The organism is Bradyrhizobium sp. AUGA SZCCT0158, assembly GCF_018130065.1.
In the GTDB taxonomy this organism is placed as follows: Bacteria; Pseudomonadota; Alphaproteobacteria; order Rhizobiales; family Xanthobacteraceae; genus Bradyrhizobium.
In genome coordinates, this window is record NZ_JAFCME010000006.1 from 113,999 (window position 1) to 170,829 (window position 56,831).

General features: G+C 64.0%; 49 protein-coding genes and 1 pseudogene (2 of these 50 running past the window's edge). 21 read left to right on the forward strand and 29 right to left on the reverse strand.

Annotation, left to right across the window (positions count from 1 at the left end; genetic code table 11):
* Both JQ574_RS10700 and JQ574_RS10705 read left to right on the forward strand, forming a co-directional pair.
* Positions 1-966 carry the 3' portion of a hydroxyacid dehydrogenase gene (locus JQ574_RS10700; RefSeq protein WP_212383500.1) on the forward strand. The gene continues 21 nt to the left of window position 1, outside the view, so 966 of the gene's 987 nt are visible here — the last part of the coding sequence; its start codon lies beyond the left edge, outside the window; its stop codon occupies positions 964-966.
* 56 nt (positions 967-1,022) lie between these two features.
* Entirely contained in the window at positions 1,023-1,727 is a 705-nt protein-coding gene (locus tag JQ574_RS10705; RefSeq protein ID WP_312018261.1) for a hypothetical protein, read from the forward strand.
* 9 nt (positions 1,728-1,736) lie between these two features.
* Here the strand turns inward: JQ574_RS10705 and JQ574_RS35875 are convergent.
* Positions 1,737-2,247 (reverse strand): annotated as a pseudogene (locus JQ574_RS35875) (DUF1993 family protein).
* Positions 2,248-2,344: 97 nt separating this feature from the next.
* On the opposite strand from JQ574_RS35875, the gene JQ574_RS10715 reads away from it, so the two are divergent.
* Together JQ574_RS10715 and JQ574_RS10720 are read left to right on the forward strand one after the other, a co-directional pair.
* Positions 2,345-3,124, forward strand: a complete 780-nt coding sequence (locus JQ574_RS10715; RefSeq protein ID WP_212208654.1) for a transporter substrate-binding domain-containing protein — start codon at positions 2,345-2,347, stop codon at positions 3,122-3,124.
* A gap of 187 nt (positions 3,125-3,311) precedes the next feature.
* Positions 3,312-4,160: a DUF2147 domain-containing protein gene (locus tag JQ574_RS10720; protein ID WP_212383502.1), complete on the forward strand. Its 849-nt coding sequence runs from the start codon at positions 3,312-3,314 to the stop codon at positions 4,158-4,160.
* A gap of 198 nt (positions 4,161-4,358) precedes the next feature.
* Here JQ574_RS10720 and JQ574_RS10725 read toward each other — a convergent pair whose 3' ends face one another.
* Both JQ574_RS10725 and JQ574_RS10730 read right to left on the reverse strand, forming a co-directional pair.
* The gene (locus JQ574_RS10725; protein ID WP_192735992.1) at positions 4,359-4,763 is read right to left on the reverse strand and encodes a cupin domain-containing protein; all 405 of its coding nucleotides are present in this window, start codon (positions 4,761-4,763) and stop codon (positions 4,359-4,361) included.
* Positions 4,764-4,786: 23 nt separating this feature from the next.
* On the reverse strand, positions 4,787-5,485 hold the full coding sequence (locus JQ574_RS10730) for a ribonuclease activity regulator RraA (RefSeq protein WP_211996833.1): 699 nt from the start codon (positions 5,483-5,485) through the stop codon (positions 4,787-4,789).
* Between the two features lie 255 nt (positions 5,486-5,740).
* On the opposite strand from JQ574_RS10730, the gene pxpB reads away from it, so the two are divergent.
* Genes pxpB through JQ574_RS10745 form a run of 3 tightly spaced genes read left to right on the forward strand, consistent with a single transcriptional unit; the run spans position 5,741 to position 8,330 of the window.
* Complete coding sequence (pxpB, locus tag JQ574_RS10735) at positions 5,741-6,472, forward strand: 5-oxoprolinase subunit PxpB (RefSeq protein WP_212208652.1); 732 nt, start codon at positions 5,741-5,743, stop codon at positions 6,470-6,472.
* Positions 6,469-7,524, forward strand: a complete 1,056-nt coding sequence (locus JQ574_RS10740) for a biotin-dependent carboxyltransferase family protein (RefSeq protein ID WP_212208651.1) — start codon at positions 6,469-6,471, stop codon at positions 7,522-7,524. The genes pxpB and JQ574_RS10740 overlap by 4 nt, the downstream gene beginning before the upstream one ends.
* Positions 7,525-7,559: 35 nt before the next feature.
* Entirely contained in the window at positions 7,560-8,330 is a 771-nt protein-coding gene (locus JQ574_RS10745; RefSeq protein ID WP_212208650.1) for a LamB/YcsF family protein, read from the forward strand.
* A 5-nt stretch (positions 8,331-8,335) separates the two neighbouring features.
* Here JQ574_RS10745 and ggt read toward each other — a convergent pair whose 3' ends face one another.
* The 3 genes from ggt to JQ574_RS10760 are packed head-to-tail and all read right to left on the reverse strand — an operon-like array spanning position 8,336 to position 13,100.
* Complete coding sequence (ggt, locus tag JQ574_RS10750; RefSeq protein ID WP_212383504.1) at positions 8,336-9,958, reverse strand: gamma-glutamyltransferase; 1,623 nt, start codon at positions 9,956-9,958, stop codon at positions 8,336-8,338.
* A gap of 39 nt (positions 9,959-9,997) precedes the next feature.
* Positions 9,998-11,083 carry a TRAP transporter substrate-binding protein gene (locus JQ574_RS10755; protein WP_212208648.1) on the reverse strand — a complete coding sequence of 362 codons (1,086 nt, stop codon included), beginning with the start codon at positions 11,081-11,083 and terminating at the stop codon, positions 9,998-10,000.
* 40 nt (positions 11,084-11,123) lie between these two features.
* The gene (locus JQ574_RS10760) at positions 11,124-13,100 is read right to left on the reverse strand and encodes a primary-amine oxidase (protein ID WP_212208647.1); all 1,977 of its coding nucleotides are present in this window, start codon (positions 13,098-13,100) and stop codon (positions 11,124-11,126) included.
* Positions 13,101-13,240: 140 nt separating this feature from the next.
* On the opposite strand from JQ574_RS10760, the gene JQ574_RS10765 reads away from it, so the two are divergent.
* The gene (locus tag JQ574_RS10765) at positions 13,241-14,194 is read left to right on the forward strand and encodes a helix-turn-helix domain-containing protein (protein WP_212208646.1); all 954 of its coding nucleotides are present in this window, start codon (positions 13,241-13,243) and stop codon (positions 14,192-14,194) included.
* On the opposite strand, the gene JQ574_RS10770 is transcribed toward JQ574_RS10765, so the two are convergent.
* From JQ574_RS10770 to JQ574_RS10795, 6 genes are read right to left on the reverse strand one after another with little or no spacing between them, the layout of a single operon-like run.
* On the reverse strand, positions 14,182-15,633 hold the full coding sequence (locus JQ574_RS10770) for an aldehyde dehydrogenase (protein ID WP_211996825.1): 1,452 nt from the start codon (positions 15,631-15,633) through the stop codon (positions 14,182-14,184). The genes JQ574_RS10765 and JQ574_RS10770 overlap by 13 nt on opposite strands.
* Positions 15,634-15,672: 39 nt before the next feature.
* A complete protein-coding gene (locus JQ574_RS10775) occupies positions 15,673-16,398 on the reverse strand; it encodes an ABC transporter ATP-binding protein (RefSeq protein ID WP_212208645.1) in 726 nt (241 codons plus the stop codon).
* A complete protein-coding gene (locus JQ574_RS10780; protein WP_212208644.1) occupies positions 16,391-17,134 on the reverse strand; it encodes an ABC transporter ATP-binding protein in 744 nt (247 codons plus the stop codon). The genes JQ574_RS10775 and JQ574_RS10780 overlap by 8 nt, the downstream gene beginning before the upstream one ends.
* The gene (locus JQ574_RS10785) at positions 17,131-18,078 is read right to left on the reverse strand and encodes a branched-chain amino acid ABC transporter permease (protein ID WP_249119244.1); all 948 of its coding nucleotides are present in this window, start codon (positions 18,076-18,078) and stop codon (positions 17,131-17,133) included. Before JQ574_RS10785 ends, JQ574_RS10780 begins: the two co-directional genes overlap by 4 nt.
* The gene (locus tag JQ574_RS10790; protein WP_249119245.1) at positions 18,075-18,944 is read right to left on the reverse strand and encodes a branched-chain amino acid ABC transporter permease; all 870 of its coding nucleotides are present in this window, start codon (positions 18,942-18,944) and stop codon (positions 18,075-18,077) included. Before JQ574_RS10790 ends, JQ574_RS10785 begins: the two co-directional genes overlap by 4 nt.
* Positions 18,945-18,973: 29 nt before the next feature.
* Complete coding sequence (locus JQ574_RS10795; protein WP_212208643.1) at positions 18,974-20,200, reverse strand: amino acid ABC transporter substrate-binding protein; 1,227 nt, start codon at positions 20,198-20,200, stop codon at positions 18,974-18,976.
* 168 nt (positions 20,201-20,368) lie between these two features.
* Here JQ574_RS10795 and JQ574_RS10800 point away from each other — a divergent pair, with 168 nt between their 5' ends.
* The gene (locus JQ574_RS10800; RefSeq protein WP_212383506.1) at positions 20,369-21,280 is read left to right on the forward strand and encodes a helix-turn-helix domain-containing protein; all 912 of its coding nucleotides are present in this window, start codon (positions 20,369-20,371) and stop codon (positions 21,278-21,280) included.
* A 10-nt stretch (positions 21,281-21,290) separates the two neighbouring features.
* On the opposite strand, the gene JQ574_RS10805 is transcribed toward JQ574_RS10800, so the two are convergent.
* The 5 genes from JQ574_RS10805 to JQ574_RS10825 form a co-directional block, all read right to left on the reverse strand.
* Positions 21,291-21,443 (reverse strand): hypothetical protein, encoded by a 153-nt coding sequence (locus JQ574_RS10805; RefSeq protein WP_192736006.1) that lies wholly within the window; start codon positions 21,441-21,443, stop codon positions 21,291-21,293.
* 198 nt (positions 21,444-21,641) lie between these two features.
* Positions 21,642-23,237, reverse strand: coding sequence for a sulfite reductase subunit alpha (locus tag JQ574_RS10810; RefSeq protein ID WP_212208641.1), 1,596 nt, complete (start codon positions 23,235-23,237; stop codon positions 21,642-21,644).
* Positions 23,234-25,018, reverse strand: a complete 1,785-nt coding sequence (locus JQ574_RS10815) for a NirA family protein (RefSeq protein WP_212208640.1) — start codon at positions 25,016-25,018, stop codon at positions 23,234-23,236. The genes JQ574_RS10810 and JQ574_RS10815 overlap by 4 nt, the downstream gene beginning before the upstream one ends.
* 353 nt (positions 25,019-25,371) lie before the next feature.
* The gene (locus tag JQ574_RS10820) at positions 25,372-26,550 is read right to left on the reverse strand and encodes a CmpA/NrtA family ABC transporter substrate-binding protein (protein WP_212208639.1); all 1,179 of its coding nucleotides are present in this window, start codon (positions 26,548-26,550) and stop codon (positions 25,372-25,374) included.
* Entirely contained in the window at positions 26,547-27,137 is a 591-nt protein-coding gene (locus tag JQ574_RS10825; RefSeq protein WP_209837170.1) for an ANTAR domain-containing response regulator, read from the reverse strand. The genes JQ574_RS10820 and JQ574_RS10825 overlap by 4 nt, the downstream gene beginning before the upstream one ends.
* A 113-nt stretch (positions 27,138-27,250) precedes the next feature.
* On the opposite strand from JQ574_RS10825, the gene rimO reads away from it, so the two are divergent.
* The gene (rimO, locus tag JQ574_RS10830) at positions 27,251-28,576 is read left to right on the forward strand and encodes a 30S ribosomal protein S12 methylthiotransferase RimO (protein WP_212383508.1); all 1,326 of its coding nucleotides are present in this window, start codon (positions 27,251-27,253) and stop codon (positions 28,574-28,576) included.
* A gap of 9 nt (positions 28,577-28,585) precedes the next feature.
* On the opposite strand, the gene JQ574_RS34975 is transcribed toward rimO, so the two are convergent.
* Together JQ574_RS34975 and JQ574_RS34980 are read right to left on the reverse strand one after the other, a co-directional pair.
* Positions 28,586-28,969: a hypothetical protein gene (locus JQ574_RS34975; RefSeq protein WP_249119246.1), complete on the reverse strand. Its 384-nt coding sequence runs from the start codon at positions 28,967-28,969 to the stop codon at positions 28,586-28,588.
* 151 nt (positions 28,970-29,120) lie between these two features.
* Complete coding sequence (locus JQ574_RS34980) at positions 29,121-29,456, reverse strand: hypothetical protein (protein ID WP_249119247.1); 336 nt, start codon at positions 29,454-29,456, stop codon at positions 29,121-29,123.
* Positions 29,457-29,598: 142 nt separating this feature from the next.
* On the opposite strand from JQ574_RS34980, the gene JQ574_RS10840 reads away from it, so the two are divergent.
* Positions 29,599-30,873, forward strand: a complete 1,275-nt coding sequence (locus JQ574_RS10840) for a tetratricopeptide repeat protein (RefSeq protein WP_249119248.1) — start codon at positions 29,599-29,601, stop codon at positions 30,871-30,873.
* A gap of 246 nt (positions 30,874-31,119) precedes the next feature.
* The gene (locus tag JQ574_RS10845; protein WP_212208637.1) at positions 31,120-32,316 is read left to right on the forward strand and encodes an acetylornithine transaminase; all 1,197 of its coding nucleotides are present in this window, start codon (positions 31,120-31,122) and stop codon (positions 32,314-32,316) included.
* Between the two features lie 153 nt (positions 32,317-32,469).
* Here the strand turns inward: JQ574_RS10845 and JQ574_RS10850 are convergent, their stop codons facing one another.
* From JQ574_RS10850 to pcsA, 3 genes are all read right to left on the reverse strand, one after another.
* Positions 32,470-33,444: a quinone oxidoreductase gene (locus tag JQ574_RS10850; RefSeq protein WP_212208636.1), complete on the reverse strand. Its 975-nt coding sequence runs from the start codon at positions 33,442-33,444 to the stop codon at positions 32,470-32,472.
* Between the two features lie 88 nt (positions 33,445-33,532).
* A complete protein-coding gene (locus JQ574_RS10855) occupies positions 33,533-34,267 on the reverse strand; it encodes a TerC family protein (RefSeq protein ID WP_212383510.1) in 735 nt (244 codons plus the stop codon).
* Positions 34,264-34,998, reverse strand: coding sequence for a phosphatidylcholine synthase (gene pcsA, locus JQ574_RS10860; protein WP_212293410.1), 735 nt, complete (start codon positions 34,996-34,998; stop codon positions 34,264-34,266). The genes JQ574_RS10855 and pcsA overlap by 4 nt, the downstream gene beginning before the upstream one ends.
* A gap of 134 nt (positions 34,999-35,132) precedes the next feature.
* Here pcsA and JQ574_RS10865 point away from each other — a divergent pair, with 134 nt between their 5' ends.
* Positions 35,133-36,323: a UbiH/UbiF family hydroxylase gene (locus tag JQ574_RS10865; RefSeq protein ID WP_212383512.1), complete on the forward strand. Its 1,191-nt coding sequence runs from the start codon at positions 35,133-35,135 to the stop codon at positions 36,321-36,323.
* Between the two features lie 34 nt (positions 36,324-36,357).
* On the opposite strand, the gene JQ574_RS10870 is transcribed toward JQ574_RS10865, so the two are convergent.
* A complete protein-coding gene (locus JQ574_RS10870; RefSeq protein WP_212293412.1) occupies positions 36,358-37,311 on the reverse strand; it encodes an AEC family transporter in 954 nt (317 codons plus the stop codon).
* 134 nt (positions 37,312-37,445) lie between these two features.
* Here JQ574_RS10870 and hspQ point away from each other — a divergent pair, with 134 nt between their 5' ends.
* On the forward strand, positions 37,446-37,778 hold the full coding sequence (gene hspQ / locus JQ574_RS10875; protein ID WP_212208631.1) for a heat shock protein HspQ: 333 nt from the start codon (positions 37,446-37,448) through the stop codon (positions 37,776-37,778).
* Between the two features lie 102 nt (positions 37,779-37,880).
* Here the strand turns inward: hspQ and JQ574_RS10880 are convergent, their stop codons facing one another.
* Positions 37,881-38,711: an invasion associated locus B family protein gene (locus tag JQ574_RS10880; RefSeq protein ID WP_212208630.1), complete on the reverse strand. Its 831-nt coding sequence runs from the start codon at positions 38,709-38,711 to the stop codon at positions 37,881-37,883.
* A 269-nt stretch (positions 38,712-38,980) separates the two neighbouring features.
* On the opposite strand from JQ574_RS10880, the gene JQ574_RS10885 reads away from it, so the two are divergent.
* From JQ574_RS10885 to JQ574_RS10900, 4 genes are all read left to right on the forward strand, one after another.
* Positions 38,981-40,813, forward strand: coding sequence for an extracellular solute-binding protein (locus JQ574_RS10885; protein ID WP_212383539.1), 1,833 nt, complete (start codon positions 38,981-38,983; stop codon positions 40,811-40,813).
* Between the two features lie 22 nt (positions 40,814-40,835).
* The gene (locus JQ574_RS10890; protein ID WP_212383514.1) at positions 40,836-42,341 is read left to right on the forward strand and encodes a class I adenylate-forming enzyme family protein; all 1,506 of its coding nucleotides are present in this window, start codon (positions 40,836-40,838) and stop codon (positions 42,339-42,341) included.
* A gap of 90 nt (positions 42,342-42,431) precedes the next feature.
* On the forward strand, positions 42,432-43,658 hold the full coding sequence (locus tag JQ574_RS10895; protein WP_212383516.1) for a GGDEF domain-containing protein: 1,227 nt from the start codon (positions 42,432-42,434) through the stop codon (positions 43,656-43,658).
* Positions 43,659-43,775: 117 nt separating this feature from the next.
* Positions 43,776-44,369 carry a hypothetical protein gene (locus JQ574_RS10900; protein ID WP_212383518.1) on the forward strand — a complete coding sequence of 198 codons (594 nt, stop codon included), beginning with the start codon at positions 43,776-43,778 and terminating at the stop codon, positions 44,367-44,369.
* 143 nt (positions 44,370-44,512) lie between these two features.
* On the opposite strand, the gene mfd is transcribed toward JQ574_RS10900, so the two are convergent.
* The gene (mfd, locus tag JQ574_RS10905; protein WP_212293417.1) at positions 44,513-48,031 is read right to left on the reverse strand and encodes a transcription-repair coupling factor; all 3,519 of its coding nucleotides are present in this window, start codon (positions 48,029-48,031) and stop codon (positions 44,513-44,515) included.
* Positions 48,028-48,318: a succinate dehydrogenase assembly factor 2 gene (locus JQ574_RS10910; RefSeq protein WP_212208624.1), complete on the reverse strand. Its 291-nt coding sequence runs from the start codon at positions 48,316-48,318 to the stop codon at positions 48,028-48,030. Before JQ574_RS10910 ends, mfd begins: the two co-directional genes overlap by 4 nt.
* A 373-nt stretch (positions 48,319-48,691) precedes the next feature.
* Here JQ574_RS10910 and JQ574_RS10915 point away from each other — a divergent pair, with 373 nt between their 5' ends.
* The 3 genes from JQ574_RS10915 (at position 48,692) to recG (ending at position 52,692) form a co-directional block, all read left to right on the forward strand.
* Positions 48,692-49,885, forward strand: a complete 1,194-nt coding sequence (locus JQ574_RS10915) for an RNA ligase RtcB family protein (protein WP_212383520.1) — start codon at positions 48,692-48,694, stop codon at positions 49,883-49,885.
* A complete protein-coding gene (gene prfH, locus JQ574_RS10920) occupies positions 49,882-50,505 on the forward strand; it encodes a peptide chain release factor H (protein WP_212383522.1) in 624 nt (207 codons plus the stop codon). The genes JQ574_RS10915 and prfH overlap by 4 nt, the downstream gene beginning before the upstream one ends.
* Before the next feature lie 78 nt (positions 50,506-50,583).
* Positions 50,584-52,692, forward strand: a complete 2,109-nt coding sequence (gene recG / locus JQ574_RS10925; RefSeq protein WP_212293420.1) for an ATP-dependent DNA helicase RecG — start codon at positions 50,584-50,586, stop codon at positions 52,690-52,692.
* Between the two features lie 115 nt (positions 52,693-52,807).
* Here the strand turns inward: recG and JQ574_RS10930 are convergent, their stop codons facing one another.
* The 3 genes from JQ574_RS10930 to JQ574_RS10940 all read right to left on the reverse strand — a co-directional run.
* Positions 52,808-53,584: a DUF502 domain-containing protein gene (locus JQ574_RS10930; RefSeq protein WP_212274708.1), complete on the reverse strand. Its 777-nt coding sequence runs from the start codon at positions 53,582-53,584 to the stop codon at positions 52,808-52,810.
* A gap of 97 nt (positions 53,585-53,681) precedes the next feature.
* Positions 53,682-55,508, reverse strand: a complete 1,827-nt coding sequence (gene glmS, locus JQ574_RS10935) for a glutamine--fructose-6-phosphate transaminase (isomerizing) (RefSeq protein WP_212293421.1) — start codon at positions 55,506-55,508, stop codon at positions 53,682-53,684.
* A gap of 206 nt (positions 55,509-55,714) precedes the next feature.
* On the reverse strand, positions 55,715-56,831 hold the end of the coding sequence (locus JQ574_RS10940) for an autotransporter domain-containing protein (RefSeq protein ID WP_249119249.1). The gene runs 1,952 nt beyond the window's last position; the window shows 1,117 of its 3,069 coding nt (coding positions 1,953-3,069); its start codon lies off the right edge, out of view; its stop codon occupies positions 55,715-55,717.

A 56,831-nucleotide genomic window follows, 5' to 3' on the forward strand; every position in this document is an offset into this window, starting at 1 on the left:
ATCTTCGTCACGGAATCGATGTCACAGCAGGGGCGCGCGTTGCTCGACGCACGCGAGGATATCGAACTCGTTGAATTCCCCAACATGATCTCGCAACCGGATTTCCAGGCCAAGCTCAAGGAGCATGCGCCGGTCCATGGTGTCGCCCTCGGCGGCACCCGCTTCGGCGAAACGGAACTGGAAGCTTCCAGGGACATGTTGGTGGTGACCCGGATCGGGGTCGGTTTTGACGCGGTCGATGTGCCGGCGCTGAGCCGCCGCAAGGTGCCGCTGATGGTCGCCGGCACCGCGAATTCGCCCTCCGTTGCCGAGTGCGCATTGTTCATGATGCTGACATTGGCAAAACGCGCGGTGGAAATGCACTCCATCGTGAGGGACAACAAATGGCCGAGCCGGCTCGGCATGCTGCCCTACGACCTCTATGGCAAGACCGTACTGATCGTTGGCTTCGGCCGCATCGGCAGCCGCACCGCCAAGCGCTGCCAGGCGATGGAAATGAACGTGCTGGTTTTCGATCCCTACAGGCCCGCCGCCGAGATCAAGGCCGCCGGCTGCGAGCCAGTCACCGATCTCGACGCGGCGTTGCCGCGCGCCGACTTCGTCAGCCTGCATTGCCCGAAGACCCCGGAGACGGTCGGCATGATCAATGCCGCGCGCTTGAGGCGGTTGAAGCCGACCGCCTATCTGATCAATACCGCGCGCGGCGGCATCATCGACGAACCCGCGCTGCATGACGCGCTGGTGTCCGGCAAACTTGCCGGCGCCGGTCTCGACGTGTTCGAACAGGAGCCGCCGCCAGCCGGCCATTCGCTGTTCGCGCTTCCGAACGTCATCTTCGCACCCCATGTGGCCGGTGTGACAAGGGAAGCCGTCGATCGCATGAGCGAACAGACCGCACGCAATATCCTGAGCGTTCTCGACGGCGATCCGTTGCGTCAGAACGTCATCAACCAGGACGTGCTCTGAGCGATCCGGGATGATCAAACCGGGTGACGGCTGAACGATCGAGCGGCCGCCCGGGAATGTTTCATACCGATGAGATCATAAGGAACCCTTATTCCGTATTGCGGGCTAACCGTGCAGATCCGTGCCCGGCATCGCCGGTTTTGCTTCTGAACGGACAAAACTCAGCCTCATTCGGAAGCGAGGAAAAGATACCGGGCGGCAACGGGGACACCGATTCCGCAGACGGAGCTCGATCCGGAGGCCGAATCGTGAGCCAAAACGACCCGACCGACAACGCCCTGGCGGCGATCGCCAGCATTCTCGATCAGCCGCCCGTGATCCCCCGCGAGCGGGAACGGCCTGCCGTTGACGAGGTGGCGGCCACCCCTCCGCCACTCGAAGAATTTCAACCGATCGAAGCAGCACCTTCGTTCGCGGTTCCTCCGCCGCTTGAGACCGCGGCGCCGATCGAGGCGGCCCCCCCACCTGAGGTCTTTCTGCCGTTCGAGGCCGATGGCTATTCCAAGGTCGGGCCCGGACCCATGGCCGCGATCCGTTTCAAATGGACGGTCCGCGAGGACGATGGCGACTATTACGTCGATGAGACCATTGGGGAGAATTCAACGCCCATTGTCAGTGGACCGATGAACAAGGATGCCGCGATCCAGCTGGTCGACGACCGCGAAGACGCGGCACGTCGCCGGTTCGACCAACTGAAAAGCGAAATGACAGGACGCGCCGCCGTCGCCAATCTGGTGCGCAAAGACAACGGCGAGGCGTAATCGGACGCGCTATCGCCGCGGCCCGAGGAAATCCTTCTTGGCGAGATCCACGCCGGCATGGCGCAGGATGTCGTAAGCCGTGGTGACGTGGAAGAAGAACTGCGGCACGCTGAATGTCAGCAGCAACGACCGCCCGATGAATCTGCGTGTCGCCCCGTTCTTGAATGTAAACACCACCTCCTTGTCTGCGGCGCCGTCAATCTCCGCGCGTGGCAGGCTTTGCGCAAAGGCGATCGCTGCCGCGATACGCATTGGAGCTCGGGAATATCCGGCTCGGCCACCGGAAAAACATGCGGCTCGCGCCCGGCCGCAGCGCGCAGGCAACCACCGCATGACGGTTGCCCTCCCCGACCTGGCGCGTCAGATTGTACATGTTGGGATAGAGCCGCATATCGAGCAGGATCGCCGGATCGATGTTTTTCGCCTTGGAATAGGTCGAGGCGTGGTCCAGCAACGTCGACAGATTGCCGAGATACGGCACGAAAACATCGACCGACGTTTCACAGAGCGAGATGGTCACGATTGGATCTCTCCGTCTGGCGCGGCGCCGACATCTGGTCTAAATCCTGCGTCATCACAAACAAGGTGTCATCGAATTCACCGGCGGAGAAGAACTGATGCTTCGAATGCTATTTGGTCTGGGCATGGCTGCCCTGTTGACGATGTCAGCCCATGCCCAGCAGCCGGCCCCTTCCCGCCTCGACGACATCATCAAGCGCGGCACGCTGCGGGTCGGCATGACCGGCGACTACCGGCCCTTCAGCTATCTCGACAAGACGACTTCGAAATTCAGCGGCTTTGACGTCGACATGGCGGAAGCGCTCGGCAAGGCGCTCGGCGTCAAGGTCGAATTCGTCCACACCGCATGGCCGCAACTGATGAAGGATTTCGAGTCCGACAATTTCGACGTCGCGATGAGCGGCGTATCGATCACACTTGACCGGCAGAAGAAGGGCCTGTTTTCGACGCCGATCATGCGTGAGGGCAAGACGCCAATCGCCCGCTGCGCCGACAAGGGCAAGTACGAAACCATTGCCGATATCGACAAGCCCGGCACGCGCGTGATCGTCAATCCCGGCGGCACCAACGAACGGTTTGCCCGCGCCAACGTCAAGAACGCGGAAGTGAAACTCCATAACGACAACGTCACGATCTTCGACGAGATCGCCAAGGGCAATGCGGACCTGATGATGACGGATTCGTCGGAGACGCTGTACCAGCAGAAGCTACATCCCGGCGTGCTGTGCGCGGTGCATCCCGAAAAGCCGTTCGACTTCGCTGAGAAGGCCTATTGGCTGCAGCGCGACGTCGCGCTGAAAGCCTTCGTCGATCAGTGGCTGCACATTGCGAGAGAGGACGGCAGCTTCAGGAAAATCTACGCCGCCTGGTTCGATTGATCGGCCGGCAAAATACGCCGGTTTCGCCGCAAATTGACCGTCTATCGGTTGCAAATTAGTCTGCTCAGACGACATTGAACCAAAGCCGCTAGTGCACGACTTACCATCTGAAAGTGATCTGGATCACGTTTTGCGAGCTGCCATTGCGTAGCTTCGGGGGTTGGGATTCCCTGCTCAGGAGGTCAATATGAAGAAGCTTCTGGCGATCGCCGCGCTTTTGCTGGCGAGCAGTGCCGCGCAGGCGCAGTACACCTTCGATTACGGCGGCCGCACCATTCGCATCGATCCCGATCGCGGCACCGTTCAGATCCCGGGCGTCTACGACAATACGCCGAAGGCCAAACGCTCGCGCAACGAGGACGGTGATCGCGATCGCCCGCGCAAGCAGTCGCCGCAACAGGCAAAGACAGACTCCAGGACGCCACCCGACACGGTCGCTCCCGCCGCAGCTGTCCCCGCCGCGCCCGTCCCCGCCGAGCAGGCCGCTGTGCCGCCGGCCCCTGCAACCGTCCCTGCAGCTCCCGCACCGGTCGCGGCCGCGCCCGCTGAACCTTCGACTGCCACTGTCGCCGTTGCCCCGGCGGCGGATCCGGTGACTGTGCCGGCCGCCCCACTGCCGCCCAGAGCACCAGCCCCGCAGGTCCAGCAAGAGCCGCCTCCCGCGCCGAAGCCCGCGCCTGCCGTCGCTGCGGTAACGCCGCCGCCCGCACCGCCGCCGGCGGCCCCGCAGGCGGCAAACTCGCCGCTTGGCGTCTGGCTGACGGAAGAGAAGGAAGGCAAGGTCCGCATCGAACAATGCGGCCCCAATCTTTGCGGCTACTCCGTCGACAAGAAGTCGAACCGCAACGGCGAGCAGGTGCTGATCAACATGAAGCCCGGCAAGGACAACAAATGGAGCGGCCGGATTTTCGATCCGAGTTCCGGCAGCACCTATGATTCAACGCTCGCGCTTAAAGGCACTGACAGCCTGCGCGTTCAGGGCTGCGCCTTTGGCGGCATGTTCTGCGGTGGCCAGACCTGGACCCGCGTGAACTGACGCGCCAACGACGCACATTCTACCAAGGCCCCGCCTTCGCCGGCGGGGCTTTTTGTTTGCGGGTTCTTTCGTCTCGCGTCGACCTCTCTGGCCATCGGTTCACGCTATGGGCGATGAACGGTAGGGCCCGAACAAAAAATCGCGAAAACAACCCCATGCAAAGCAGAACGGGTCTCGGCTCGCTTCATCCGGGAGACGCTACCCGACCTTTGCCGCATACTCGGCGTCCGTGACCTTCTCCATCCAGGTCGCGTAGCTGCCGTCGAGTGCTTCCTGCATCGCGATGTGGGTCATGCCGTTGGTTGGCGAGGCGCCATGCCAGTGCTTCTCGCCGGGCGGGATCCAGACGACGTCGCCGGGCCGGATTTCCCGGACCGGTCCGCCCACGGCCTGCACACGGCCGATCCCCGAAACCACGTACAGGGTCTGCCCGAGCGGATGCGAGTGCCACGCCGTACGCGCGCCGGGTTCGAAAGAGACGCGGGTGGAAACCAGCCGCGCCGGCGCTTCAGTGGCGATGATCGGATCCTGCCAGACCGTACCGGTGAAATAATCGGGCGGAGCCTTGCGCGTCGGCCTCGAGCCGGAGACGTGAATATCCATGGCGTTACCTCGCTTTGTTGATGTTATTTCTTGCTCGCCGCGTAGCGCGCCTTGGTCTCGGCATTCATGGGGTAGAGGCCGGGAAGCGCGGCGCCGTTGTTCACTTCGTTGACGATCCAGGCTTCCATCCGCTCTTGCTCGGCGCCTTCGGCCAGAATGAGGTCGAGGAACGCTTGCGGGATCAGCACCGCGCCGTCCTGGTCGGCGACCACGACGTCGTTCGGGAATACCGCCACCCCGCCGCAGCCGATCGGCTCGCCCCAACCGACGAAGGTCAACCCGGCCACCGACGGTGGCGCCGCGTAACCATCGCACCAGACCGGCAGGCCGGTACCGAGCACACCCTCGACGTCACGCACGACGCCGTCGGTGATCAGCGCCGCGACCCCGCGCTTGACCATGCGCGCGCACAGGATGTCGCCGAAGATACCGGCATCCTTGACGCCCATCGCGTCGACCACGGCAATGCAACCCTGCGGCATCGCTTCGATCGCCGTCCGAGTGGAGATCGGCGAGGACCACGACTCGGGGGTGGCGAGATCTTCGCGCGCGGGCACGAAGCGCAGCGTGAAGGCCGGCCCGACCAGCCGCGGCTGTCCCGGGCGCAACGGTTTGGTGCCGCGCATCCAGACGTTCCGCAGGCCCTTCTTCAGGAGGACTGTGGTGATGGTGGCGGTGGACACGCGGGACAGGGTCGCGATCGCTTCGGGGGTCAGGGACATCGGTAAGGCAACGCTCCAATGGGAGGGGATCAAAAGGTAGCGCATCTTGCGGGGCGCGGGCATCGCGTCAAGGGTTCGTTCGAAAGAGTTCGATCACAACAGCTTATCACTGCCATGCAGATTAATTTATTGAACTTGCTCAATGATTTCGCACGAAGCGAATTCCACTGGCGCGCGAAACACGCTACAGCTTGATCTCAGCCCAAGCGTTCCTGAGACCGTCCCTGAGACAGATCCCGAGGCAGTACTGAGGCCATGGCCGCGACGCTACCCCCGCCCCGCCTTTTGCCCAGTGGCGACAGCGCCATCACGGTAGAGTTTTCCCGCAACATCGACGATGCCGCCAACGGGCGGGTGCTCGCGCTCGACCGCGCGATGGCGGCCACGCCGGTTGAAGGCGTCACCGAGACCGTTCCAACCTATCGCTCGTTGCTGGTGCATTACGATCCCGTGCGAATTTCATTTGAAGCGCTTGGCGAGCAGATTCTGGCGCTGGCGCAGCTGCCGGTACCGAAGGCGACAAAGACCCGGCGCTGGCGCATCCCCGTGGTCTATGGCGGCGAGCACGGCGTCGACCTCGAGGACGTCGCCAAGACGCTCAAGACCACGCCCGACGACATCGTGGCGCGGCACGTCGCCGGCGATTACCGCGTCGCCATGATCGGTTTTACGCCGGGCTGGTCCTATCTCTCGGGGCTCGCGGATTCACTGCAGATGCCGCGGCGGCAAAATCCGCGGCTGCTGACGCCGGCCGGCACGGTCTCGATCGGCGGCGTGCAAACCGGGGTGCAATGCCTGGCCGGCCCGAGCGGCTGGCATCTCCTCGGACAGACCGCGGTTCGAACCTATCAGCTGCATCGCGATCCGACTTTCCTGCTGGAGCCCGGCGACGCCATCACGTTTGAACCGGTCGACACCAAGACCTTTGCCGAGCAGGACCGCGCCGCGGCCGCGGGCGAGATCGTGGCCGAGTTGATGCCGTCATGAGCAAGCTCGTCGTCACCTCCATCGGCCCGGCCAGTTCGGTGCAAGACGGCGGCCGCCCCGGCTCGCAGCGCTATGGCCTGGTGCCGAGCGGCGCGATGGACCGGCTGGCATTGGCGGCGGCCAACACGCTGGTCGGCAACGAGCCGTTTGCTGCCGCTGTCGAAATCGGCCCGTTCGGCGCCGCCTTCACCGCGCGCGGCGGCGCCGTTCGCATCGCGCTGTCAGGGGCGTCACGCAACGCCGACATCACCGGACGCCCGGTTGCGGTCGATACGTCGGCGACGTTGGCCGACGGCGAGACCTTGACGCTTGGCTTTGCCCGCAGCGGTTCGTTCAGCTACCTCGCCATCGAGGGCGGCATCGCCGGCGAACCTGACTTTGGCAGCCTCGCAGTCAACGCCCGCGCCGGGCTCGGCAGTCCCTACCCGCGCCCGCTGCAGAGCGGAGACGAATTGCAGACGAAACCGGCCAGCGGCGCACCGGAACGCCGGATCGAGCTGCCGGCCACGGCAAAGGCGCCGATCCGCGTGCTCTGGGGACCGCAGGATGACGAATTCGCTGACGATGCCAAGAAACTGTTTATCGACAGCGAGTGGAAGATTTCGGCCACCAGCGACCGCATGGGTTACCGGCTCGAAGGCCCCGCCATCAAGCATCTGCACGGCCACAACATCGTTTCCGACGGCACCGTGAACGGCAGCCTGCAGGTTCCCGGCAACGGCCAGCCGATCGTATTGATGCCGGATCGCGGCACCAGCGGCGGTTATCCCAAGATCGCGACGGTGATTTCCGCCGACTTCGGCCGGTTTGCGCAGACGCCGGCGGGGCGCGCCTTTCGCTTCAAGGCCGTGAGCATGGCTGAGGCACAAGCCGCGGCAAGAAAGTTTTGGGAATTGCTGCGTTCCCTGCCCGACCGGCTGCGGCCCATCGAAAGCTTTGATCTCGACATCGACGCGCTGCAAGATGCCAACGTCGCCGGCTATGCCGTCAGCGCCGTCGACGCGGCGACCTGGCAGGTCACGTCGCCTGCGGACATATCGGGGCCGGACTGATTCAAGATCCACTCACCAAGAAGCGGACCAACACCATGACAACCATCGACCTCAACTGCGATCTCGGCGAAGGATTTGGCGCGTGGGAAATGGGCAATGATGCCGCGATGATCGAGCTTGCGACCTCGGTCAACGTCGCCTGCGGATTCCATGCCGGCGATCCCGACATCATGCGCCGCACGGTCGAGCTTGCGAAGGCACGCGGCGTCAGCGTCGGCGCTCACCCCGGCTACCGCGACCTGCACGGTTTCGGACGGCGGCCGATGCCGGGCTTGAAATCATCCGAGATCGAAAACCTGATTGCCTATCAGATCGGCGCGCTGCAGGCGATCGCGACCGCGGCCGGCCACAAGGTCACCCATGTCAAGGCGCATGGCGCGATCTCGAATGTCGCCTGCGAGGACGACACGACCGCACGGGCGATCGCCAACGGCATCAAGGCGGTCGATCCCAATTTGATTTTCGTGGTGCTGGCCAATTCCAAGCTCGTGACCGCGGGCGAAGCCGCCAATCTGCCGATGGTGCACGAAGTGTTTGCCGACCGCGCCTATGAAGACGACGGCCAGCTGGTGTCGCGCAAGAAGCCGGGCGCGGTGTTGCACGATCCCAAGGCGATCGCCGATCGGGTGGTGCGGATGGTGCAGGACGGCGCCGTGGTCTCGGTCACAGGCAAGGTGATCAAGATGCGCACCGATACCGTCTGCATTCATGGCGATACGCCGGGCGCGGTCGAGATCGGGCGCGGCGTGCGTCAGGCGTTGAAGGATGCCGGGATCGCGGTGGCGCCGTTCAAGACGGCGAATTGACGTTTTCAGTATCCGATCGCAGCGCCGTCGCTGCGGGGGTCCGAACCGCCGCTCAGGGTCCCGTCGTGCGCGGAGATGGTGATGCCATGGGCGTGGCCGGCCATCTCCTCCCACGGGGCCCAGCGATGGACGGTGTGGCCTCGTTGTTCCAGCGCACGGATCGTGTCCGCGGGAAAGCGGTTTTCCATGTGCAGGGTGTCGCGCGCTTCGCCGAGTGCGAAGCGGCCGGACAGGAACCGCGGCAGTTCGATCGCCTCCTGAATATCGACCCCGTGATCAATCATCGCCGAATAGAGCTGGAGCTGGATCTGCGGCTGGCCATCCGCGCCCATGCAGCCCAGCACGCTGCAGAGCTTGCCGTCGCGTTTGGCCATCGAGGCGATCAGGGTGTGCAGCGGAATTTTTCGGGGCTCGAGCCGATTGGGATGATCGGGATCGAGCGAGAAGTACGCGCCTCGGTTCTGCAGCACGACGCCAGTAGCTCCCGCCACCACGCATGACCCGAACCCGCCATAGAGGCTCTGAATGAGCGAGGCCGCGTTGCCGTCTCGGTCGACCGCGGCAATGTAGACGGTATCGCCGGCCAGGCTGCCGAATGACGGCACCTCATCCCATTTCAATGCGCGCGCCGGATCGATCAACCCGCTGCGTTGGCGTGCGTAGCCTTTGGAAATCAGGGTCTCGACGGGCACCTTGGCAAAGGCGGGATCGGCGAGCACGAGATCGCGGTCGTGATAGGCGATCTGCTTGGCCTGAACCATCAGATGCAGGCGGTCGGGTCCGAGGAGGTCCATGCGGCGCGGTTCGAGCGGCTCGAGCAGATTGAGCATCTCGATCACGGTAAAACCCTGCGTCGGCGGCGGCGTGTTGAAAATGGTGACGTCCCGGTAGCGGCCAGTCAGCGGCAAACCCCAACTCGCCCTTTGCGCCTCGAAATCTCCGGGCTGAAAGAAACCGCCTCGCGCTTGCGAGAAGCGCAGCATTTCAGCGGCGACCGGCCCCTCGTAAAAGCCGGACCATCCATGATCCCCGATCGCTTCAAGCGTCCTCGCCAGATTGGGGTTGGTGAGTTTTGTGCCGGGCAACGGCACGGCGCCACCGGGCAGGAAAATCCCGGCGGTTTCGCATTGCCGAAGGAGATCGTCGCGCATCATCTCGATGAAGCTCGCCAGCCGTCCGGTGACCGGAAAGCCTTCGCGCGCATAACCGATCGCGCCTTCCAGCACGCGCTGCAGCGGCAGCCGGCCATGGGCCTCATGCGCCGCGACCCAGCTTGCAACCGCGCCCGGTACCGTCAGCGTTGCCGGGATGATCCCGCGCAGCGGGATTTCTTTCAACCCTCTCGCCGCCATGGACGCCAGCGACGCACCCGCTGCCGCCCTGCCGCCGCCGTTGAGGTAACTGATCTCTCCGCTGCGGCCGTCATGCACGAGCCAGAACGCATCGCCGCCCAGCCCTGTCATGTGCGGATAGACCACCGCCAGTACGGCGCTCGCGGCAATCGCGGCATCGACGGCGGATCCACCTGCGCGAAGCACGTCGACGCCGGCTGATGAAGCCAGCGAATGCGGTGACGTCACCATGCCATGAGGTGCGAGCGAGACCGGACGGCCGGTGCGAATATCCAAATGGGTCCCCAGTTCTGGCGAGCCGCTGGCGATGTCAGCCTAGCCGCGGCTTCGCCGGATCATGTAATTGTCGTAGGTGGCTTCACAGACCTGATGCCACTGATATTGCTCGTTGCGGAACGCCGTCATGGAGTCGTTCAGTGCCTTGAACTTGTCGTTCTTGGCCGCAACCTCCGTAAACAGCTCATTGGTGGCCTTGAAGCAGGCGTCGAGGATGTCGGTCGAGAACGGCCGAAGCTGGGCGCCGGCCGCGACCAGGCGCTTGATCGCCTGCGCGTTGCGCGCGTCATATTTCGCCGTCAGGTCGGCGGCGACCTGTGCGGCCGCGATCGTCATCATGTCCTGATAGACTTTTGGAAGCTCCGCCCACTTCGCCGTGTTGATGTAGAGAAAGCCATTGGCGCAGCCTTCCCACCAGCCGGGATAGTAGTAATAGGGCGCGACCTTGAGGAAGCCGAGCTTCTCGTCGTCATAAGGGCCGATCCATTCGGCGGCATCGATCGTGCCTTTCTCGAGCGCGGGATAAATATCCCCCGGCGGAATCTGCTGCGGCACCACGCCGATGCGGGCCAGCACCTGCCCGGCCACGCCGCCGACCCGGAATTTCAGACCCTTCAAATCATCGAGCGTCTTGATCTCCTTGCGGAACCAACCGCCCATCTGCGCGGTCGTGTTGCCGAACGGCAGGCCGTAGATGCCGTAGGGCTTGTAGAGGTCGTTCATCAGGTCGAGCCCGCCGCCATAGGCGAGCCAGGCATTCATTTGCCGCGTGTTGAGCCCGAACGGCACGGCAGTGCCGAACGCGAACGCCGGATCCTTGCCGATGTAATAGTAGGACGCGCTGTTCCCCATCTCGACGGTATTGTTGGCCACCGCGTCGAACACTTGAAAGGCCGGCACGATTTCGCCCGGGCCATACACGCTGATCTGGAATTTCTGCTCCGACAGATCCGCCATGGCCTTGCTGAACATCTCGCACGCGCCATAGAGCGTATCGAGGGATTTTGGGAACGACGTCGTCAGCCGCCAGCGCACGGTTGGAGCGGACTGTGCGATCGCGGGCGCGCTGACAGCCGTTGCGGCGGCGGCAAGACCGGCGCCCTTGAGAAGGTTCCTGCGGTTCATGGCCCATCTCCTGTTTGGATCGGATGCGAAACCAGTAGTATCAGCCGCAGCACGCCCCCTTCTCCCTGACGTCGCGACTTGCATCGTTGCGGTCAGGCGGCAAATCCATCGCCGGATTCTCGGCGAAGAAGCCGTTCGGCTTGAGGGCGAACCCAACATATTCGACCGGCATGACCGGAAAATCCTCGGGCCGGCAGACATGGGTAGCGCCAAAAGTGTGCCAGACCACGATGTCCTCGTTTTCGATTCCGCGGTTCTGCGCCACGTATTTCGGCAGACCGTCGCCGCCGGCGTGCTGGTTCGGAAATTCTCCGCTGGCATAACGTTCGTCGGGCGTATAGCGCGTGACCCAGAGGTGCTTGGTCGCAAAGCCGCCGCGCGCGGTCATGTAACAGTTCTCCTGCGCCAGCATGACCGGCGCTGCATGCGCCAGCAGCTTGTACCCGGTCGGCCCGCCGACGCTGTTGGTCTGGTTGGGGTTGATGATCTTCCAGTAGCGCCCGGTGCGGCCGTCGGCTTCGCGGGCCGCATCCTGTTCGCGCGCGAGCGTTCGCGCTGAGGTGTCGAACACGTTGCCGTACGGATTGTCCTTCCCAAATGGCCGCGGCTTGAACTCATGCTCGGTGACGCTGTTGCGCTCGCCATCGACCATCATGTGCAGGCGTGCGTTGAAGAAATGCTGGTGCGTCGGACCGCCCAGCCCTTCCGCGACCATGCCGCCCCAGGGATAGGGTTGGCCGGGCGCCACCGCCGCGGTCTGGATAATGCCGGTCAGCTTGACTTCGAGCTGGATCGAGCCGTCCTGATAAAAGTACCAGTAGAAACCGTAATCGTAATTGCCCACGGTCGTGAAGAACGAGATCACGAGACGGCGGGAACGCCGCACCTCAAAGGTCTCGTTGCGGAATTCATAGTGCTTCCAGAGGATGCCGTAGTCCTCCTCGTGCAGGCAGATCGCGTTCTTCATGACAGACGGCTTGCCGTAATCGTCGGCGACCGGAACGTCGAAATAATAGATGTGCCCAAGGCAGTCACAGCCAAGCTCCAGCGCATTGGCGAGCTTGCCCAGACCGTACTCACCGGCGTCGAACGCGCACTTCCAGAAATGGTTCGCGGTCGGATCGGCGTAGGGCACGATCATGTCGGATACGCTCGCCCGATAGATGATCGGCCGCTCGCGTCCGCTGTCGTTGAAGCCGATCTGATGCAGCACGAGGCCTTCGCGTGCGGTCCAGCCGACGCGGAACGACCAGTTCTGCCAGGAAACCTTCCAACCCTCGACGGAGAAACCGGGACCGTCTTTCTGCACGATGTCGAGCGGCTTGACATCCTCGCGCATTTTCGGGATCAACGCGCGATCATAGTTGCGCGATCGCTTCGGGATCGGAACGATTTCCGGCTCGTCGACGAGCTGGACGACCTTGTCCTCGATCAGATCGACCAGCGCGACCACGCCCTCGATCGGATGGGCATAGCCATTGTCCTTGATATCGCGGCGCCAAAAGGAAACCCCACTGACAAGCCTGCGGCCCTTCTCGACGTCGCGGTCGAAATAACCGGCGGAGAACGGGTCGACCTGGACCAACTCGATATCTTCGTCGGTCAGCCCGCGACGCTTCATCGCGTGTCGCCATCCGGCATCCCGCTTGACGATGTCGCCGACCTTGAACACCTCCTCGATCGTGACCGGGGGCTGGCCATAAGGATGCGCCTTGGTCGGATGCTCCCGCCATGCCGTCACCTGCCGTGACCCGAGATCGACGGTCGCGACATGGGTCGCCCCGGTCTTGCAGTCGAACAGCGTGACCGCCGCCTGCCTCGGCAAATTGGTGCCTGATGTCCAACCCAGGATGTCGGCCTTGGCCGGTTCCTCAAGCTGGACGTGGGAGAAGCGGGTATCCGGACCAAGTTGCTTGGCGGCCCGCAGCAGATCGGAGGCCAGTATCACCTCAGCCTCGCTGAGTGGATCGAGGGGATGCGTGACGGCCGTACCGGCCGGTTCTCTCGTCAGGTCCATATTCACACCTTGCAGCATTGGACCGCACGTTAGGGTAACCAGGGTGCACCGTCTTGAATGAACCTGCCAGCTTTTCGACCTTGCCAGCCGGCCCGAATTCGGGCGACGGTGAGCTATCACCCTGTGGAACCGCATCCGCGATGCCGATCAGCGTCTCGACAGACCAAATCCACCCCGCCGAACGCCAGGCGTTCTGGACCGAGTCGATCTGTCGATCATTCGCCCATATCGAGACCAGGCCGATCGGCCCGACGCGGGTCAGCGGTCACTTCGAGTTCGTGGAACTCGGAAGCGTCAAGCTCGTGCGTTTCGACAGCAGCCCGCAATGCTACAGCCGCGACGCAAGGCTCGTGAGCAAGGCGGGCTCGGACGAATTCATGTTCGATTTTCAGCGTCGCGGCCGAAGCTCGATGGCGCAGGCCGGTAACGAAGGCACGATCGAGCCGGGATATGGCGTACTCTATGACGCGCGGCGGCCGTTCGAGGACCGGCTCGATGGACCCGAACAGCGTTCCGAAGTGCTGATCGCAACGGTTCCCGCCGCGACGCTGCTCCGGATGTTTCCGCAGGCCGAGCGGCTATGCGCGAGACCCGTCCCTCTGTCCGGCGCCATCGCGCGCTCGATCGCGGCGTTCATTCGCGCTGCCATCCGTCTGTCGGATGCGCGGCCAGGCCAGCACGAAACGGATATCGTGGCTTATCTGTCGACCCTGCTGCGCCTCGCAACCGGTGACGACCACGGGCTTACCCGCACTGAGCTATTCGGCCTGATCGACACTTATCTGAGAGGCAACATCGCGGCGAATCGACCGGCCCCGGCGATTGCGGCCGCATTCGGCGTATCGGAACGAACCTTCCATCGTGTCTTTGCCGACCAGCAAACGACGTTTGAACGCCACGTGCTCCAGCTGCGTGTCGATCACTTTCGAGACCTGCTGCAGCAACCTGCCCTGTCGCAAACTTCAATTGCGGCGCTCGCCATGCTGTGCGGTTTCGCTGACGGCGCGCACGCGACCCGGACGTTCAGGAGTTTCTTTGGCGTCACGCCGCGGGATTTCCGCGGCGCGATGTCAGCCCAAACTCAGATCGGATAATGCTGCGGGCCGGTCTCGATGGTGATCCAGCGCAATTCGGTGAATTCGGCGATGCCTGCCTTGCCGCCGAAACGGCCATAACCGGACGCCTTCGTACCGCCGAACGGCATTTGCGCTTCGTCGTGTACGGTCGGGCCATTGACATGACAAATGCCCGACTCGATCCGCTTGGCGACCTCCATGGCGCGGGCGATATCGCGGCCGAACACCGCCGCTGACAATCCATATTCGGTGTCGTTCGCGACCCGCACCGCCTCATCCACACTGTTCACGCGCACGATGCTGACCACTGGACCGAACGATTCCTCGCCATAGATCCGCATGACAGAGGTGACGTGATCGAGCACGGTGGCCGACATCAACGTCCCCTCCGACCGGCCGCCGGCCACAACGCGCGCGCCCTTAGCTACCGCGTCCTTGATCAGACCCTGGATGCGGTCGACGGCATCAGCGCCGATCAGCGACCCCAGCGGCGTGCCGCCCTTGCGCGGGTCGCCCGCCACCAGCGAGTCGGCCTTGGTCGCCAGCTTGGCGACGAAGGCGTCGGCGACCTTGTTGTCGAGCACGATCCGCTCCGTCGACATGCAGATCTGTCCCTGGTTCATGAACGCGCCGAAAGCGGCGGCGGCGACCGCGGCATCGATATCCGCATCATCAAGCACGATCAGCGGCGCCTTGCCGCCGAGCTCGAGCAGGGCCGGCTTGAGATACTTTGCTGCCGTCTGGGCGATGATGCGGCCGACGCGGGTCGAGCCAGTGAAGTTGATGCGGCGGACCGCCGGATGCGCAATCAGGGCCTCGATCAGATCAGGCGCATCTTCCGGCGCGTTGGTGATGACGTTGACCACGCCGGGCGGCAATCCCGCATCGCGCAGGCACTCTGCGATCAAACGGTGGGTGCCCGGACAGATTTCCGAGGCCTTCAGAATAACCGTGTTTCCGCATGCGAGCGGCAACGCCACGGCGCGGACGCCGAGGATCACGGGCGCGTTCCAGGGCGCGATGCTGAGCACGACGCCGGCCGGCTGCCGGACCGCCATCGCGATGCAGCCCGGCTTGTCCGACGGGATCACCTCGCCCGAAATCTGCGTCGTCATGGCGGCGGCTTCGCGCAGCATCCCCGCTGCAAGCATCACATTGAACCCGGCCCAACCGGCGGTAGCACCCGTTTCAGTCGCCATCAGTTCGATGAACTGCGCCGTCTTGGCTTCGAGCGCGTCGGCCGCCTTGAGCAAAATCTTTCGGCGCAGGCCCGGCCCGGTCGCCGACCACGCCGGAAACGCGGCCGCGGCTGCATCGGCCGCGCGTTTGGCATCGGATATCTGCGCGGCGGAAGCGCGGGTAGCGACTTCGCCCGTGATGGGGTTGAGGCGATCGAACGTGACGCCGTCAACAGCCTGAACGTCCTGGTTTTCGAGCAGCAGACTGATCTGGTTCATGGCGTGATCCTCCGTGTTTTCAGGTTATTTTCGTGAATTTCAAACCGCGCTTGCGACAATTCCGCCGAGATAGGCGCGCTGTACGGCATCGTTGGACATCAGCTCGGTCCCCGTGCCGCTGCCGGTGATCTTGCCGTTCTCGATGAGATAGCCGCGATCGGCGATGGCGAGGCTTTCGCGCGCGTTCTGTTCGACCAGCAGCAGGCCGACGCCGCTCTCGCGCACCTTGCGCAGGCTTGCGAACAATTCGCGCACCAATAGCGGCGACAGGCCGAGCGAGGGCTCGTCCAGCAGAAGAACGTCCGGATTGGACATCAGCGCGCGGCCGATCGCGACCATCTGCTGTTCGCCGCCGCTCATGGTCCGCACCGTCTGTCCGAGCCGTTCGCCGAGGCGCGGAAACAGCGCCAGCACCCGCTCCCGCCGCGCCGCCTCCCCGTCACGGGCGCGCTTCGGATTGGCGCCGAGCAACAGGTTTTCCGCGACCGTCAGATCAGCAAAGATGCCGCGGCCTTCCGGCACCAGCGCCAGACCTGCCTCGACGATCTCATGCGCCGGAAGACCTGCGATATCGCGCCCCGAAAGCGTGACGCGCTTGCCGGGCAAGCAGGCCACGATGCCGGCGATGGCCTTCAGCAGAGAGGTCTTCCCCGCGCCATTGGCGCCGAGGATGACGACGATTTCGCTGCGACCCACGCTCAAGCCGGCATCCGTCAGCGCCCGGTGCTGGCCATAGGCGACGCTGATGTCCGCGACCTCAAGCATCTGCTGGCGCTCCCAGGTAGGCCTCGATGACGGCGGGATCTGACAGCACCTTGTCCGGCGTCCCCTCGGCAATCTTCCGGCCGCTGTTCATGACCACGCAGCGATCGCAAAGCGAGCGGATCGCGTCCATGACGTGTTCAACTAGCAGGATCGACAAACCCTCCTCTTTCAACGAGCGGATCAGTGCGATGCCGATCAAAAGCTCGGAAGGATTGAGTCCGGCCAGCCATTCGTCGAGCAGCAGAAGCCGCGGCTTCAGCGCCAGCGCGCGCGCCAGCTCAAGGCGCTTGCGGTCGATATAGGTCAGCTCGGTCGCCATGCGTTGATCGGAGTCTTTCAATCCGACCCGCTCCAGCAACCGGATGGCGGCAGCGTCCATTTCGCCGCGTGCGAAGCGTGCCGGATGAAAAGCGAGACCCGCCCTGACATTCTCGGCACAGTTCATGCCGTCGAGCACGCGCACCAGCTGGAAGGTTCGCCCTAACCCCAGGCGCGCAATGCGATGCGTCGCCATCCCCGCAATGTCGTGCCCGGCGAAGTGGATCGCGCCGGAATCCGGACGCAGCACGCCCGAGACGAGATTGAGCGCGGTGGTCTTTCCTGATCCGTTTGGCCCCAGCAGCCCAACGATCTCGCCGGACCCAACCGTCATATCCAGCCCATTGACCGCAACAAGGCCGCCGAACGCCCGGACCAAGCCTTTGATGTCGAGAACGGTTGAGCCTGCGGCCGTCATGCCTTGGCCCCTTGCTCAACGCGCTGTGGCCGCCACTGCCGCCGGAAATTGTCCCACAGGCCGACGACGCCGGCGGGCAGCGCGTACACGATCAACAGGAAGATGACTCCCATGATCAGCGTCGAGGCGGTCGGAAACCGCGCCGCCAGGAACTCGAACAGCAACGTCAATGGAATGGCGCCGAGCGCCGGCCCCCACAGCCGGTGCGCGCCGCCCAGCAGCGCCATGATTACGACTTCGAAGGAAATCGTGGCGTTGAAGGCGATCGACGGCTCGATGTAGGTCCAGCGCGGCGCCATGATCGCGCCGACCAGCGTCATGAACACGGCGCTGATCGTGAACAGCGTCACCTTGGCGACGGTGACGTTGATCCCGCAATGCTTGGCGACGGTTTCGTCCTCGCCGATGATGCGCAGCGCAAAACCGAGCCGCGAGCGCGCGATCAGCCAGCCGATCACGAACACCGCGACCGCCAGCACGAGAAGCTGCCAGTAGATGTCCTTCTGGGTGATGTCGACGAACACGTAACGGCCGAGCACGCGGGACTTGTTGACTTCGAACCAGATCACGAGCTGGCGAATGAGTTCGGCCAGCCCGAACGTGAAGATCACGAAATGCAGGCCGCTGAGCCGCAGCGTCGAAAGGCCCACGACAACGGCCATCACGGCGCCGATCGCGGTCGCGATCAGCAGCACCAGTGGCCAGTGCAGCAGCTCGCCGAGCACCGCCACCGTATAGGCCCCGACCCCGAAAAACGCTGTCGTCGCCAGCGAGACATAACGTGTCGGTCCGGAGAACAGGCCCCATGCGGTCGCCAGCACGGTGAATTGCAAAAGCCCGATCGCGAGTGCGAGGTAATAGGCATCGACGTACGTCGGCAGCAGCGCCAGCACGGCAAGACCAGCACAGGCCGCGAGCGCGGCGGCAAGGCGCATTGCGCTCATCGCTGTGCCCTCCCGAACAGGCCGGCGGGCTTGACCAGCAGCACGCCCAGGAACAGCGCGAAATTCACCGCCAGTGTCAGGCCCGGATCGACGAAGGTCGCGACCAGCGATTCACTCAAGCCCAGCGCCAGCCCGGCGACGAGACAGCCGAGCAGATTGCCGACACCGCCCATGACAACCACGATCAGCGCCTTCATGGTGAAGATCACGCCCGATGACGCGCTGAATGTCAGGAACATGCTGATCAGGACGCCGGCCGCCGCCACCAGCGCCCCGCCAAGCGCGAAGGCAAACGCGGAAGTCCTGACCACATCGATCGCGACCAGCTGCGCGGCCATCGGATCGACCGCAACCGCGCGGATGGATGTGCCAAGCCGGGTGCGCGTCAGCGCCAGATACAGTGCAAGCCCGACGGCAACCGCGAGACCGAACGCGATCAGCCGGTTCAATGCGAGGATTTCACCGAACAGGCTGACCGGGATCGCCAGGAAGGAGTAGCTGAAGTACGCGCCGCCGAACATCGACAGCATGATGCCCTGCACGATGAACATCATGCCGAAGGTCGCCAGGATGCTGTCGACTTCGAGTGCGCCCCGCGTCCTTGCCCGGCGCACCAGTGGCGTGAGCAGGACGCGGTACAGCAACAGGCTCACGCCGAAGCCGGCGGGAATGACAAGCGCCAGTCCAAGCAACGGGTTCAATGCCCATCCCGTGAACAGCCAGTAGGAGGAAAAGGCTGCCGCGACGAGAAACTCGCCGTAGGACAGGTTCATGATCCGCGCCACGCCATATTGGAGCGTCAGCCCCATGGCGATCAGCGCGTACATGCCACCGAGCATCAGGCCGGTGAAGATGGCGTTCGTCATTGCTCAGTGCCGTCTGGACCAATCGCCGATCACGGCGCCTTCCATGCCGGCTTCGGAATAACGGGCGTACGCGCGCCCTCATTGGTGGCCGGTGCGACGCCGTAGAATTCGCCGTCCTGCCACTGCCCGACCCACCAATATTTGGTCGGCAGGTTGTTCTCGAACTTGACCTTGCCGATGATGGTGTCGAAGGTCCCGGTCTGCAGATCCTTGATGACGGCCTCACGGTCGATCTTGCCGACGCGCTCGATCGCCTGCTGCAGCATCTGCAGACTGGCGTAGGTCACCGCACTGGCCCAGCGATCCGGCTCGGCGCCGTTCGCCGCTGACGCCTTGTGGCGCGCCAGATAATCCTTGATCGGAGCGCTGTCACCGCTCCAGCCGCCGATCCCCATCACGCCCTGCGCATTGGCGCCGAACTTCTGCTTGAACAGCGGGAAAGCAGTACCGACGCCGGTGTAAAAGATCTTGGGATTGAAGCTTGCGATCCGCGCCTGTTCGGTGAGCCCGAGCGTATCCGGCGGATAGCTGAACGCGATGAAGACATCCGGATTGAGCGCCTTGACCTCGTTGACGATCGGGCTGAGGTCCTGGGTGCCGACCGGATAGGTCTTGTCATAGGCCAGCTTGAAATTGGCTTTTGCCAGCGCCGGACGCGCGGCGCCGGACAGGTCGATGCCAAAACCGTCGGCGACGCTGACCATGGCGACGGTGTCGCCGATCTTGCCTTCGGTGCGCAGCTTGACCAACAGATCCACCAGCGTGTTGGCGGCGCCGGCGCTGGTGCCGAGCAGCCAGAAGCTATTGGGCCAGCGCTTGGCCAGTTCAGGCGCGCGATCGGTCACCGCCGTGGATGCGAGGTGCGGATAGCCGGCCTTGTTGAGGATCGGCCCGACCGCCAGATTGAGGCCGGTGCCCCAAGGCGGCAGGATGAAGTCGACCTTGTCCTGGGTGATCAACCGCTCGAGCGACCTCGCCGCTTCTTCAGCGCTGGAGCGATCGTCATATTGGACAACCTCGATCGGCACGCGCTTGTCGCCGAGCTTCAGGCCGCCCGCGGCGTTCACTTCCTTCACCCACATTTCGTAGTTCGGCAGCGTCGTCACCGCGGCGCCGCCGGCATTGGGGCCGGTGCGCGAAAGCGCGTAGCCGATCTTGACCGAGCTCTGTGCCAGCGCCGGCCCATCGGCTGCGAAAAGGGCCGCCCCGGTGACGGCGAGTAATCCCGCTGCGAAGCGGGTGACTGATGACCCCATGTTCTCCTCCCAGAGACTTTTGCGTCCATCGCCTTGGAGCGGCGTGCGACCCGATGCAGCCTATGGGAGCGTTGTCAGCATAGAATTGGACGCACCCGGGGATTGATTGTATCCTTCCGTCAGAGGGTGCCCGCAACAAGCGGTAGATTGTCACGGTTGGAGTGAGCCATGCAGTTGGGTTCGGGGCTGGAAGCCTTAATGGAGAAGCCGATTCCGGCCCTCCATGCGGAGCGATTTTCCGCCAGCCTTGCGCCGGCAAAATGGGTCATTCGTCAGCGCGGACTTCGCCGTTCCCACCTCTTGGCGATCGAGGCGCGGCGTGGCGCCGTTGCGCTGCGCGGCACCCATGTGGCGTTCGAGGCGCCGGCACTGCTGTGGCTGCCGGCTGATCTCGAGGGCGATCTGCAGGTCGAAGCCGGCGCGCAAGGTTATCTGATCGCAATCTCCGAAGATTTTCTCACCAAGACCGTCGCTGGCAGCGCCGAGGCGCTTCACCTCCGCCGCACCATCGACCGGCTGGTGCTCTTGAAGGCGGGACAGGTCGGCGAAGCTTTCGATGCCGTGGTCCATGGCTGCGACGCGCTGGTGCGCGAACTGCATTCTCCCGGGCGCGGCACCGCGACGATGACGTCATCGCACGTGCTGCTGCTTTGCCTGCATCTGTGGCGCTCCGTCATCTCAGGCGAACCGCCCGACGAAGCCGCGCACCGAGGTGACGGCACCCGCCTGGTCGGAAATTTTCTCCAGATGGTCGAATTGCATTACCGCGATGGCTGGCAGGTCGCGCGTTATGCGGCCGCACTTGGCGTGACCGAGGACAAGCTGCACGCCCACTGCAAACGCGAGAAAGGCGTCAGCCCACGCGCCGTCGTGCATCTGCGACTGATCAAGGAAGCCTGCACGCGCCTGCAGCAGCTCGATCTTCCGGTCGAGCAGATCGGTTACGGTCTTGGATTTCGTGATCCCGGTTATTTCAGCCGGTTCTTTCGCAAGCGCCAGGGCGTTTCGCCGGGCGTCTACCGGCGGCGTTCTCGACTGGAGCAGATGCGGCGCGGCGCGTCCTACGCGGCGTGGCCGTAGGACATTAAGATTAGAACGGGTGAACCGAGAGCGAGCTGAACACGATGGCCGCGATGAGCGCAAACGAGCCGTAGAGCGCGGCGGTATGGAATCCGGTTCCGGTCCGGCGGGACAGGGAACGTGCATAGAGGTGCAGGCGGGCTTCCGCCGATAGTTCGCGCATTGTCGATCTCCAACGCAGCATGGGATGCATATGGAATATCGTTCGCGGCAACTTGCAAGCGGGCGCGAAAAATAGTGATAGGGCCCCTCCTGTGGACTCACTTTCCAGTGAAAAATTCTCTCGTCCCAATTCCGGTGAGAATTTTATTCGGGCCGATTTGAGCGAATTGGAACCCGCGGCGCTACGATTGTACCCTCATCAATAAACGTCCTGCTGGAACCTGCCTTTTTTCTTGAGTTCCGCAACGAACAAGACAGCTTCGTCGGTGGACCTTGCGCCGAACTGGGCGACGATATCGACCAGCGCGCGCTCGACATCCTTGGCCATCCGCTTGGCGTCGCCGCAGATGTAGACGTTGGCGCCCTCGGCCAGCCACGTCCACACTTCGCGGCCGACTTCGCGCATACGGTCCTGCACGTAGAACTTCTTGTCGCCGTCGCGCGACCACGCCAGCGACAGCCGCGTCAGAAGCCCCGACGTCTTCATCGCGTTGAGTTCGTCCTGGTAGAAGAAGTCGCAATCGCTGCGCTGATGGCCGAAGAACAACCAGTTCTTGCCGGGCGCGCCGGTGGCGCGGCGATCATGCAGGAAGGCGCGGAACGGCGCGATGCCGGTGCCCGGCCCGATCATGATGATCGGAATCCTTGGATCTTCCGGCAGCGCGAAGCCGTGGGCCTTCTGTACATAGACCTTGACCTCGTCGCCGGGCTGGATCCGTTCGGCGAGGAAGGTCGAGGCAAGGCCGAGCCGCCTGCGCTTGTTGATGACGTAGCGAACGCAGTCCACCGTCAGCGAGAGTTTTCCAGGCGCCGCGTTGTGCGAGGAAGAGATCGAATAGAGTCGCGGCTGCAGCGCTTCCAGCGCTTCGACGAAGGCTTCGGGATGCGGCCGCACATTGGGAAATTTCTGCAGCACCGCCATCACGTCGAGCGTCGCGGCATCACCGTCGGGATCTTCACCCTGCGCCAGCGCCCTCGCCTTCTCGCGCTGCGCGCCGCCGGTGAGGTAGGAGATCAGTTCGAACAGCGAATCCGGCGCCGGTGCCAGCGAGACATCGTCGAGCAACACCTCACGCAAGGTCTTGCCTCGGACTTTGGTGGTGTGCGAGGCGCCGAGCAAGGCAATGATCTGATCGACATTGCCGAGATCGTTGCGCGCGAAGATGCCGAAGGAATCGCCGACGACATAATCGAGGCCGCAGCCCGACAGGTCGAAGTCGATGTGCCAGGTTTCCTTTTCCGATTTGCCTTTGTTGAGCAGATAGCGCCCGAGAAATTTTGCCGGCGCGGGATTGTCGCGCGAGCGGCCGGGCTCTCCGACGACCGCAGGCGCTGCGGCGGCGGGTGCCGCAGCCGCCGATGGCGACGCCGCCGGCGCCTTGTCCAGTTCCTCATACAGCGATTTCAGCATCCGGGCGGTTTCCTTGCCGCCGGGGACGCAGAGATTGAGCCGCGCCTCGGTCTTGCCGGCGATCGCGTCCGAATAGTCGTTGCAATTGTAGCCGCACTGGCCGCAGTCCTGCTGCGCCATCGCCGCCATCATCCGCCGCCGCAGCGGGCGGCCCTCCGCGAGCTTCATGCGGTCCGCGATCGGCATGGTCTGGTCGTGCCACGGCGCGCCGTCATCGACATCGCCGCCGTCCATGACGGCGGCGCCCTGCTCGGCCGACAACGGCGTCGGCGCATCCGACAGCAGGCCGGCAAAGAACCCGTTCAGCCACGAACGTTGCGCTTCGGAAAACGGCGCGCTCGACGGGATAATCTCGATCTTCGGCGGCGGCGTGATCTGGTTCATGAGGACACCTCAGCGTCAGCCAGTTTGCGCAGCGTCTCGCCGTCGTGGCGGCGCGCAAACGTCAGGAAGGTTTCATCGGGCGAAGCACGATGCGCCAGATAGGCCTTCAGCAGGCGCTCGACATAGGCGGGCGCGTCTTCCGCCGTGACGTCGCGAAACACCTCCTGCCCGACATCGGCGTCCGGACCGAAGCCGCCGCCTGTAAAGACATGAAAGCCATCGACCGTGTCGTCGGTATCGCCGACCGGGATGCGCGCGCCGATCATGCCGATATCGCTGATGTAATGCTGCGCGCAGGAATGATGGCAGCCGGTGAGATGGATGTTGATCGGCGTCTCGATCAGCACCCGTGGTTCGCACCAATCAGCAATCCTGGCGGCCGTGCGCTTGGTGTCGGCAAGGCCGAATTTGCAGCCCGCGCGGCCGGTGCAGGCAATCAGGCCGGCGCGGAGTTCAGAAGTCCCGATCGCCAGCCCGATCGCCTCGATCGCGGCCGTAGCCAGCGCAACTTTGTCGTCGGGCACACCCGGAATCAGCAGGTTCTGCCAGACCGTCAGGCGAATATCGCCGTCGCCGAGATCCTGCGCGATCCTGGCGAGGCCGCGCATCTGCTCGCAGGTCACTTTGCCGAGCGGCAGTGCGACGCCGATCCAGTTCAAGCCCACCTGCTTCTGCTTGTGCACGCCGATATGGGCGGTGCGGTCGAATTTGGGCCGTGGCGCCAGCGCCTCCGCCGGCACGCGCGTAAAGGCGTCGCCGAGTTTCTCCTCGACCAGCACAAGGAATTTTTCCATCCCCATGCCGTCGATGACATATTTCAAACGCGCCTTGAGCCGGTTGGTGCGGTCGCCGAGATCGATGAAAACACGGACGATGGCATCCGACACCCTGGTCGCATCTGATGGCTTGACGATGATGCCGGTATCGGCGGCAAAATCCCGGTGGCCGGTGATGCCGCCGATGCCGAGCTTGAACCAGACACCGGGCTCGACGCCAAAACCGTCTTTCACTTCGACGGCGGAAAACGCGATGTCGTTGGTGTCTTCCAGCACTGCGATCTTGCCGGCGCCGTCGAAGGCGACGTTGAACTTGCGCGGCAGTCCCGTCAGCGAGCGGTCGTTGAGGACGTGATAGTGCCACTCGCGGGCGTATTCGCGGGTGTCGAGAATTTCCTGCGGATCGATCCCCGCCGTCGGCGTCCCCGTGACGTTGCGGATGTTGTCGGCGCCGGAGCCGCGCGAGCACAGGCCGAGGTCCTGAATGCCTTCGATGAGTGCCACGGCGTTCTTCGGCGGAATTTCGCGAACCTGCAAATTCGCCCGCGTGGTGACGTGGCAGAACGGGCCGCACAGCTGTTCGGCGAGGTCAGCCATGCCGGCGAACTGCCAGTGCTTCATGATGCCGTTCGGGATCCGCAGCCGGCACATGTAAGAGTCCTGCGCCGGTCCTACATAAAACAGGCCGTAATAGCGCCAGCGGAAATTGTCCGCCGGCGACGGCCTAGCATCGACCAGCGCCTGTTGCTTCAGCCGCGGATAGACATCGAACGGATGCTCCTCGCGCTTCCACTTTTCCTGCTCGACGAGCTTCTTGCCGGCGGCGGTAACCCTGTCCTGCGCCTTGATGTGCGCCGCCTCAGGTCCGCTCGGCTCGGCATTTGCCTTGCCCGAACCGCCGCCGAGCCCGCGCCCGACCCGGCTGATCTGCAGGCCGGTGGTGAAGCCCTCGAGGTAGCGCTTCTGCTCGTCGGTAAAGTCGACTGTGAGCGTTTCCATTTTCATAGCGCGTGACGAAGCTCCTGCGGCCACGATCGGTGGCGTCAACGAATGGGTTTGACCGTTTGGAACTCGGCGCAGCCGCGGTGCCGGGCTTTTGCTCCTGTTCGGTCCGACCAGCTTCGTTGCTGCGGAAATCCATCTTGGACTTGGGCCAACCGACATCCGCGTCGGCTTGGCTGCACTGCAACATACAAGTTGCGTGCCAAACCGATTTGGTCAAAATTGTAAGAAATATCAAAGCGTTGGGAATTGGTCGATGAAACTCTGAAGCTAGCTTCACAGGTACTTGGAGGCATTTGGCCTAACAATTAGGCATCAGTACCAGTGCCTAATTTTGCTTCATCCGAGTCAGGCTGTCACGGCTTCCAGCGGCCGATCTCGAACGCCGCGAGATGCCCGGCGATATCGTCGGGCGTGAAGGCGGGACCTGCAAAGGCGCCGACCGCATCCGAACCGCTGCCGGACTTGCCCGGCTGTCCCAAGGAATGTCCCAAGGTCGCGTCATAGAGATCCGGCCTGAACACCCCCATGGCGGTCTTGAGCGCGTCCGGCCGCATCGCCGTCTGTCCCCAGCGCACCATCTGGGCATAGAGCCAGGCGGCCTGTGCGGGATCGGGCCGCGCGGCGCCCTCGCGTCCGACCAGCAGATAACGGCTGCTTTCGCGGATCTTGCCGTCGGGGGAAATCTTCAACCGGCCATCCAGCGTCCGCAGGATCACTTCGGCATTGACGCCGATATATTCCGGCCTCGCGAGAATATGCGCAGCCTCGCTGCGATTGTCCGGCTGCTCGATGAATTGCGCGGCTCGCGAGGCGGCCCGGATCAGGGCCGCCAGGACTTCCGGATTCTTGTCTGACCAGCTTTGCCTGACCGCGAGCACCTTTTCCGCGGCACGCACCAGGATGTCGGAGACGAAATGCAGGATGTGACCGACGCCGAGATCGACGGCCACCGAATTCCAGGGCGCGCCGACACAGAACGCATCGACATGGCCGTTGGCCAGGCTGTCCACCATGTAGGGCGGCGGCAGCACCACCAGGTGGACATCCTCGTCGGGATCGACCCCACCCGCCGCCATCCAGAACCGAAGCTGGTAGTTATGGGTCGAGAACGGAAACGTCATGCCGAACGTCAGCGGCTCCGCGCCGGCCTTGCGCCGTGCGGCGACCACCCGGGCCAGCGCCTGCGCCGTCACCAGCGGATTGCGCGGATCGCCGTCGATTTCGCCCATGATCGCCGCATGCAGCCCCGGCGAGATTGTAATCGCATTGCCGTTGAGCCCGAGATTGAACGGCGCCACGATCGGCACCTTGACGTGGCCGAGGCCGAGACTCGAGGCGATCGCAACCGGCGCCAGCAGATGCGCCGCGTCGAAATGGCCGATATTGAGCTTGTCGCGGACGTTGGACCACGACACTTCCCGCGTCAGCGTGACATCGAGCCCTTCGGCGGCAGCAAAGCCCTTGTCGACGGCAATGATCAGCGCAGAGGCGTCAACCAGCGGGATGAAGCCGATATGCAGCGGTGTCGTCATTTCAGCAGCTCCGACGCGGTCAGGATCGACTGCGCGATCTCGCCGATTTTCTTCTTTTCGCGCATCGCGGTCGACCGCATCAGCACGTAGGCCTCGTCTTCCGTGAGGCCCTTTACCTTCATCAGGATCCCCTTGGCGCGGTCGATGACCTTGCGTTCCTCCAGCGCGGATTTGGTTCGGTCGAGCTCGTCCTGCAGCTTGGAAAAGGCATTGAAGCGCGAGATGCAGAGGTCGAGGATCGGCTTGATCCGCTCCTTCTTCAGGCCGTCGACGATATAGGCAGAGACGCCGGCATCGACGGAAGCCTGGATCGAGGCGGCGTCGCTCTGGTCGACGAACATCGCGATCGGGCGGCGCACGGCGCGGCTGACCTGGAACATCGCCTCCAGCACGTCGCGGCTGGGGTTTTCCAGGTCGATCAGGATGACATCCGGGTCTTCCGAATAGATCCGCGCCAGCAGGCTCTGCATTTCGCTGATATGGACCACGCGGGTAAAGCCCGCCTCCCGCAGCCCCTCTTCGAGAATGGCCGCGCGGATCGGGCTTTCGTCGACAATGACGATTTTCGGTGACGACTCAGCGCTCATCGATCAACTCTTAACCCGGCGGGCCCATCCATAGCACGTCATGGTCCCGCGCAAAGCCTTGTAATTGTGGGCAATTGGGACTAGCTCGTGCTGATCAATCAGGCAGATAAGATATGCAACAGGCCGCAGCGCCCAAGATCAGCTTTGTTTCATTGGGATGCCCCAAGGCGCTGGTGGATTCCGAGCGCATTATCACGCGGCTGCGGGCCGAAGGCTATGAACTGGCGCGCAAGCATGACGGCGCCGACATCGTTATCGTTAATACCTGCGGGTTCCTGGACAGCGCCAAGCAGGAATCGCTCGGCGCCATCGGCGAGGCGATGGCGGAGAACGGCAAGGTCATCGTCACCGGCTGCATGGGTGCGGAACCCGAGCAGATCGAGGCCGCCTATCCGGGCGTGCTCTCGATCACGGGTCCGCAGCAATATGAGAGCGTGCTGGATGCGGTGCACCGGGCGCTGCCGCCGGTCCATAATCCGCATCTCGACCTGGTGCCGCCACAGGGCGTCAAGCTGACGCCGCGGCACTACGCCTACCTGAAGATTTCCGAAGGCTGCAACAATCGCTGTAGTTTCTGCATCATCCCGAAGCTGCGCGGCGACCTGGTGTCGCGCCCGGCGGGTGACGTGCTGCGCGAGGCAGAAAAACTGGTCGCTGCCGGCGTCAAGGAACTGCTTGTGATCTCGCAGGACACGTCGGCCTACGGCGTCGACATCAAATATGCCGAGAGCCCGTGGCAGGACCGCCAGGTCCGCGCCAAATTCTTCGATCTCGCAAAAGAACTCGGCGAACTCGGCGCCTGGGTACGGCTGCAGTATGTCTACCCCTACCCGCATGTCGACGAAGTCATCGGCCTGATGACCGAGGGCAAAGTTTTGCCCTACCTCGACATTCCCTTCCAGCATGCGAGCCCGGACGTGCTCAAGGCGATGAAGCGCCCGGCGGCGCAGGAAAAGACGCTGGCGCGGATTAAGAAATGGCGCGAGCAATGTCCGGACCTGACGCTGCGCTCGACCTTCATCGTCGGCTTCCCCGGCGAGACCGACTCCGACTTTGCCTATTTGCTCGACTGGCTCGAGGAAGCCGAGATCGATCGCCTCGGCTGTTTCAAATATGAACCGGTCGCCGGCGCGAGCTCGAATGCGATCGGCAGTCCCGTGCCTGACGAGATCAAGCAGGAGCGCTGGAACGCGCTGATGGCGCGGCAGCAAAAGATTTCGGCGCGGCGGCTGAAGCGCAAGGTCGGCACGCGGCAACAGATCATCATCGACGAAGTCGGCCCGACCGTCTCGAAAGGCCGCTCCAAGGCCGACGCGCCCGAAATCGACGGCGCGGTTTATGTTTCCAGCCGACGGCCGTTGCGAGTCGGCGAAATCGTCACCGCCAAGATCGAGCGTGCGGATCAATACGATCTGCACGGCAGTGTCGCGGGGTTCTGACCCTTCTGCTCAAGTCGACAGCCAGGCCGGCACCCATCGTTCGGGCCGGGGTGCGCGGACAAGGTCGGCTCGCGCCTCGGCAATTGCGACGGGAACGTCATTGATCGCCGGACGCGTCTCATAGTCGAACCGCGGCAGGATGCGGCCATCGGCCCCCATCGAAAACGACATCGAATACCAAAGGCCGAGATCCGGTTTCGCCCGCCACATGCCGTCGCGCAGACCGCGCAGCAACGGTTCAATCGCGATGGCTTCTTCGATCGGCTGGCGGCCGCGATCCAGCACGCGCACCTGATATTGCTGGCCCGCCATCGTGACCTCGAAAATCGTGCGATCCCACGGCGTCTTGCCAGGTGGCCGGCGCGCAACCAGCTGATCCGCTAGCTTCGTCATCGCCGGATGCGTTTCCCAAAACGCCTCGCGATCCCTGCACCATTTCTCCAGCCATTGGCCGAAGTCCGGCAGCCCGGTCGGCGGCTCCGTCAAACTCCGGAGGTTCTTGACGCGCAGACGCTTGGCCAACCAATCGGCGAGTTCGTCCGTCTCATCCTCGGCATCTTCGTGCGGGGTATTGGCCTTCGGAGCCCAGCACCACGATCGGCGCATTCGCAGCGCTGGTGCCGGCCCCGTACCAGGCGCCGACGACCGAGCCTTCCGGCAACCGCGCAAACAGCGCGAACTGGTCGCGCAGCGGGCTGCCGTCGACGATCGGCGCATTATCGGAAAAGTCCCCGACAAGTTCGTAGCAGCCGACAATGCCCCAATCACGCCCCTTGAGCCAGCCCGCGAAATCAATCAGCAATTGCGGGACCTCGATGCCGGGCGGAAATGCCCGGCGGATGCTGTCGATGTCGATGGGATAGGAATAGTCGTCGGACACTGGGATGACCTCGCGCGGTTGATGGGCGTGCCTTGGTCGGCTGCATCATAGAGCCGGTTCAATTGCGAAGCCTGGAATGTGAACCAAGCCGGACCTTCCAGTCACAAAGGGAGACAATTTTCGGATTGGCAGCGCGAGATCGATGATGGCGAGCTTTAACAAGACAGAGATTGGCTTTGGCGCCGTAAAGGCCATGGTGTGTCTGGCGGCCTTGCTCACGGCTATGCCGGCTTTCGCGAAGCCATCGTCTCCCGCGGCGAAGGCCCGAGCCTCGTGCTTCAACGGTGGTAAGGGCACTCCTGACCAGATCATCGCCGGCTGCACCGGCGTGATCGCGGCGAAGGGTACGAAGCCAAAGGACCTTGCTGGTGCCTACCTCAATCGTGGCGCCAACTACCTTGCCAAGAACGACATCGACCGCGCCATCGCCGATTTCAGCGAACTGATCCGGCGCAATCCGAAGCTCGGCGGCGCCTACACCAACCGTGGCGAAGCCTGGCGCCGCAAGGGCGAGGTCGTCAAGGCCATTGCCGATCTCGACCGCGCCGTCACACTCAATCCGCTCGATTCATTCGCGTGGTTCAACCGTGGGATTACCTATAGCGACAAGGGAGAGCCCGAAAAGGCGATCGCCAACTATGATCTGGCGATCCGGATAAAATCGGACGACGCCTGGTACTACAATAATCGCGGCAACTCCCATGGCGACATCAACCAGAACGACCGCGCGATGGCCGACTATGATCACGCGATCAAGCTCGACCCGAAATTCGCGCTCGCCTATTTCAACCGCGGCACCTTCTATCGCAAGAGCGGCGACGAAGCCCGCGCGCTAGCCGACCTGAACACCTCGATCCGGCTCGATCCCAACTACGCCGCCGCCTACGGCAACCGGGCGCGTCTGTTCAGGGACAAGGGCGACATCGAACGCGCGCTGGCTGATTTCGATCAATCGCTGCGGCTGGCGCCGAGCGAATATCGCGACGCCTATGCCCGCGGCAACGTTCATTTCGACCGTCGCGATTACTCGCGGGCCCTGTCCGACTACGACCAGGCGCTCAAGTGGAATTCGAGATACGCCTCCGCGCTCAATGCGCGCTGCCTGACACGGGCCATTGTCGGCCGGCCGCAGGAAGGGCTTGCGGACTGCGAAGAGTCGCTCAAGCACAGGCCCGGCGATGCGCATACGCTCGACAGCCGCGCCTTCTGCCATCTCAAGCTTGGCCAACTCGATGCGGCGATCGAGGGTTTCACCGTTGCGCTCGACGTCAATCCGAGGCTGGCGAACTCACTGTACGGCCGCGGCATCGCCAAGCGGAAAAAGGGCGATGAGGCCGGTGCAGAGATCGACATGGCCGCTGCCAGGGCGATCAATGCCGATATTTCAGATGAATTCCGCAGCTATGGGATCGAATGATGATGCCCCTCCCCGCTTGACACGGCCGGCCATTCGGCTGTATGGGGCTGCGCCATGACATTGAACCGGACCAACCGCCGCGCAGCTTTCCGTCGTCGCTCTTGCGACGCTGATGGGCTGCGCCATGTCCGACGACACCGCTGATCAACTAAGTTCAGCAACGTTTTCGAGAAGGCCGCACCCGAAAAGTGCGGCTTTCTTGCGTTTCGGCCTGCCCTTTCCCCAAAACCCAACGAGGAGTTCGACATGACCAACGCTGCCCAACCGTTCGATGCCCTGATGAACATCACCGCACGGCCGTCCACCGTCTTCGTCAAGGGCGAAGGCGCCTATCTGTGGGACGACAGCGGCAAGCGCTATCTCGATTTCATGCAAGGCTGGGCGGTCAATTGCCTCGGCCATTCGCCGGCCATCATCGCCGACGCGATTGCCGCGCAGGCAAGACTGCTGCTGACGCCGAGCCCAGCGTTCTTCAACGAGCCCAGCCTCAAGCTCGCCAATGCGCTGGTCGCCAGCAGCTGCTTCGACCAGGTGTTCTTTGCCAATTCGGGGGCGGAAGCCAACGAGGGCGCCATCAAGCTCGCGCGTAAATTTGGCACGCTGTACAAGGGCGGTGCGCATGAGATCATCACCTTTGCCGGCGGCTTCCACGGCCGCACGCTCGCCACCATGTCGGCGTCGGGCAAGAAGGCGTTCGAGCCGCTGTTCGAGCCCAAGGTCGCCGGATTTCCCAAGGCGCAGCTCAACGATCTCGATTCCGTCAAGCGGCTGATCTCGGGCAGGACCGTTGCCGTCATGCTGGAGCCGATCCAGGGCGAAGCCGGCGTCTGGCCGGCGACCGATCAATTCCTCAGGGAGTTGCGGGCGCTGACCCAGGAGCGCGGGCTGCTGCTGATCGTCGACGAGATCCAGACTGGCATGGGCCGGTCAGGAAAACTGTTCCACTACGAGCATGCCGGGATCGAGCCTGACATCATGACGCTCGGCAAGGGCATCGGCGGCGGTGTGCCGCTCGCTGCATTGCTGGCGACCGAATATGCATCCTGTTTCGAGCATGGCGACCAGGGCGGCACCTTCAACGGCAACCCCCTGATGTGCGCCGCCGGCCTTGCGGTGCTTGAACACGTCGCAACGCCGGGCTTCCTAAAGTCGGTGGCGGACACTGGTCTGTTTCTGGAAAGCGAATTGCAGAAACTGTCGGCGCGCCACGGTCTCGGCAACGTGCGCGGCCGGGGACTGCTGCTGGCGCTCGACCTCAAACTGCCGATCGGCGCCGCGATCGTCGCGCAGGCATTTGCGGATGGCGTGCTGCTCAACTCGCCGCAGCCGGACGCGCTGCGGTTCATGCCGGCGCTCAACGTCACGCGCGAGGAAATCTCGATGATGATCGATTGCCTGGATACGGTGCTGACCCAGATGGGAGCGGCGCGGATGGTGGCGTAGCTATCGTCGTCCCGGCCTTGAGCCGGGACCCATACGCCGCAGCCGTAGTAAGTGCAGGCAGTCTCTGCCGGCTTTTTTCTATCGATAGATCACGCGGTATGGGTCCCCCGATGTGCAATTGCACATCTGAGCTCAAGGCCGGGACGACACCTATCACGGCCGCAAAATAATCGCACCCGTCGTCGCCCTGCCCTCCAGGTCGGTGTGCGCCTTCGCCACGTCCTTCAGCGCATAAGCGTGGTTGATCGGAACGTGCAGTTTGCCGTTGATGACGGCGGCGAACAACGTGTCGGCGCCCTCCAGCAGGTCGCGGCGGGTGCTGACGTAATCGTTGAGTTTTGGTCGCGTCGCAAACAGCGAACCGTGGTTGTTGAGCTCGGCGAGCGCGAACGGAGGCACCGGGCCCGACGCATTGCCGAAGCTGACGAACAGGCCGCGCGGTCGCAGGCACGACAGCGAGCCCGGAAATGTGGTCTTGCCGACGCCGTCATAGACGACGTCGCACAGTCCGTTGCGGCTGATCTGCTTGACCCGTGCGACAAAGTCCTCCTCGTTGTAGAGGATGACGTGGTCGCAGCCATTGGCAAGCGCGAGGTCGGCTTTCGCCTTGGTGCCGACGGTGCCGATCACATGCGCACCGAGCGCCTTCGCCCATTGGCAGGCCAACAGGCCGATGCCGCCGGCGGCCGCGTGGATCAGCACGCGATGGCCGGGCTCGACCTTGAAGGTCTTGTGCAGGAGGTACCAGACCGTCAGGCCCTTGAGCATCAGCACCGCGCCCTGCTCGTAGGTGATGTGGTCCGGCAGCTTGACCAGCTTGTCCGCCGGGATCACGCGTTCAGAGGCGTAGCCGCCGAGATTGAAATAATAGGCGACGCGGTCGCCGGGATGGAAGTTGGTGACACCAGGACCGACCGCTACCACTTCGCCCGCGGCCTCATTGCCGGGGATGAATGGCAGCCCCGCCGCCTTGTAGAGACCGGTGCGGAAATACACGTCGATGAAGTTCAGGCCGACGGCGTGCTGGCGCATGCGGACCTCGCCCGGTCCCGGCGCCGGCACGTCGACGCTCTCATACACCAGGGCTTCCGGACCCCCTACCTTGTGCACGCGCACGGCCTTGACCATCACCTTTTCTCCCTCGGTATCGGCTTCAAGCGCCCCGGCTCGTGGCGGAGCGAAAGCCATCAAGGCCGTAATGTCAACTCGCGGGGGCCTAAACCCGTTGTTTGACGACTTTTTTGCGATTGCGCCGGGCCAGCACGTTGAACAATTCGACCGCGACCGCGAACACGATGGCGAAATAGATGTAGCCGCGCGGGATGTGGAATTTGAATCCGTCCGCCACCAGCGCCACGCCGATCAGCACCAGGAACGCCAGCGCCAGCATCTTGGTGGTCGGGTGATCGGCCACGAACTTCGAAACCGGGCCCGACGAGACGTACATGATGAAGCAGGCGATCACGACGGCGGCGACCATGATCTCGATATCCTCGGCCATGCCGATCGCGGTGATGATCGAATCCAGCGAGAACACCATGTCGACGACGATGATCTGCATGATCACCCAGAAAAATACGCTCGCGTTCGGCTTGGCCTCGGGCTCGGCCTCGCGCGCCTCCACTTCGGCGTGAATTTCATGCGTCGCCTTCGCGATCAGGAACATGCCGCCGCCGATCAGGATGATGTCGCGCCAGGACAGCGTCACGCTTTTCACGGTCAGCACAGGTTCCGTCAGGCCGATCAGCCACACCAGCACGCTGAGCAACATGATGCGGAACACCAGCGCCAGCAGCAAGCCGATCTGGCGCGCGCGATTGGCCTGCTCCGGCGGAAGCCTCGAGACGATCACCGACAGGAAGATGACGTTGTCGATTCCGAGGACGATTTCGAGCGTGGTCAACGTCAGCAACGCCACCCACGCTTCCGGGCTGGTCAGTAATTCCATCATGCCTTGAACGATTTCAGTTTGCGGATCACGGCATCGCTGCCGGCGACGTAGATGGCGATTGCGCAGAGGCCGACCGTGATGGGAATGCCCACGGCGAAGTCGCAGGCAAGGGTGTAGGCCGCAAGCACGGCCCATGCGGCCAGCAACCACAAGGTCAGCCAGCGCAGGCGCACGACGCGGATCGGATGCAGCACGTGGAACGGCGCGAAGGTCAGCGCGATCAGGACCGCTACGCCAAGAGTGGCAAGCACCGGCGATGGATGCAGCAGAAACAGATAGAACGCCGCGACGTTCCACACCGCCGGAAAGCCGCGGAAATGGTTGTCGGCCGCCTTCATGCGGCGGTCGGCAAAATAGAGCGCGCTGGAGGTCATGATGCCGATGCCGAGCAGCGGCGCCGCCAGCGGCAACAGCAAGCCGCTCGCGGTGATGGCGTAGGCCGGAACGAACACGTAAGTGACGAAATCGACAACGAGGTCGAGCACCTCCCCGGACCAGTTCGGCTGCAGCCGCACCACGTCGAATTTGCGCGCGAGCGGACCGTCGATGGCGTCGATGATGAGCGCGACGCCAAGCCAGCCGAACATGGCGGCCCAGTGCTCGCGTACGGCTTCCAGCATCGCAATCAGGCCGATGCCCGCTCCAAGCGCCGTGAAGACGTGGACGCCGAATGCGGCCGTCCGCATCCGCGTCGTCGCGGGAGGTGCTTTTGGTTCTTGTGTCTGGTCCATTGCTCCGGCAGTGCTTACAGGAATCGCCCCGTTTTGCATATCGGCGCTTGCGGCCTTCCGCCGCGCGAAGCGGCGGAAGCATTTAAGAAGGTCAATGACTTGAAAATGCCGCCGCGAATGTCAATTGTTCCAATATGAACGATGCATCGCCAATTTATGACGCCGTTGTGATCGGCGGCGGACCGGCGGGACTGACCGCCGCCATCGCGCTGGCTGAGACCGGTGCCAGGACCGCCTTGCTCGCCCGCCGCGCACCCTATGCCGACAACCGCACCACAGCGCTGCTGGGCGCCTCCACCGATCTGCTCGAACGTCTGGATGTCTGGCGCCGCTGCCGGGATCAGGCCGCAGCCTTGCGGACCATGCGGCTCGTCGACGACACCGGCCGCCTGATCCGGGCGCCGGAAGTGCGGTTTTCGTCGCAGGAAATCGGCCTCGACCAATTCGGCTACAATATCGACAACCGGACGCTGATGGCTGCCCTGGAAGAGCGCGCCGCCGAACTGTCCGGCCTGACGCGATTTGACGATGAGGCCGCAGCGGTCGATCCGCAGGATGCGATGGCTGCCATCCATACCCGTGCGGGCGGCTCGCTGTCGGCGCGGCTGGTGATCGGCGCCGACGGGCGGCAGTCCCTGTCGCGCGAGGCCGCCGGCATCGACGTCAAGCGCCGCGACCTGCACCAGTCGGCATTGACCTTCAACATCAGCCATTCAAGGCCGCACAAGAATATCTCCACCGAGTTTCATACCCCGCACGGGCCGTGCGTGTTCGTGCCCCTGCCCGGCAACCGCAGCAGCGTGGTGTGGGTTTCCGCCGCAAGGGAAGCTGAGCGGCTGAAGGCGCTCGGCGACGACGAACTGTCCGACGCCGCGGAAAAGCAATCGCACTTCATTCTCGGCAGCGTCCGGATCGAGCCTGGACGCAATCTGTTTCCGCTCTCGATCGAAAGTCCAAAGCAGTTCGCCAACCATCGCGTGGCGCTGGTCGGCGAGTCCGCCCACGTGTTGCCGCCGATCGGCGCACAGGGTCTCAACATGGGATTGCGCGATGCCGCCGACATCGCCGATATCGCAGGCCACGCGATCTCGATCGGCGAGGATCCGGGCGCGCCGCAAGTGCTGGCGCGCTATCAATCCGCCCGCCGTTCCGATGTTGCCAGCCGGATGTTTGCCATCGACCTCGCCAACCGCTCGCTGCTCAGCGATTTCCTCCCCGTGCAGTCGCTGCGCGCGTTGGGGCTGCACCTGATCGGCTCGTTCGGTCCGCTGCGGCGGCTCGCCATGCGCGAGGGCCTCGCGCCGACATGGAAGCGCGTGGGCTAGGGCGTGAACCCGACTGTAGGCGCCCTGACGATCTTTACGGCAGCCCCAGCCTTCCGCTCTGGATGAACCACATCACGCTGGTCAGCGTGACGACGGAGGCGAAGGTGCCGATCAGGACGGCGACTGACGCCGGCTCGATCCAGGTGTTGTTCTGCCGCGCGATCACGAACACGTTGAGCGCCGGCGGCAGTGACGCCATCAGAACCGCGGTGGCTGCCCAGGGCTGTGCGAACGGCCCGAACAGCAGCATCAGACCGAACACGATCAGCGGATGGATCAGGAGCTTGACCGCGATCACGCCGGGCACTTCCCAGGGCACGCGATCGAACGGGCGCAACGCGACGGTGACGCCCAGCACGAACAATGCCGTCGGCGCCGCGGCGTTCTGCAAAAACACCAGCGTGTTGTCGATCGCGACGGGGGGACGAAAATGCAGCGCCGCGGCGAGTGCGCCGGCGCCGGCCGACATGATCAGCGGGTTGAGCACGATCTGCCGCACCACGATGCCGAGCGTGTGCAGCAGCGAGCGATGCTCGCGATCGGTGAACGCGATCAGGATCGGTACGATCGAAAACAGGAAAATGCTGTCGCAACAAAAAATCAGCGCGGTCGGCGCCGCCGCCTTGGTGCCGAGCACGGCGAGCGCCAGCCCCGGACCCATATAGCCGATATTGCCATAGGCGCCGGCCAGCCCGGCCAGGGTTGCCTTGCGCAGCGAAAGATCGCCGATGACTCGGCCAGTCACCACGGCAACGACGAAGGCGATCACGGTCCCGAGCGTGGTCGCGATCAGGAATGGCGGGTTGTTGAGTTCCGAAAACGGCGTCTTGGCCATGATGCCGAACATCAGGGCCGGCAGCGAGACGTAGAGCAGGAAGAAATTCATCCAGGCCAGCCCCGCCTCCGGCAGCCCCCTGGTCTTGCCGCAGGCAAAGCCGATGAAGATCACCCCGAAATAGGGAATCGCCAGATTGAGGATATCGGCCATGCAATGGGGGTCTTTTTGTCAGCGTTTCGTCAATGTTTTCTTGGGGCTAGCGCCGGATGTGCCGGCCGGACTTGAGAGTTAATGCAACCTTTTGCCCCTAGCATCGGCCACAATCATGGTCTATTCGACGAGGTATGATCAAAGCGCGCACCGCCAAATTCCAGATCGGTCAGATCGTCCGTCACCGGGTGTTTTCATTCCGGGGCGTGATTTTCGACATCGATCCGGAATTCAACAATACCGAGGAATGGTGGTTGTCGATCCCTGAGAACGTTCGGCCGCACAAGGATCAGCCGTTCTATCATCTGCTGGCGGAGAATTCGGACTCAGAATACGTCGCCTATGTCTCCGAGCAGAATCTGCTGCCCGACGATTCCGGCGAACCGATCCGGCATTCGCAGGTCGCCGAGATCTTCGTCAAGGACAAGTCCGGCGGCTATCGTCCGCGCAATCCCTCTTTGAACTAGTCCACCTCACGTGTAGCCCGGATGGAGCGCAGCGAAATCCGGGTTCTCTGAACGAAAAAGGCGCCCGGTCCCGGGCGCCTTTTGTTGGTTAATAAAGCGGCGTTACTTCGCCGCCGGATTGGCATTGCCCGGCGCGCCGCCAGCGGGCGGGTTGGCCTCGAGCTTCTTGCGCGCTTCTTCGGCCCGCTTCTGCAGTTCTTCCTGCAACTTCTGCTGGGTCTTTTCGAATTCCTTGGGGTCGGTCGGCGGCCCGTCATAGGCCTTGGCGAATTCGGCCAGCGGCAGCGGCAGCGTCAGCGGCGCGCCGTTGGAGTTGATCGCCTGGACCACCAGATTCTGGCCCTTCTTCAGGTTGGCCAGCAGTTCCGGGCTCACTTCGTAGTCCGACATGCAACCATTCTGGAAGCAGATCACATAGGGGCTCTGCGCCGGGGGATTGGCATCGACGATGACGCGGGTGCCGTGCACGAGCTGCATGCCGAGCGGCAGCGTCACGCGCAGGATCTTCTTCGGCTCGCCTTCCGGCTCGATGATGACGGCCGCGATGACCGGCTGGCCGGACTCGATGCGCCCGTCCTTACCGGTGAAGCAGACCTGCTTGGCACCGGCGTCCTGCCCCTTGAGGCAGAATTTGGTCCAGGGCGCATAGATCAGCTGGACCTGCTGGTCCTGCGACTGACCGCCTGCCGGGGGAGCACCGGCAGCCGCTGGCGGGGCCGGCTGGCCGTTCGGGGCCGCGGGCGCTTGAGCCTTCGGAGCGGCTTTCGGGGCAGCCTTGGGAGCGGCCTTCGGCGCCTCCTTGGGCGCGCCGGGGGCCGGAGCCGGGGTTTGGGCCTGCGCACCTGCGACGAGCAACGTCGCGGACAATGCCGTCGCCGCCAACAAGGCGGCAACCCGCCCATGCGGCCGGACGGCCAAAATACGGAAATTCATTGCGGAAAACCCTTTCTGAACGGGAGCGCCCGAAACCGCTGCAGGCACCGACACCTAGCCGTTTGGGCGGCTGTCTCCTAGTCAATTGAGGCGGATACGTGACAGGCGTCACCGCCTGGTCAATTGCACGCCTTCAATACAGCGGCGGACGAAAAGATCAATGCCGACAAGCATTTTTGGCCGCGGTCTCGGTGGACGCCGAGGCCTGTGGTCAAGGCCTATGGTAAAGCTCACTGGTGTGTGATCCCGAATCAAATCCGCGCGTGCAGATGTTAGTCTTTGGACGTATCCGGCCTGGTATTCTCGCCAGCGTTGTGCTCGCGCTCGGCCTGTTGCCGCTGGCCCTCGCGGGCAAGGCCCGCGCCGGTGAAAGCCATGCGATCTCCATGCATGGCGCGCCGGCCCTGCCGGCCGATTTTGTCCACATGCCCTACGCCAATCCGGATGCGCCGAAGAGCGGCCGGCTGGTCTGGGGTCTGCTTGGCACCTTCGACAGCCTCAATCCGTTCATCGTCCGGGGCCTCGCCCTGCAGCAGATCAGGGGCTTTGTCGTCGAGAGCCTGATGAGCCGCGGCAACGACGAGGCCTTCACGCTCTACGGACTGCTCGCCAGGAGCGTCGAGACCGACGACATCAGGAGCTATGTCACGTTCCATCTCGATCCCCGGGCACGGTTCTCGGATGGCAAGCCGGTAACGGCCGACGACGTGCTGTTTTCCTGGGCGCTGCTGCGCGACCGCGGCCGCCCCAACCACCGCCAGTATTACGCCAAGGTCGCCAAGGCCGAAGCGCCCGACCCGCTCACCGTCAGGTTCGATTTCGGCGGCGCGCCCGACCGCGAACTGCCGTTGATCCTCGGCCTGATGCCGGTATTGCCGCGCCATGCGGTCGATCCCGAAACCTTTGAAGAAACCACGATGACCGGACCGGTCGGCTCCGGTCCCTACCGCGTCACTGCGGTGCGCCCCGGCGCCAGCGTCACGCTGACGCGCAATCCCGACTATTGGGGCCGTGACCTGCCGGCGAACCGGGGCCTGTGGAACTTCGACGAGATCCGGTTCGATTACTACCGCGAGTCCAACGGCCAGTTCGAAGCCTTCAAGCGCGGGCTCTATGATTTCCGCAATGAGGCCGAGCCGCTGCGCTGGCACGACGGCTATGATTTTCCGGCCGCCCGCAGCGGCGAGCTGATCCGCGACACCATCAAGCCGGGGATGCCGCAGCCGTCGGAGTATTTGGTGTTCAACACCCGCCGTCCGCTGTTTTCCGACGTCCGCGTGCGGCGCGCGCTGACGCTGCTGTTCGATTTCGAATGGATCAACCGCAACTACTTCTTCGGCCTCTATACGCGTGCCGGAGGCTTCTTCGCCGGGTCGGAATTGTCAGCCTATGGCCGCGCCGCCGATCAACGCGAGCGCGAACTGTTGAAACCGTACCTCGCGCATATTCCGCCTGACATTCTCGACGGCAGCTTCCGCCTGCCCGTGACAGACGGTTCGGGCCGCGACCGCGCGGCGCTGCGGGCTGCCCTCGCTCTGCTGTCCGAGGCCGGCTACGTGCTCGACGGCACCGTGCTGCGCCAGCGCGCGACCAAAGCACCCCTCAGCTTCGAGATCCTGGTCACCACGCGCGATCAGGAGCGGATCGCGCTGGCCTACGCCAGAGACCTCAAACGCGCCGGCATCGAGGCCAGCGTGCGCGCGGTCGATCCGGTGCAATTCGACCAGCGCCGGCTCGGCTACGAGTTCGACATGCTGCAGAACCGCTGGGACCAGTCGCTGTCACCCGGCAATGAGCAGTCGTTCTATTGGGGCAGCCAAGCCGCCGATATATCAGGCACAAGGAACTACATGGGCGCAAAGGATCCGGCGATCGACGCCCTGATCGCGGCACTGCTGGAGGCCCGCGAGCGGCCGGAATTCGTCTCGGCGGTGCGGGCGCTGGACCGCACCCTGATGTCGGGGTTCTACGCTATCCCGTTGTTTAACGTCGCCGAGCAATGGATCGCGCGATGGAATCGGGTAGAACGGCCTTCAACCATCGCCTTGACGGGGTACCTGCCCGAAACGTGGTGGCACAGACCGGACGCGCAAACCAAATGACGCAAGCCATCGAAGTGACGCCGTGACCCAGCCAGCCGCTTCGCCCACGCTCGATACGTTGTTCAAGCGGTCGCTGGCACGGCAGCCGGATGCGACGGCGCTGGTCGATCCGCCCAACAAGCAGCGCGTCACCGGGCAGACGCCGAAGCGCCTCACCTACGCGCAGGCCGACCGCGCCATTTCCGCGCTGGCTGCGCATTTCATCGAATCCGGATTGCCCGCCAACTCCGTCATTGCAGTCCAGTTGCCGAACACCATCGAATTCGCGCTGACAATTTTGGCCGCCTATCGCGCTGGCCTCGTGGTCGCCGTGCTGCCCTTGCTGTGGCGGCAGGCGGAACTGACCATGGCGCTCAACCGCACCGCGGCGCGGGCGATCGTCACCACCAGCAAGGTCGACGGCATCGTCTATTCGGATCTGGCCATGAATGCCGCGGCCGAAGCATTTTCGATCCGCCATGTCTGCGGCTTCGGCACCGATTTGCCGGAAGGCATGGCCTCGCTCGACAACGCGATCCTGCGGGAATCGACAACCGCGCGCGCGGTGATCCAGGATGGCCGCAAGGCGGCACTGATCTCGTTCGATCTGACCTCGGACGGTTTCCGGCCCGTCCCGCGTGCCCATCTCGGCCTGATCGCCGGCGGACTGTCGGTTTCGCTCGAAAGCGACGTGCCGCAGGGCGCAACGATCCTGTCGGCGTTTTCGCCGATGTCGTTTGCCGGCCTCGCATCGACGCTGACGGTCTGGCTGCTGTCGGGCGGAACGCTGGTGTTGCACCATCCGTTCGACGAAGAGGTGCTGGAGCAGCAGGTCAACGAGTATGCCTGCGACACGCTGATTGCCCCGGCCCAGCTGGCGCTGCGGCTGGACGAACTCGACCTCGCGGGCAGCCTGCCCTCCCTGCGCAACGTCATCGGCTTGTGGCGCGCGCCGGAACAGGTGTTGTCGAGCGCGTCCTGGTCGGCCCAGCAGGCAACCCTGACCGATGTCTACCTGTTCGGCGAAGTCGGTTTGTTCGGGGCGCGCCGGATTGCGGAGGACGGTTCGCCGGCCTTGATCAAACCAGGACCGCACGGCGCGCCGCGCGAACTGCCGGGCTCCTCGATCGCGGGCGACATCCTGCTGACGCCGCGGGGCACCCTGGGACTGCGCGGACCGATGATCCCGGTCGCGGCCTATGCGCCGCCGCCGCCCCCCAGCGACTCGCTGATCGCAGCCGCGCCGCGCGATTACGTCGACACCGATTATTCCGCGCGGCTCGACCGCTCGACCGGCGCGATCAACATCACCGCGCCGCCGTCCGGCATCATGGCCGTCGGCGGCTACCGCTTCCTGGCGCAGGACCTGCAGGAATGGGCCCGGCGGCTCGGACAAGGCGCGCTGCTCACGGCATTGCCGGATCGCCTTAGCGGCCATCGGCTCGCCGGCCGGGCCCAGGACAACGCGCGCGCCCGCGACGCGCTGACGGAACTTGGGCTTAACCCGTTGATGGTCGAAGCGTTTCGCGACCGGGCCAATTCCACCTGAGCGCAATCTCGCGGCTTGCGTTGACGCCACATTAAGCCAGGCAAACTAGGATCGCGCACTCATAATGGCGCGCTTGATCCGAGTTGTCAGATGTCCCAGCAAGGCCCGATCCTCGTCGTATCGACCGCAAGGCGGCCGTCGTTTGCCGCAGCGCTCGATGTCGCAAAGCTGTTTCCGGTCATCGAGGCCGAATGGGCGGACGCAGGTCGCGCGGTCGAACAGCTGCAGCCGGCCGCGGTATTGGCCGCGACGTCCGACGTCGATCAGGCCACGCTTGCCGCACTCGCCGCGCCGATCGCGGCACAGCAGCCCTATCTGCCGCTGATCGCGGTCGATCCGCAGATTGCGCTGCCTGAAAACGCCATTCCATTTTTCCAGAGCCAGGGAGACTCCAGCCGTCTCGCCGCGCGCCTGCGCGCAGCGCTGCGTGTTCGCGCATTGCACGCGACCGTGATGCGTCGGCTGGTACCGGCCACCCGGATCGCGCTGTCGGACATCGATACCTTCCGAGATGCTACCGTGCTGCTGGTCGGCCGCGGCGGCGCCTACCCCACACTGTCGGTCTCGCTTGGCGAACAAACCGGCGTGGTCGGCGCGCTGAGCATCGAGGCTGCGGCGAAGCATCTCAATGCACGCGACATCGACGGCATCGTGCTCAGCGAAGGCTTTAGCCCGCGCGTGGTCGATGCGTTCCTGACCGTGCTGGCGGAAGACGCCCGCTTCCGCCATCTGCCTGTGGTGGTGACGTCAGGCGATCTATTGCCTGCCTATGAATTGCCGAACCTCGAAATCCTCTCGGGCGAGCCCGCACAAATGGTGGCGACCGCGCTGCCGCTGATCCGCCAGCATGCCTTCGAAGCGCATTTGAGCCGGACCCTGCGCTCGATCGACGCCGAGGGTTTGATCGACGCGCGCACCGGCCTGCTCACACCGACCGCCTTCGAACGCGACTTCGCCAGCGCGGTCTATCAGACCCAGCAACGCGGCGGCGGCCTGTCGGTCGCGCGCTTCGCCTTCGACCCCGCCCACCCCCGCGCCCAGTTCGACGGCGCGCGCATCATCAGCCGGCTGATGCGGCAGATGGATTTTGGCGCCGTTTGCGATGACGGATCGGTCGTGGTCGCCTTCGCCGAAACCGACCTCAAGACCGCGCATACGATCGCGCGGCGGCTGTCCAGCGTCATGCGCCACACCAGCCACGGCAAGCGCGACACCCGCGCAGAACCAACCGTGACGGTCGCGACACTGGAGTCGAAGGATTCCGCGAAGGCGCTGCTCGCCCGCCTCGGCGAAGAGGCCCATCGCGCCGCGTCCTGAATGTTCCGTCCAATCGTCCATGAACCCGCAGGGCCGCTGGAGCGACACAGGTTCGATGTGCTCGCCGCCTAAACCGACGGGCGCGGGCGCTTTGCGCCCACCGTCGAGGAAGCGGCAATGTTGACGAATAACATGGGGCTAACCTGGAAAGCTTCTGGGATCGCGTTGTTTGCGATGGCCCTTGCGCTCGTGGGAGGGCTGTCGCTGTTCAATAAGGCAAACCTCGACACGAAGCCAACCGCCGCCGTCGAACCTGCCATCGCCACCGCGACCAACTGCGCTGAATTCGAGGCGAAGGCCCGTAAGCTGTTCGACCAGGGCGGCGACACCGCGACGCTGAGTGGCACATTCGCGTCCGGCGACCACGTGCACCTGGCGATCGATTTCATCGGCGTCAGCTATTCCTGGGAATCGACCGGCGTGTTGGGAATAATGCCGAACGTCAGCGGCTCCCGCTGGTACAGCTGGCTTAAGTACACCGCGCACCGCAAGGCCACATACTCGCCCGAGCACACGCTCATATCATCCGTGTCCAACGGGAAGATCAGCGGATTGGCCAGGTTGGAGGTGAAGCTCGATGTAGCCACCGCTGGAGATGGCGCGATAACAATCAAGAAGACCAGCGGGCTGTCCATATCGCCGACGGTCGTGATCGCGAGCTGCAAAGCCTCGAATGAGGCGCCCCCGATTGCACGGGGATTGTCGAGCTGATGCGGCTCGACAAAGAAGTGCAGCGCGCCGGGTCGTAGCCGTCCGATCCCGTCATTGCGAGCGTAGCGAAGCAATCCATCTCGCAGCATGCCGACACATGGATTGCTTCGCTACGCTCGCAATGACGGGGATGGTTCGGAGCCCTACGCCGCCTTCTTGTTCTCCGCGAGATTGGCGAGCTGCCGCAAAATCTCCGTGGTGCCCATCAGCCGTTCTTCCGGCGTCTTCCATACCTGCAGGAACACCACCTTCATGTCGGGCCGCACCTTGGCGGCCTGGCCGTGCTGGCGGATGAAGAACACCAGCCGGTCCGGCTGCGCGAACTTGTTGTCGCGGAAGCTGATGACGGCGCCCTTTGGCCCGGCATCGACCTTCTCGACATTGGCCCTTCGGCAATAGGCCTTGATCGCGGCGACCTTGAACAGATAGCGCACCTCGTCCGGCAGCACGCCGAAACGGTCGCGCATCTCGGCGGCGAAATTGTCGATCTCCTCGTCGGTCTCGAGATCGGCGAGCCGGCGGTACAGCGACAGCCGCACCGCAAGATCGTTGACGTAATCCTCCGGGATCAGCACTGGCATGCCGATGGTGATCTGCGGCGACCAGCGGTCGGCCGCCGGCTCGACCACACCGGCCTTGAGGTTGAGGATCGCCTCTTCCAGCATCGATTGATAAAGCTCGAAGCCGACTTCCTTGATGTGGCCGGATTGCTCCTCGCCGAGCAGATTGCCGGCGCCTCTGATATCGAGGTCGTGCGATGCGAGCTGGAAGCCCGCGCCCAGCGTTTCCAGCGATTGCAGCACCTTGAGCCGCCGTTCGGCTTGGGCTGTGATCTTCTGCTGCGCCGGCAGCGTGAACAGCGCATAGGCGCGCAGTTTCGAGCGCCCCACCCGGCCGCGCAGCTGATAGAGCTGCGCGAGGCCGAACATGTCGGCGCGGTGCACGATCAGCGTATTGGCCGAGGGAATGTCGAGCCCGGATTCGACGATCGTGGTCGAGAGCAGGACGTCGTATTTGCCGTCGTAGAACGCCGACATGATGTCTTCGATCACGGTCGGCGGCATCTGGCCATGGGCGACAGCGACTTTCATCTCCGGCACGGTCTTGTCGAGGAAGTCCTTTACGCTCGCGAGATCCTCGATACGCGGCACCACATAAAACGCCTGCCCGCCGCGGTAGCGTTCGCGCAGCAGCGCCTCGCGGATCATCAGGGGGTCATGCGGCGCCACGAAGGTGCGCACCGCGAGGCGATCGACCGGCGGCGACGCAATGATCGAGAGGTCGCGCACGCCGGTCAGCGCCAGTTGCAGCGTGCGGGGAATCGGCGTCGCACTCAACGTCAGCACATGGACCTGCGCGCGCAATTGCTTCAGCCGCTCCTTGTGGCTGACGCCAAAGTGTTGCTCCTCGTCGACGATCAGGAGGCCGAGATCCCTGAACTTGATCGCCTTGCCGAGCAGCGCATGGGTGCCGACGACGATGTCGACATTGCCTTCCGACAGCCCCTTCTTGACCTGCGTCAGTTCCTTCGGCGCGACCAGCCGCGAGGCTTGCGCGACATTGACGGGGAAGCCACGAAAACGTTCGGTAAAGGTCTTGTTGTGCTGCCGCGCCAGCAGCGTAGTCGGCACCACCACAGCGACCTGCTTGCCGTCGAGCGCGACCGCAAAGGCAGCGCGCAGCGCCACCTCGGTCTTGCCGAAGCCGACGTCACCGCAGATCAGCCGGTCCATCGGCCGGCCGCTTTCGAGATCTTTCAGCGTGGACGTGATGGCGCCGAGCTGATCCTCGGTCTCTTCATAGGGGAAGCGCGCGCAGAACTCGTCATAGACATGGGCCTGCACCGGCATTTTCGGCGCTTCGTGCAGATGGCGCTCGGCCGCGATCTTGATCAGTTCGCCCGCGATCTCGCGGATGCGGTTCTTGAGTTTTGCTTTTCGCGCCTGCCAGCCGCCGCCGCCCAGACGATCAAGTTCGACATTGGCGTGGTCGGAGCCGTAGCGCGACAGCAGCTCGATGTTTTCGACGGGAAGGAACAGCTTTGTCTCGGCGGCGTAATGCAGCTCGAGGCAGTCATGCGGCGCGCCGGAGACTTCCAGCGTCTGCAGCCCGATGAAGCGGCCGATGCCGTGCTCGACATGCACCACGAGGTCACCGGCGGCGAGGCTCGTGACCTCCGAGATGAAATTGTCGAGCTTGCGGCTCGCCTTGCGCGGCCGCACCAGGCGGTCGCCGAGAATGTCCTGCTCGCTGATGACGGCGACGTCGTCGGTCTCGAAACCGGATTCCATGCCGACCACCGCCAGCATGGCCTCGTTGCGCGGGGTCGCCTGCACCGTGCGCCAGGTGTTGACGCTGGTGAGGTTGTTAAGCTTGTGGTCGCGCAACATGCTGCCCATGCGGTCGCGCGAGCCTTCGCTCCACAGCGTGATCACCACCTTCTTGCGCTGCGCCTGCAGCGCCAGCACATGGGCGACAACGGCTTCGAACACGTTGACGGAGCTATCGGCGCGCTCCGGCGTGAAGTTGCGCCCCTGCCGCGCGCCGGCATCGAACACGTCGGAGCCGTGCTCGGGCACCGCGAACGGCGTCAGCCGCGCCAGCGCGGCCTCTTCAAGGCGGGTCGCCCATTCCGCTTCGCTCAGATAGAGCCGGTCCGGCGGCAACGGTTTGTAGATCGCGCCACCACCGGGATGCTCCAGTGCCTCGCGCCTTGCTTCATAATAGTCCGCGATCTGCTTGAAACGTTCTCGCGCAGCGTCCTCGCCCTGCGGTTCGATCGCGACCGGCGCGCCGTCGAGATAGTCGAACAGCGTGTCCATCCGTTCCTGGAACAGCGGCAGCCAGTGTTCCATGCCGGGATGGCGGCGGCCTTCGCTGACGGCTTCATACAGCAGATCGTCGCGCTGCGGCGCGCCGAAGGTCGCGACATAGCCCATGCGAAAGCGACGGATGGTCTCGGTGACCAATTGGAATTCGGAGACCGGCACCAGATCGAGCGCGCGCATGTCGAGCAGCGTGCGCTGGGTCTCGGCGTCGAACGTGCGGATCGATTCCAGGCTGTCGCCGAAGAAGTCGAACCGCACGGGCTGGTCGAGCCCGGCCGGAAACAGGTCGAGAATGCCGCCGCGCACGGCGTATTCGCCGGGCTCGCGCACCGTCGAGGAGCGGTTGTAGCCATTATGCTCCAGCCAGGCGACGATGGAGTCCATCGGCACGACATGGCCGGGCGCAACCGACAGCGCCTGCGCCGCGACAACCTCGCGCGCCGGAACACGCTGAACGATGGCGTTGACCGTGGTCAGCACGATCAGCGGCTTGTCGCTGCCTTGAAGCCGCGACAACCGCGCCAGCGTGGTCAGGCGCTGGGCCAAGACGCCGCCATGCGGCGATACCCGGTCATAGGGTTGGCAGTCCCAGGCCGGAAACTGCATGATAGGCAAATCGGGCGCGAAAAACTCCAGCGCCCGTGCCAGTTGCTGCATGCGGGGGCCATCGCGGCACACCACCGCAAGGCTCACCGCCGGTGGTTTCGGCTTGGCGGCGACCGCGCGTGCGAGGTCAGCAACGACCAGGCCTTCCGCGCCCTCGGCGACATTCGCAAAGGTCAGCGCCCGGCCGGGGGCCAATAGCGCGGCGGGCGATTTGACTGGAGACTTCATGCGTCGTGGTCCACGGCGCGACGCGCCTTGATGCGATCGAACAGCGCACTGGCGAACTCGGGATCGAGCGGCTTTTCGCCGGTCAGCGCGGCATAGAGATCGGGATCGGGCACCTCGAGCAGCCGTTCCAGTTCGGCCATATCGCCATCAGACAGATCAGCGATCTCGGCATCGGCAAAGCGCCCGAGGATGAGATCCATCTCACGGGTGCCGCGATGCCAGCAGCGAAACAAAAGCCGCTTGCGGCGGTCATCGAGCCCACCGCTCGATCGTGTCGAACCCGTCATTGTCTCATTCCCATCCGAACGCCAAAAGCCCGGACGTGCCGGGCGGGGTTGATATAGCCATGGAAGCGGCGAATGTCAGTAGCGTTTCCGGCACAAATCCAAGTGAACCCGACGCATGTGACGTGCGACAACAGGAGGTCGCGGCGGACTTGCAGCTTTTGCGTTTCGCCGGTATGTGATCTGCGCGATCGGTGGCCGATTTTGGTTCGATCAACAGGGAGAAGGCTCGATGACGTTGATGTCTCGCCACCCCGTCGAGGGCATCGCCTAAGGGCGCGTGCGTTAGCCGCGCCGCTTGGGAAATCACGCGCTTAAGTCAGCGAACGCTGTGCTGTGCGCGTCGACGATTCCAAATCTTCTGAAAGCTTTTTAAATGGGCACTTCTCCCAAGATGGACGGCCGTGCGCCGATCCATGTCTTCGCCTCGTCCAAATCCTGGATCGAGGGCAATGCCGCGCTTCAACTCGAACAGGTCGCTGGCCTAGCCGGCGTCCGGGCGGTCGCCGCCATGCCGGATCTGCATCCCGGCAAATATGGTCCTGTCGGCTGCGCCATTCTGGCCGACCGGATTCATCCGCAGCTGGTCGGCTCCGACATCGGCTGCGGCATGGGGCTGTTTGCGCTCGATATCGCGGCGCGCAAGCTGCGGTTCGACCAACTGGCCGACCGCTTGAGCTCCCTCGATCACCCCTGGGATGGCGATGTCGCCGGTGTACTGGTCGATGCCGGCCTTGACGCCACGACGTATGATGCCTCGCTCGGCAGCATCGGCGGCGGCAACCATTTCTGCGAGGTCCAGGCGATCGAGGAAATCCTCATCCCGGAGACGGCCGCGCAGGCGGGACTGGACCGGGATCAGGCCTATGTGCTGGTTCATTCCGGCTCGCGGGGTCTTGGTTACTCGATCCTGGAGCGCGTCCTGTCGAACGGTCAAGCATCGCTTGATCCCGCGAGCGATGAGGGCAAGTCCTACATGGATGCGCATGATCACGCCGTGCGATGGGCCAGGCTCAACCGTCGCATCATCGCCGAACGGGCCGCAGCGGCGGCGCGTGCGGACCTGCGTCCTGTCAACGATCTGGCCCACAACATGGTCGAGCGTCAGGGCTCTGTCGGCGGCGACGTCCTGGCGCTGCACCGGAAAGGCGCGGCGGCTTCCGATCGCGGGCTGGTGCCGGTGCCGGGATCGCGCGGGACGCTGTCCTATCTGGTGGAGCCGCTGGCTCCGATGCGAACCGAGGCGCTCGCCTCGCTCGCGCATGGTGCGGGCCGCAAATACGACCGGGCATCCATGCACGGCCGCGTGCGGGGCAAGAAATCCGACGTGGCACGGCTGGAGCGCAATCCGTACGGCGGCATCGTCGTCTGCGGGGATCGCGGCCTGCTCGTGGAAGAGGCGCCGGAGGCCTACAAGAACATCGATCGCGTCATCGCCGATCTCGTCGAGTTCGGCCTGGCGCGCGTGGTGGCGACGTTCCGGCCGCTGGTGACGTTCAAGAAGGCGCAATCCAGCGTCGCAGCGAGCAGCAGCAAGCGCGAAAAATCCTGGAAGGAGGATCGCCGATGATCCGGCTTCTCCTGACCAGCGGACGCGGTCCGGCGGAATGCCGGATCGCGCTCGCAAAGACTGTTGCGGCCCTCACCGCCGAAGCGACCGCACTCGGCCTTGATATCGATTGCGTGAATGGACCGAATCCGGACGGGCATGGTCCGGCATCGGCGATAACAGTGATCCACGGCGACGCTGCCGCGGCCTTTGCTCGGCCATGGATCGGTTCGATCCAGTGGGTGGCGCCAAGCTCGCTCCGGCCACATCACAAGCGCAAAAACTGGTTCATTGGTGTTTTCGAACTTCCGGCGCCGCCCGAAGCGCCGAAAGCGCCGGCCGCGCACGACGTTCGCTTTGAAGCCTTCCGGGCCGGCGGCCCCGGCGGTCAGCACCAGAACAAGACCGAGAGCGCCGTGCGTGCGACGCACATTGCGACCGGCCTGTCCGTCGTGGCGCGCGAGGAACGCTCGCAGCATCGGAACAAGGCGCTGGCACTGGAGCGGATTGCGGCACTGATCAGGCTGCAGGGCGAACTGGAAGCGATCACCGCGCGGAATGACGCCCATGCCGCACATGATCGCCTCGAGCGCGGCAGCCCGGTCAAGCGGTTCAAGGGCGCCGCGTTTCAGGCATCGTAGGTTCTGCGGCACGAAAAAAGCCGTGGACGTTCGCTACAAAGCCGGGCATTCCCGGCCGAAACGGACTTAGCTTCCTCAATGCGCCCTCCTTTGCTCAATCCGCTGTTTGCTCCGGTCACGACGCTTCCTGGCGTCGGGCCGAAGCAGGACAAATTGCTGCGCTATCTGCTCGGCCGCAGCGAGACGCCGCGGCTGGTCGATCTGCTGCTGCATCTGCCGGCCAGCGTGATCGATCGCCGGGCGCGGCCAAAGATCCGCGAGGCCGTGCAGGGAACCGTGGTGACGCTCGAAGTCACCGTCGATCGCCACCGGCCGCCACCGCCGCGCAATTCGCGGGCGCCCTACCTCGTCTACGCCAGCGACGACACCGGCGACGTGGTGTTGACGTTCTTCCGCGCCAAGCCCGGCTATGTCGAAAAGCTGCTTCCCGTAGGCGAGAAGCGCTACGTGTCGGGCACCTTGCAGATGTACGACGGGATTCCCCAGATCGTGCACCCCACCAACATCGTGGATGAAGCGGCCTTTGCGAAACTGACCGGCATCGATCCGGTCTATCCGCTGACCGAAGGCCTCGCGCTCGGCTCGCTGCGCCGCGCGGTCGCCCAGGCGCTGCAAAAACTCCCCGAACTGCCCGAGTGGATCAGCCCGGAAGTGATCCGCCGCTGCCACTTCCCGCCCATCCGGGAAGCGTTCACGAGAGTCCATATTCCGGTCGAACTCACGGACATCCTCCCCGATGGCCCGTTCTGGTCGCGGCTCGCCTTCGACGAACTTTTGGCGGGTCAACTGGCGCTGGCGCTGGTGCGGGCGCAATTGCGCCGGCCGGCCGGCGACCGCCACGCCGGTGACGGCCATCTGCGCAGCAGGATCATCGATGCGCTGCCTTACGCGCTGACGGCGTCACAGCGCGACGCGGTCGCCGCCATCACCGGGGATCTGCGACAGCCGGTGCGGATGCTGCGGTTGCTGCAGGGCGACGTCGGATCCGGCAAGACGGTCGTGGCGCTGCTGGCGGCCGCAGCCGTGACCGAGGTCGGCAAGCAGGCGGCACTGATGGCGCCGACCGAAATTTTGGCGCGCCAGCACATCAAGACCATCACGCCGCTGGCCGAACGCGCCGGCATGCGCGTGGCGATCCTCACGGGGCGCGAAAAGGGCAAGGAGCGACGGGAAATCCTGGCCCAGCTGGAAGCCGGCGAGATCGATTTTCTGGTCGGCACCCACGCGCTGATCCAGGACGATGTGATCTTCAAATCGCTGGCGCTCGCCGTGGTCGATGAACAGCATCGTTTTGGTGTGCGCGAACGGCTGGCGCTGACCAACAAGGGCGAGGCCGTCGATGTGCTGGTGCTGAGCGCGACGCCGATCCCGCGCACGCTGGTGCTGACCTATTTCGGCGACATGGACGTCTCGGAACTGCGCGAGAAGCCGGCCGGCCGGCAGCCGATCGACACCCGCACCGTTCCCAACAGCCGGCTCGACGAAGTGGTCGACGGCGTCGGCCGTGCGCTCAAGGCCGGCAAGCTGGTCTACTGGATCTGTCCGCTGGTGGAAGAGTCCGAGGCCGAAGGCATCGAGCACCTCACCAACGCCACCGAGCGCTTCGAGCGCTTACAACAGCGTTTTGGCGACCGCGTCGGCCTCGTTCATGGCCAGATGAAGGGCGCCGAAAAGGACCGCGTGATGGCCCAGTTCGCCGCCCACGAAATCGGCCTCCTGGTCGCCACCACCGTGGTCGAAGTCGGCGTCGACGTTCCCGCCGCGTCGATCATGGTGATCGAGAACGCCGAACGCTTTGGCCTCGCCCAATTGCATCAATTGCGCGGCCGCATCGGGCGCGGTTCGGAGGCGTCCACCTGCCTGTTGCTCTACAAGGAGCCGCTCAACGAGATGTCGACCGCCCGGCTGAAAGTGATCCGCGAAACGTCAGACGGATTCCGGATCGCCGAGGAAGATCTGAAACTGCGCGGTGAAGGCGATGTGCTCGGCATCCGGCAAAGCGGCCTGCCCGGCTACCGCATCGCCCGCTCCGAAGTCCACGGCCAGCTCATCACCCAAGCCCGCGACGAGGCGCTGCGGATCATGAAGGACAATCCGAAACTCAAGGGCGACCGCGGCGAAGCGCTGCGCTGCTTGCTGTATTTGTATGAGCGGGATGAAGCGATTCCGCTGATCGGGGCTGGGTGACACTCGATCAGCCGTCATTTCGAGCGCAGCGAAGCAATCCATCGCGCGGCATAACGGATAGATGGATTGCTTCGTCGCAAGGGCTCCTCGCAATGACGTGGAGAGAGACGGTGCCCTACTCCACCTTCGCTGGCTGCAGCGTGACCGCGTTGGCGGCACGCGCTGCTTGCGCGGCCTGCGCCGTCGCAGCCAGTGCCGCGATCTTCTTCTGCGGATCGGAGCCCGGCTGCACCACGCCGCAGGACATGATCAGGGTCGCGGCGTCTTCGGCGCTCATTTCGATTTCGAGGATCTTGCTCCTCGGCACATAGAAGAAGAACCCCGTGGTCGGGTTCGGGGCGCACGGCAGGAACACCGAAATGTGCTCGTCATTGCTGGGAAGGCGACTGGAAATCTCCACGCTCGGCGATTGCGAAATCAGCACGATCGACCACATGCCGGGCGAGGGAAACTCGACCAGGCCGACGCGGCGGAAGCTCGATCCCTTCCCCGAGAACAAGGTCTCGAATACCTGCTTGACGCCGCGATAGATCGCGCGCACCGCCGGAATGCGGCCGAGCAGCCTTTCGCCGAGGTCGACCAGCGTTCGCCCGATCAGGTTGGCGGTCAGGAAGCCGAGCAGCGTCAGCGCCACCACGGCGATGACCAGCCCGGAACCCGGCAGGCCGAACGGCAGGTAGGTTTCCGGCCGGTAGGCAATCGGCACGAACGGCCGCACCAGGCCGTCGACCCAGGTGACGAACCACCAGGTCAGATAAAAGGTAATTGCGATCGGTCCGGCGACCACCAGGCCGGTGAGGAAGTAGTTGCGGAAACGGGCCATCAGGCCGGTATGGACGACTTCCGGCGGGATTTCGGCCGGGGTGGACGGTGGCAAATCTTGGGGATTCATTGCGGTTCCAGGTCGCGGGGGCAGCCGGTCTTGTTCCAGCTAAGCCATCCTAGCAGGTTTTTGAAGGCCCGAGATGCCGGCAAGCACACCCCTGCGGCTATTCGACCGTGACCGATTTGGCCAGATTTCGCGGCTGATCGACGTCGGTGCCCATCACCACGGCGGTATGATAGGCCAAAAGCTGCACCGGAACGGCATAGACCATGGACGAAAAGGTCGCGGCCATGTCGGGCAGCACGATGGTGACCAGGGATTCGATGGTCGCCTCCGCAGCCCCCTTGGCGTCCGTCATCAGGATGATGTTGCCACCGCGGGCGGCGACCTCCTGCATGTTGGAGACGGTCTTTTCGAACACCCGGTCATGCGGCGCGATCACCACGACCGGCATGTTCTCGTCGATCAGCGCGATCGGACCGTGCTTGAGCTCGCCGGCGGCATAGCCCTCGGCGTGGATGTAGGAGATTTCCTTCAGCTTCAGCGCGCCTTCCAGCGCCAGGGGATAGCTGGTGCCGCGGCCGAGATAGAGCACGTCGCGGCATTTGGCGATGTCGCGCGCCAGCTTTTCGATCTGCAGTTCGGTCGTCAGCGCCTCGGCCATCAGGCGGGGAACTTCGACGAGGCCGTGGACCAGCTTGGTCTCGTCCTCGTCGGACAATTCGCCGCGCGCCTTGCCGGCGGCAACGGCCAGCGCGGCCAGCACCATCAGCTGGCAGGTGAACGCCTTGGTCGAGGCGACGCCGATCTCGGGCCCCGCCAGCGTCTGCAGCACGGTTTCGCTCTCGCGCGCTATCGTCGAGGTCGGCACGTTGACCACCGAGAGCGTGTGGACGCCCTGCGACTTGGCATAGCGCAGCGCCGCCAGCGTGTCGGCGGTCTCGCCGGATTGCGAGATGAAGATCGCCAGATCGCCCTTGCGCAGCGGCGCCTCGCGGTAACGGAATTCCGAGGCGACATCGACCTCGACCGGCACGCGGGCGAGCCGCTCGAACCAGTATTTGGCGATATGGCCGGCATAGCTCGCGGTGCCGCAGGCGACGATCGCGATGCGCTGCACACCCCTGAAATCGAACGGCAGCGTCACCGGCAGCATCACGCGGTCGGTCGCCATGTCGACGTAACGCGCCAGCGTATGGCCGACCACTTCGGGCTGCTCGTGGATTTCCTTGGCCATGAAGTGGCGGTAGTTCGCCTTGTCGACCAGCGAACTCGACGCCGTGTGCCTGATCGCGTCGCGCTGCACGATCGCATTGTCCTTGTCGTAGATGGTGGCGCCCTTGCGCGTCAGCACCACCCAGTCGCCGTCTTCGAGATAGCTGACGGTGTTGGTCAGGGGCCCGAGCGCAATCGCGTCCGATCCCAGATACATTTCGCCGTCGCCGTGACCGATCGCCAGCGGCGGGCCGTTGCGGGCGCCGATCATCAAATCATTGTCGCCGGCGAAGATGAAGCCGAGCGCGAACGCGCCGCGCAATTGCGACAGCGCCGCCTTCACCGCTTCCACGGGACCGATGCCCTGGCCGAGCAGATTGTCGACCAGATGCAGCACGATCTCGGTATCGGTTTCGGTCCTGAAGACCGCGCCCTTTTTCTCCAGCGCCTCGCGCAACTCGCGAAAATTCTCGATGATGCCGTTATGGACCACGGCGACGCGTTCGGTCGCGTGCGGGTGCGCGTTGTTCTCGGTCGGCCGGCCGTGGGTGGCCCAGCGGGTATGCCCGATCCCGGTATGGCCGGCGAGCGGTTCGGCCTCCAGCCGTTTTTCGAGGTTTTTCAGTTTGCCCTCGGCGCGGCGCCGCGCCAGATGGTCGCCTTCCAGCGTGGCGACGCCGGCCGAATCATAGCCGCGATATTCCAGGCGTTTGAGCGAATCCACCAACTGCTCCGCGACCGGAGCGCGTCCGAGAATGCCGACAATGCCGCACATGCGGTTTAATATCCCCAAATCGTCGAAAAATTGCCGAAGCAACGCCACGTTCCCTTAACGGGAAACGCGGCTACCCACCTACTCAATAATTATTGCGGATTGAGACAGTCTTAAGCGGAAAGCTTAACGTTTGCCATTGGTAAGCGGCGTCCAATGGACTTAGGCGAACCCGGCGCGGAGGGCAATGTCCAGCCCTGCCCGCCGCCTCACCACGCGTAGCGCACCACGCCCTTGCCGGCGTAGCTTTCGGTCACGTTGGAGAACTCGCCCTCGAAGGAGCCGGCGATCGACCAGCCGTTGATCCACTTCATCTCGGCCGAGCCGGTCACCAGCGCTGCATCCGCGGCCTGCCGCGCGCCGTTGACGACGAAGGATGCACCCGGCAGCGTCTGGAACGTGGCGCCGATCGAGCGGTCCGGATTGAAGTCATGCGCCCAGGCCGCGCGGCCGCGCAGCGTGAAGACGCCGTTCTGCACGGCGTATGATTTGTCGGTGCGCAGGCCGAGTTCGCTGCGGGTGCTGGTGACACTCTTGGCGTTGTACGCGAGCGCAAAGGTGTTGGCGCCGACGATTGCCTGCTCGGCGTAAGCTGGCAGTTCGAACGTCGTGAACTGTCCGGCCGCGTACGGCGTCCAGCCAAAACCGTGCGACACGAAGCGATAGCCGCCTTCAACGCGGCCCGACCAGGCGTTGGCGTTGAACTGTGCGCGCAGGCGGTCGATGCCGGCGACCGTCACGGTGCGATCGGTGGTGACATCCTGCCAGCCAAGGGCCAGCGCGCCGGTGATATAGGCCGGGCCGATAGTATGCCGGATGAATGCACCGGCCTGGAATAGGTCGGATCGGCCGGAGCCAAATCCATTGACGCTGAAATTGGTGCCGCCGCCGGCCAATGCAAAACCGGCTATCGTGTTCGGCGAGAGGCGATAGTCGGCGCCGACGGCACCAGCAGCGAGGCTGCTACGCGTGTTGTTCGACCCAAGCACCGTATTGCCGTCCGTCGTCTGCGACCCGCCAAAGCCTGCCGCCCACACGCTCCAGCGTTGTTCGAAACTCGGCGCGATCGGCGGCGCCTTGGTGTAGATCGCCGCCAGCGCATCGTTCGGTTTGCGCTTGGCGGCATAAGCGAGGCTCTCCTCCGCATATGCATTCGGATTGCCACCGCCGCTGATCGGATTGCCACGGCCGGCGATGAACGGATCGGTCATCACCCCCATGAACTGGTTCATCGCATTGAACGTGGTCTGCTGCGAACCGGTGGCGGTCTCGCTGGAGATCTGTGTCAGCCCGAACGGTGTCAATCCGCCGAACACGATCGGAATG

What these genes read in the sequence shown, in the direction of transcription:
- JQ574_RS10705 (WP_312018261.1), top strand. Translation starts at nt 1,023, where the DNA reads ATGTTTCATACCGATGAGATCATAAGGAACCCTTATTCCGTATTGCGG.
- JQ574_RS10715 (WP_212208654.1), top strand. Translation starts at nt 2,345, where the DNA reads ATGCTTCGAATGCTATTTGGTCTGGGCATGGCTGCCCTGTTGACGATG.
- JQ574_RS10720 (WP_212383502.1), top strand. Translation starts at nt 3,312, where the DNA reads ATGAAGAAGCTTCTGGCGATCGCCGCGCTTTTGCTGGCGAGCAGTGCC.
- JQ574_RS10725 (WP_192735992.1), bottom strand. Translation starts at nt 4,763, where the DNA reads ATGGATATTCACGTCTCCGGCTCGAGGCCGACGCGCAAGGCTCCGCCC.
- JQ574_RS10730 (WP_211996833.1), bottom strand. Translation starts at nt 5,485, where the DNA reads ATGTCCCTGACCCCCGAAGCGATCGCGACCCTGTCCCGCGTGTCCACC.
- pxpB (WP_212208652.1), top strand. Translation starts at nt 5,741, where the DNA reads ATGGCCGCGACGCTACCCCCGCCCCGCCTTTTGCCCAGTGGCGACAGC.
- JQ574_RS10740 (WP_212208651.1), top strand. Translation starts at nt 6,469, where the DNA reads ATGAGCAAGCTCGTCGTCACCTCCATCGGCCCGGCCAGTTCGGTGCAA.
- JQ574_RS10745 (WP_212208650.1), top strand. Translation starts at nt 7,560, where the DNA reads ATGACAACCATCGACCTCAACTGCGATCTCGGCGAAGGATTTGGCGCG.
- JQ574_RS10755 (WP_212208648.1), bottom strand. Translation starts at nt 11,083, where the DNA reads ATGAACCGCAGGAACCTTCTCAAGGGCGCCGGTCTTGCCGCCGCCGCA.
- JQ574_RS10760 (WP_212208647.1), bottom strand. Translation starts at nt 13,100, where the DNA reads ATGGACCTGACGAGAGAACCGGCCGGTACGGCCGTCACGCATCCCCTC.
- JQ574_RS10765 (WP_212208646.1), top strand. Translation starts at nt 13,241, where the DNA reads ATGCCGATCAGCGTCTCGACAGACCAAATCCACCCCGCCGAACGCCAG.
- JQ574_RS10770 (WP_211996825.1), bottom strand. Translation starts at nt 15,633, where the DNA reads ATGAACCAGATCAGTCTGCTGCTCGAAAACCAGGACGTTCAGGCTGTT.
- JQ574_RS10775 (WP_212208645.1), bottom strand. Translation starts at nt 16,398, where the DNA reads ATGCTTGAGGTCGCGGACATCAGCGTCGCCTATGGCCAGCACCGGGCG.
- JQ574_RS10780 (WP_212208644.1), bottom strand. Translation starts at nt 17,134, where the DNA reads ATGACGGCCGCAGGCTCAACCGTTCTCGACATCAAAGGCTTGGTCCGG.
- JQ574_RS10785 (WP_249119244.1), bottom strand. Translation starts at nt 18,078, where the DNA reads ATGAGCGCAATGCGCCTTGCCGCCGCGCTCGCGGCCTGTGCTGGTCTT.
- JQ574_RS10790 (WP_249119245.1), bottom strand. Translation starts at nt 18,944, where the DNA reads ATGACGAACGCCATCTTCACCGGCCTGATGCTCGGTGGCATGTACGCG.
- JQ574_RS10795 (WP_212208643.1), bottom strand. Translation starts at nt 20,200, where the DNA reads ATGGGGTCATCAGTCACCCGCTTCGCAGCGGGATTACTCGCCGTCACC.
- JQ574_RS10800 (WP_212383506.1), top strand. Translation starts at nt 20,369, where the DNA reads ATGCAGTTGGGTTCGGGGCTGGAAGCCTTAATGGAGAAGCCGATTCCG.
- JQ574_RS10805 (WP_192736006.1), bottom strand. Translation starts at nt 21,443, where the DNA reads ATGCGCGAACTATCGGCGGAAGCCCGCCTGCACCTCTATGCACGTTCC.
- JQ574_RS10810 (WP_212208641.1), bottom strand. Translation starts at nt 23,237, where the DNA reads ATGAACCAGATCACGCCGCCGCCGAAGATCGAGATTATCCCGTCGAGC.
- JQ574_RS10815 (WP_212208640.1), bottom strand. Translation starts at nt 25,018, where the DNA reads ATGAAAATGGAAACGCTCACAGTCGACTTTACCGACGAGCAGAAGCGC.
- JQ574_RS10820 (WP_212208639.1), bottom strand. Translation starts at nt 26,550, where the DNA reads ATGACGACACCGCTGCATATCGGCTTCATCCCGCTGGTTGACGCCTCT.
- JQ574_RS10825 (WP_209837170.1), bottom strand. Translation starts at nt 27,137, where the DNA reads ATGAGCGCTGAGTCGTCACCGAAAATCGTCATTGTCGACGAAAGCCCG.
- rimO (WP_212383508.1), top strand. Translation starts at nt 27,251, where the DNA reads ATGCAACAGGCCGCAGCGCCCAAGATCAGCTTTGTTTCATTGGGATGC.
- JQ574_RS34975 (WP_249119246.1), bottom strand. Translation starts at nt 28,969, where the DNA reads ATGACGAAGCTAGCGGATCAGCTGGTTGCGCGCCGGCCACCTGGCAAG.
- JQ574_RS10840 (WP_249119248.1), top strand. Translation starts at nt 29,599, where the DNA reads ATGATGGCGAGCTTTAACAAGACAGAGATTGGCTTTGGCGCCGTAAAG.
- JQ574_RS10845 (WP_212208637.1), top strand. Translation starts at nt 31,120, where the DNA reads ATGACCAACGCTGCCCAACCGTTCGATGCCCTGATGAACATCACCGCA.
- JQ574_RS10850 (WP_212208636.1), bottom strand. Translation starts at nt 33,444, where the DNA reads ATGGTCAAGGCCGTGCGCGTGCACAAGGTAGGGGGTCCGGAAGCCCTG.
- JQ574_RS10855 (WP_212383510.1), bottom strand. Translation starts at nt 34,267, where the DNA reads ATGATGGAATTACTGACCAGCCCGGAAGCGTGGGTGGCGTTGCTGACG.
- pcsA (WP_212293410.1), bottom strand. Translation starts at nt 34,998, where the DNA reads ATGGACCAGACACAAGAACCAAAAGCACCTCCCGCGACGACGCGGATG.
- JQ574_RS10865 (WP_212383512.1), top strand. Translation starts at nt 35,133, where the DNA reads ATGAACGATGCATCGCCAATTTATGACGCCGTTGTGATCGGCGGCGGA.
- JQ574_RS10870 (WP_212293412.1), bottom strand. Translation starts at nt 37,311, where the DNA reads ATGGCCGATATCCTCAATCTGGCGATTCCCTATTTCGGGGTGATCTTC.
- hspQ (WP_212208631.1), top strand. Translation starts at nt 37,446, where the DNA reads ATGATCAAAGCGCGCACCGCCAAATTCCAGATCGGTCAGATCGTCCGT.
- JQ574_RS10880 (WP_212208630.1), bottom strand. Translation starts at nt 38,711, where the DNA reads ATGAATTTCCGTATTTTGGCCGTCCGGCCGCATGGGCGGGTTGCCGCC.
- JQ574_RS10885 (WP_212383539.1), top strand. Translation starts at nt 38,981, where the DNA reads ATGTTAGTCTTTGGACGTATCCGGCCTGGTATTCTCGCCAGCGTTGTG.
- JQ574_RS10895 (WP_212383516.1), top strand. Translation starts at nt 42,432, where the DNA reads ATGTCCCAGCAAGGCCCGATCCTCGTCGTATCGACCGCAAGGCGGCCG.
- JQ574_RS10900 (WP_212383518.1), top strand. Translation starts at nt 43,776, where the DNA reads ATGTTGACGAATAACATGGGGCTAACCTGGAAAGCTTCTGGGATCGCG.
- mfd (WP_212293417.1), bottom strand. Translation starts at nt 48,031, where the DNA reads ATGAAGTCTCCAGTCAAATCGCCCGCCGCGCTATTGGCCCCCGGCCGG.
- JQ574_RS10910 (WP_212208624.1), bottom strand. Translation starts at nt 48,318, where the DNA reads ATGACGGGTTCGACACGATCGAGCGGTGGGCTCGATGACCGCCGCAAG.
- JQ574_RS10915 (WP_212383520.1), top strand. Translation starts at nt 48,692, where the DNA reads ATGGGCACTTCTCCCAAGATGGACGGCCGTGCGCCGATCCATGTCTTC.
- prfH (WP_212383522.1), top strand. Translation starts at nt 49,882, where the DNA reads ATGATCCGGCTTCTCCTGACCAGCGGACGCGGTCCGGCGGAATGCCGG.
- recG (WP_212293420.1), top strand. Translation starts at nt 50,584, where the DNA reads ATGCGCCCTCCTTTGCTCAATCCGCTGTTTGCTCCGGTCACGACGCTT.
- JQ574_RS10930 (WP_212274708.1), bottom strand. Translation starts at nt 53,584, where the DNA reads ATGAATCCCCAAGATTTGCCACCGTCCACCCCGGCCGAAATCCCGCCG.
- glmS (WP_212293421.1), bottom strand. Translation starts at nt 55,508, where the DNA reads ATGTGCGGCATTGTCGGCATTCTCGGACGCGCTCCGGTCGCGGAGCAG.